Origin of the sequence: Kitasatospora sp. NPDC048239, assembly GCF_043202015.1 — a bacterium.
Lineage (GTDB): Bacteria > Actinomycetota > Actinomycetes > Streptomycetales > Streptomycetaceae > Kitasatospora.
This window is the reverse complement of the sequence record NZ_JBICZP010000027.1, coordinates 1-56,331: the sequence shown is the minus strand read 5'-3', so window position 1 is coordinate 56,331 and position 56,331 is coordinate 1. Positions and strand designations below refer to the sequence as shown.

Sequence of the window (56,331 nt, the reverse complement as noted above, 5' to 3'; positions counted from 1 at the left end):
GCGAGGGCGCGCGGCGCTCGATACAGGGGCGCCGTGGAACCAGGGTCAGTGATACATCCACGGGATAAGGTGCGCCATGACTGAGCGCGACTACGACAAGCTCTACAACATCGTCGTCCCTGTGATGAAGGTCCGGGCCATGCCGGACAACACCGTACGGAACGAGGGCTTCGCTGGAACCGCCTTCCTACTTAAGGACGGCGAGGGCCTAGTGATGACCGCCCGCCACGTTGCCGAGCAGCTGACCCCCGGGGAAGCAGCTGTCCTCTATCGAGGTGCAGATGGGGGTTGGCAGCCCAGGGCCTCGGCAAAGTGAGGCCTCGTCCCATTTGTAGTGTATTGAGCCTGCGTTCTCGCCTGCGACCGGCAGGTGGGTGCGGGCCGAGACGCTGGAGGAGGACTTGCCGCCCGGCCCCGGCGATGAACTCGTCTATCTTGCTGGAGCAGTCTGCCGGGACACCGCTTATGGCCCCGTGACCACGACAGTCAGGCCCGCCGCTGGTAGTACTCCATGGCCCGGGTCGCCCCCGTCCTGGTCGACTGCAGGGCGGCAAACACCCAACGCGCCAGGTCAGTTGGCCGCGAATGTGTCCTACTGTTCTGAAATGACTTGGATACCGCTGCTTGCCACGCTGGTCGGTGCCGTGATCGCGATGGGATCGGCGCTGTTGGTGGAGCGCAGGAAGACACAACGAGAGACGACAGTCGAGTGGGGCAGAACACGACGGCAGCTCTATGCGCGGTTCCTCGCAGACCATGCCCAGGCGGGCAGTGACCTGCGCAATATTGCCGCTACGCTTGGCTTGGATGCGAGCGAGAGGTACCGGCAGACACGAGCGGCCTACGCACACTGCTACACATCTCGTCACGAGCTGGAACTTCTCGCCCCCAGCGCCGTCGTCGCTCTAGCCGAGGAATGCAGTGGGGCAGTCCGAATGATGCGTGACGCCGTTAGCGCCGGAGCGCGAATCGACAGCGATCAGTTCGAGGAACTAACACGCAGGTACCTGGACCTGCGCCTACAGACGAGGGATGCCATGCGTTCAGACATCTGGTCTGACAACGCCTGACGACGGTACGGATCGAAGCTGCTGCAGCAGGGGCCTCCGCCACCAGCGTCGACCTGTTCCCCGACCGAGTGGCCCTTGAGCCCAGTGGTCGCAGGGCTTCGGCAAGGTCGGCAGTCCGGTTTGTGACGATGCGACAGTTGGTGGTAGTCCCGGCAGCAGGGCAGGCACGGCCGTCCAAGATCATGGAGTTCTCGACGCCCCGTCATCCGAGTGGAGGACCGTGCCTGCCGACGCATCATCGCCGATCCCGCCTGCCCTTGACCGGCTCCGCGAGCATCCCGAGGCGGTGCCTGAGGAAGTCCCGGGCCTGCTTGATCGGCTGGCCGAGGTGCCGGACCCGCGCGATCCGCGCGGAGTGCGACACCGGCTGGCCGTCGTGCTCGCGTTCACCGCATGTGCCGTGCTGGCGGGAGCGACCTCGCTGCTGGCCGTCGGCGAGTGGATCGCCGACGCCCCGGTGCACGTGCTGGAGCAGGTTGGCGTACGCCCCGATCCGCTGCCGTCCCGGGTCGTCCGCCCGGCTGCTCGTTCCGTCCGCCGGGCTGCCCGCCGGCGGCCCCGTCCGTCATGTGGAGCCTGTCCCTGCGGGGTGGGTCGCGGTATACGAGGGCTACTTCCTCGGCGACCAGACCACCCAGCAGGCCGTGCTCCACGACACCCCGGAGCTCGCTGCCTGCAGCATCCTCCAGGCGCACCTCCACGGCCTCTGACCGGACCGGCCCGCGCCGTCGTGTCCACGTGGCCGGGCCGGTCGTTGGCCGGTCATGACCCCACCAGAGTTGATGCAGCTGCCGTACGTCGACGCGGTGGTCCGGGCGGTCGGTGAGGCCGGCTACCCGACGGGCCCGGACTCAGCTCCGACGGCGAGCTGATGTGGCTGGAGGCGTTCGTCGACCTCGGCTCCGCCGGGTTCGATCAGGACGACGATGACGACCCGGAGGATCTCGTGAGGGCCGGGCTGGCGGGAAGCAGACCACCGGATGGCTGGTTGGCGACTACGACGGGCGTGGCGGCTACGAGCACGTCCAGCCGGTCTTCGCCCCTGGTGCAGTGCTGCCGACCCCGGAAGCCGTCGCCGCGGCCGTCCGGCAGCTGTTCACCGGCGGCCTGCGGTACCGGCAGACCGCCGACGACACCCCGCCGACCTCGCGGCCCGGCTCGCCGCCTACTGGCCAGCCGTCTGAGCACCAGGTGGCCGACGCCGCGCACCGCCGCCTGACCGGCCCCGCCATCGGCCCCCTCTACACCGCCCCTGGAACGCGCCGGGCCCAGTGGCGGGCGATCAGTCCGTGACCTCCTCCACCTCGCTGAGGTCCTCCACCCCCACCGGCCGCAGCCCGTCGAACCACACCCCCACCCCGAAGGGCTCGCAGGCCGGCGGTGCCCCCTCCGCGAACCGCAGCATCCAGCCGTCGGCGTAGACGTTCACCTCCGGTGCGTCCAACCCGGCCTGATTCTCCGTCATATCCCATGCTGCGCAGACGAACCGCCGGGCTTCCTCCACCGCCTGCTCCAGGTGCGTCAGCACCTCCCTGAGCAGGTCGAGATCCACCGCCCCGACGTCCTCGCCAGCCTCCACCATCACATTGACGTTCACCGCCCACCGCTCCGGCTCGGCCACTCCCCACACCGTCAGCCCACCCGGCCCGTCGCTCACCCGCACCAGCGGCCCCACACCCTGCACCGTCCCCGCCTCCTCGTCGCCCCGCCACCGTACAACCGGGCGACGGCCACGGCACGGTGGGGCCGCCGCCGGGAGCCGGACCCCGGGCTCTCGAAGCCGTCCCGGCCTGGTGCTGCTCGCCCCCCTGCGCTGCTCGGCCTCCTGTCCCGGTTCGGTCCGCTGCCGCCCTCGGCCTGGTGCTGGTCGCCGCTCGGTCCGGCTTCCCGGCTCGGCTCGTTCCGCAGGTCCGCCGCTGGCCGCCGGCCCGACATCCGCGGCACCGTCCTCCGTCGGCCAGCCGCTGTTCCACAGCGTTCGGCTCGGACACCCCCGCTGGCCCGGGTGTCGCGGCGTCGCCACGTCGGGGCGTCCGGGACCGTACACAGCCCGGCGGTGGCCGGGTTCTCCTCGGCGGCCAGGAGCAGGTCCGCCACCGCCCCGTCGACGGCGGCGGGCGGGAGTTGCTGCGGCGGGGTGGCGGGGGCCTGTGATGCCGGGGCTGTTGCGGGGCGGGGCCGGCTTTCGTCCCGGGCCCGTTTCCGCAGTCGGGCCGGTATTTGTACTGGTTGGCAGTCGGGCCGGTATTTGTACTGGTTGGGGGGGATGGCGTCCTGCCCGGTCCGGCGGGCTCGACCGGTGTCCGGATGCGTCGGTTCAACGGTCGACCGATGCTGGGTGTGTGATCGAGGCCAAGGGACACAATGGGCAGGTCAGCTTCGACGGGGAGTACGTGACGATCACCCGCAAGGGGTTTCTCGCACGCGCGTCGGTGGGCAAGGGCGAGAAGCGCATCCACGTCTCGCAGATCGTCGCCGTCCAGTGGAAGCCGCCCGGGGTGCTCGTCAACGGCTTCATCCAGTTCACTCTGGCCGGCGGGCTGGAACGGCGCTCCGGGTTCGGCGCCCAGACCGCGAGCGCTGTCAAGGACGAGAACAGCGTGGTCGTCATGAAGAACCAGGCACCGGCCTTCGAGGAGTTGCGCGTGGCCGTCGAGGACGCGGTCGCCAGTCTCCACCGCTTCGCGCCGCCTGCCGTACCCGCTGCCCCGGCGGCCACCGGCACCGCGGGTGGCTCGCTCGCCGACGAGCTGGCCAAGCTCCAGTGGCTGGCCGACTCCGGCACCCTGACCCCGGACGAGCTAGCCGCTGCAAAGGCTCGCCTCCTGGGCACTATCGGGCAGCCGCCAGCCACAGCTTGAACCGCTGTCGCCGGGGAAGCCGCGGCCGCGGAGGCGAAGCGCCCCCACGCCTGGTGGCGCCGGTCCTGACCCGCCCTCACCCCGGTGCAGGCCGCTGACCTGCACTGGGGAGTTTCGTCCCGGGCCGGTGAGTTTCACCCCGGAGCTGCCGGTGAGTTTGCCCGCCAGGGGCCGACTGCCCCGGGCTCGGAAACTTTCCATCGCAGGTCAGAGGCGGTGAGTTTCGCCCCGGCGTGGTCCGTTCGAGTGGCGGCCGGGTTCGGCGCGGCGGTCGGGCGGGCAGAGCCTTCGGCATGACGACTCCCACCCGGCCCCACCGTCGCCGTCGCCGCCGTCCGTCTGCACCGGCCGTGCCTGCTCCCGCTCCCGCTCCCGCTCCCGCTCCCGCTGCCGCGGTCCGCGCCGCCAGGCCGCCGATCCCGGCCCGCCGGCGCGCCGTGGGCGGGTGCTGCCGGACCTGGTCCAGCGAACACATCTGTCCGGGCGGCCAAGTGGTCCGGACTACCTGGCACGAGCCCGCCTGTACGACCGGGAGCCGGCCGTGAACGCCCCCGCCGAGCAGGCCCCTGCCGACCGGTTCGAGCCCGGCAGCACGGCGGTGCGCCGCGACGTCTACGCGGGCCGGGTCTGGACCGCGATGCCGCAGCGGGTCCTCGACGACACCGGCGAGATCCTCCAGCTCGCCTACTGGCCCGGCATCACCTCGCTCGCCCCGACCACCTGGATCGACTCCCTGCGCACCGGCGACACCGCGCTGCGCGAGAGCGGACTGCACCACCTCGCCGCCGGCACCTGGACCCTCGCCCCCTACTGCTGGACCGGCACCGCGCTGCGCAGCACCTTCCTGACCGGGGAACACTTCTCGGTGCACCGGTTTCAGGACGCCAGCACGGGTGAGCCGCTGCGCTGGTACGTCAACTTCGAGCTGCCCCACACCCGCGGCCCGGTCGGCATCGACACGTTCGACCTGTTCGTCGACCTGGTGGTGGAGCCGGACCTCTCGGCCTGGTCGTGGAAGGACGAGGACGAGTACGCGCAAGGCCGACGCCTGGGCCTGGTCGGCGACGACCTCCACACCCTGGTCGAGCAGGCCCGCCAGCGCGCGCTCGGACTCCTCCAGGACCGGGCCGGCCCTTTCGCCGACCCGTGGACCACCTGGCTGCCCGACCCGGCTTGGCCACTGCCGACCCTGCCCGGCGGTGCGGACGGCACGCCTGCGCACTGACCGCCTGCGGGCCGTCCTGGTGGTCTCCGCGCTGGGCCGTTCCGTACCTTGATGGCCTTCCAAGGTATCCGTTCGATAGCCGGGGAAGGCCGGGTAGCGGCGCTCCCACAGCGGCTTGCGGCCGCCCTGGACGGCCTCGATGGTGCCGGCCCGCATCCCGGCCGGGAGCGTGGCGGTGGCCCGGTACCGGGCGTAGGCGTTCAGCTTGGCGGTGAGGCGGGGCCCGCCCATGGTGGCGCGGTCGACCTCGACGAACGCCCGGTTGGACGCCCCGTCCCCCGTCGGGGGCGGTGCGCCCGTAGTGGAGCAGGCCGTCGGGGCGCACGGTGCCCTCCTTCCCCTCGGCGAAGCGGTGGGTGATCTCCGGGACCAGGTCGAACGGCCCGTAGGAGTCACCGCGGGTGCGGGCGTCGGCGAGGAACACCAGGTGCGTGCGGACGACGGCGAGCTGGTGGTACAGCGTGAACTTGAAGGCCTCCCTGTCCCCGGGCAGCCGGGCCGCGGGGATGTCCGCCAGCTCGGGGAACGCGGCCGCGATCCGCGCGCCGTGCTCGGTCAGGAACCAGCCCTTCGCCCGCCCCGACCGCGGCAGCACCAGCTCCTCGGCCAGGCCCTGCTCGCGGAGCCTGCGCAGCCGGCTGCGCATCTTCTCGATGCCGCTGTCCGGGGCGTGAATGCGGCGCAGCTGCTCGGCGGTGGCGATCCGGAACTGGAACAGCGAGGCCACCACGGCCCAGGTGATCTCCACCTCCCGCGTCTCGCTGTCCGGCTCCGCACCCGTCCTTGCCCTTGCCGTGGTCTTCTTCGTGGTGCTGTTGTCCGTCGCCATCGGGGGTGCCCTTTCGGCTGGCGCGGGGCCGGGTGCTCCGCGCGGTCGCCGAACTGAACCCCCCGCACCTTGGCGGATCCCTTGGCGATCAACCCGTCTGCGGCAACGATCACGTAGCGGCTGCTACCAAGGTGATAAGCCGTCAAGCCTCCAGCCTTGGAAAACACCTTGTTGCCCTGCCTCCAACTTCGGAGATGGCCCCGGGACGCCTTGACGAATGTCTTGATGTCGGGGGCCGGACCCCTTGATGGCGGGTCAGGACTGCCGGAATGCGGGCTGGACGCTCAGCACGTGCTCAGCCGGCCGGTGCTCCTCGTACGAGGCGATGGTCCCGGATCGCCGCGCCCTGTCGGCGCTCCCTCGCCTGTTCCAGAGAGTAGGGAGCAGGCCAGATCCGTGCCGGCCTCCAACGTGCCGGCCTCGGTGCGGTACGCCCGGGCCTTCGCTGCGATCGGTACTCCCGCCGCAGATCGCCGTCTCTGGGTCCATTCGACGGCGTTCCGCACTCATGCAATGCCAGAAGCCATCGCACCGTGACCAGCTCTGTCCCTCGACTGGTCGGCGGGGGCTCAGTGCCATGACGTGCAGATCGTCTTGCCGCCATTGGTCCGGACCGCGCATGCACGGACCGTCGCAGTGTCCGGCCAGTAGTACATGTTCCCGTAATTGGAGCCGTAGGTTTGGAAGAGCCCGAGCCACTGCTGCCAGGTCTTGCCGCCGTCGTACGAGCGGTCTATCCACCCCTGGTAGAGACCGCAGCCGGAGGCGACTTGGAGGCGTGCCCACGCGTACCAGTAGCCGCTGTTACGGCCCGAACGGAGTTGCAGCGTCGCGCACCCGGGGTCGTTCCTGTCGGCGTCGGTGTCTGTGCGGTCGAAGGAGAAGGTTCCGGGGTCGGTGTTGTCGCACTTGTAGCCGGACCCACAACTCAGAGCGGCGACGGCCGGTGCCGCCGTGTCCGTGGCCGGCTTCGCGTCGAGGGTCTTCGCGGACGCCGTGCCAGCCAGCGGTATGAGCACCATGCCGAGGGATGCCGCGACGAGTCCCAACTTCTTGATCACGATCGTTGTCCTTCCGTTGCCCAGATCGTGGGATGAAGGAAACATGACATTCACTCGCGCCAACCCGGGGGTCGAATGTGCAGGACTGTCTGACTAGCGCCAGACTGTGGCCGGATCGCCGAGCGGCGGCGAGCCACGCCCTCCAGCTCGGGGAAGGTCACGGCGATCCGTACGGCGTGCTCAGTCAGGAAGGCTCGACGCTGCTCGTCGGCCGGATGCACCGTCACCCGTCGGCCGAGCTCCGCGTTGAGGTACACCGCGATGCGGCTCCACTGCCCGTCCGGCTCTGGCAGGACGTCCCCGATGCCTTCCGCCGCACGCCCCAACATCTCCTGGAGCGCCTCGGCGCCCCAGTTGCTCTCGCCGGACCCCACCCCGAAACTCATCCCGCCAGTATGCCGCCGAGCGCATCGACGGTCCCAGTCGACCAGGTGCCGGTCCTCCCGGCTCCCGGCAAGGCGGCCCCGGAGTTCGGCCAGGTGCCCTTCGGCGACCCAGTCGGGACGGGTGTGTCAGCGAGCAGAGATGCCGATGAACGCAGCTGTCACGGCGAGGTGGTGAACAGCGCTGCGACTCGCTTGCGGAGGCGCACCCACCAGTTGGACGCTACGGCCTCGGTGGTGAGCGGGTCGGCCTCCTCGTGTGCCTGGTCGGCGGCAGCAGTTGCGGCCTTGCGGTCGCGCTTGGCGAGCATGCCCGCGTGAACGGCCAGCACCCGCTCGTACTCCCACACCATGCCCAACGGCCAGTCGGCCCTGCAGGCCGGGAGCAGCTCCACCAGCCGGGCCCAGCCGCGGAACTCGGCCACTGTCCGGGAATCGCTCCCCTCCTGGGTGTCCGCTGCGGCGTCGTAGCACTCGACGTAAAGGCCGGGGGCGAGCCCCACAGCAGCGGTGTAGCGCTGGCGGTGGTGGTCGATCTCCACGGTCCAGCCCTCACCGCGCCAGACCGAGAAGTGCCGGTTCTCCTCGCCGCTGTGGTTCGCCAGCCAGTGGGCGACGGTGAACCGGCTCCAGGCCTCGGCGGCGCCGATACTTGGGAAGGCCACCCACTGGCTGTTCTGGTCCCCGAGCAAGGTCTCGCGCAGGACCCCGAAGACGCTGTGCCGGCCGAACGGCCCGAGTTCGGTGGACACGACCTGGGTGCGCTCACCTCGGTAGGGCAGCTCGTGGACGACGGTGCCGTTGTTGATGGCGTCGGCGAAGGCGGGGTTGGCGTGGAAGCGGCCGTTGACCGTGCCCTGCAGGTACGGCTGGGTGTCGCGGTCGGCTTGGTCCTGGGTCGGCATTGCGATTCCTCTCTGTACGGCGCGGGGCGTGGTCGTCCCGGATGGTGATATCGGAGCCGGGCAGCGAGACCGGTCCGGCCGGGCGCCGTGGCGCGTTGGTGTGCTCCTACCGATGGTGGCCTTCTGATGCCTGCGAGCGGGGGTGATTGGCGCATCTGTCGGCGCTCGGCGGTTCGGCAGGCCGGGGGATGCGGTCAGCGTGCGGAGCGGTCGGTGATGATTGCGATCACCAGGGCGTCCAGGGTCAGCAGGATCTCGTGGGCGGACTCGTCCGAATGGCATGGCGCTCAGCCAGAACCAGCGCGACAAGGTCGAGCCGCGGATCCGCGCAGCCATCCACCGCCTGCTGAACGGGCAGATTCCGCAGGGCGCCGCGTGGGCGTCCAGTCGCTCGCCCGCGAGGCCGGCACTCCCGGCCTCGCTCTACCGAGCCTGGGACCACATCGAGGACGAGCTCGAGCAGCGTCGCGGCTTGGCGCCGGGACCAGGCGGACCAGACCGCGAAGGAGATGACCCAGACCGCGGTGCTGCGCGCAACGGAGGACCGGGCCTTGCCTGGGGGCGTGCCCTCCTCGCAAACGCGGCAGCTACCGTGGCCGAAGCCGACGACCGGGAACGGGAGCGTGCCCACGAGGATGGAGACCCCGGCCAGTACTACCGCGTGCGACAGCCTCTCAAGAAGTCAGCCCTGGCCGAGGTCGACGCCTTCGCCGCCTCGCATCCGCAGGTCATCCGAAGCCAGCCTGGCGCACGAGACGGCCCTGACCCTGCGGGCCCTGGGCGACCTGCAAGGGGCCGAGGAGGAGATGAGGCGCAGCGTGCGGACCCGGCAGCGGGCCTCGGCCCGTACGCACGCCGTGACCCTCGGGTACCTCGGGGCCGTCCAAGCCCAGCGCGGCCACATCGAGGAGGCGTGCGCGACCTGGCACACCGCGCTCGACGCGATGGCGGGCATCCGGTCCGGTCGGACCCGTGACGTCGTGCGGCAGATGCGCAGCGCGCTGTCCCCGGTCCGTGGCCGGGGCGGCAGCATGGCGGCCGAGCTGGACACCCGCGCCCGCGAGGCCCTTCAGGCCATAGGCTGACCGCCCCGCGACAAGCGCTCGACCAGCCGGGCGCCGGGCGGCAACGCGGTCCTGCGGACCGGGGAGGAGAAGCGCATGATCATGATCGAGCCTGTCGCCGTGGTGGTCGGAGGCCACCTCGAGCCGGCCGACGACTACCAGGGCGGCATCCGGTCCGTGATCCGCCTCAACCCCGACTACCCACTCGACGCCGTGCAGGGCCTTGAGGAGTTCAGCCACCTGACCGTCACCTGGCGCTTCCACCTTGCAACGCCCGACGACGTGGAGCTCCACGCCCGCAGCCCGCGCGGCAACCCCCGCTGGCCGGCAACCGGGACGTTCGCGCACAGGAACCACCGGCGCCCAAACCAGCTCGCTGTCTCCTACCCCCGGCTGCTGCAGGTCAAGGGCCTCGACCTGCACGTCACCGACCTCGACGCCGTCCACGGAACGCCGATCATCGACATCGCGCCCTACTTCCGGGAGATGGGCCCCCGTGGCGAGGTCACCGAACCCGCCTGGCCCGGCGAGATGCTGACCGACTACTGGACGGACGCCGACAGCAGGCCGCGGTAGCGCGAGCGACCGCGGGTTGAAGAGGCCGCCGGCGTTCGGCCCGCGTCCGATGTCGTAGCCCCCCGGAGATGCCTTCCCCTTTCGGGGCGATGGCCGGGCGCAGCGGCGGGGCCGAGGAGGGACGGGTGAGTTCCGGGATGCTGCTCGGGCTTGGAAAGACTCGCTGCGGCGGACAAGCCCGGCAACCAGGCGAAGTTGCGCTGGAGTGCCCGAACCGGGCCGGAAACCGGGCCGTTTCGGGCCGTGGCCCGCTTTCGCACGGTGGACCAGGGCCGATTCGGCCCGGGTCCGCAGCGATCCGCTCCCCTGAATCCTCCGAGACCCGCACACCTGGGGCTGTTGGCGGACGTGATTGAGGGGCGCCATACGGACCCGGGGATCGGGATAGCACGCCAGTGCCACCACGCCGTCGGCGTCCTGATTCAGCGCTGGTCACAGGCCGCGGTCGCAGACCGGACCTGAGCACCCCGTGGGCAGCGTACCCATCGAAGTCGATCTCGCGGTGCGTGCCCTGGGCCGGGGACGCCTCTTCCGACGGCCGGGCGGAGGACGAACGCGCTGGGAAGGACCGGTTCGAGCTCGACAGAGCGGTGGTTCAGCGATTGAAGACATGGGGCAGCCGTCCGTCAGCAGGAGACCCGCCCCTGGCGGCGGCATGGTCGGCGAGAGTGCGCAGCTGTGCGGGGGTGAGCCCGGCCAGGTCACGGAAGTCACGGGTCATGTGCGCCTGGTCGTAGTAGCCGCACAAAGCCGCCAGATCGGCCAGCGACCGGCGGGTGCCGGACGGCAGGGTGAGCGCCCGCTGGAACCGCAGGATCCGGCTGACTGATTGCGGCGGCAGTCCGATCTGCTCTCGGAACAGCACCTGCAACCGTCGGCTGCCGCGGCCCGTGGCAACAGCCAGATCTTTGGCGGATAACTGCCCGTGACAGGCACGCAGCCGACTCCACGCCTCGGCGACGACCGGCGAGGGCGGCGATGCGTCCGCCATGCGCCGCGTCAGGGCGCTGTCGATGACCGCCCAGCGCCCTTCCCAGTCCGGTTCGGCGATGAGCTGCTCGGTGGTCCTCGCTGACCAGCCGGTGCCCAGCACCTCGTCCGGGTGCATGTGGCGGTTGGCCAGGTGGTGCAGCGGCAGCCCCAGGCACATGTACGCGCCGAGCGGAGTGAACTCCACCTCGACCGACTCCGCAACGCCCTCGTATCCCCCTTTCACCGATGATGTCTGCAGACCGGCGAGCATCGCATGCCACGTAGTCCGCTCCGCCAGGACGCCCCGGGTGCATTCGAGCAGGCACAGGGGATCTCCCCAACCCAGGATCAACGTGACTGTGGCGGAGGGGAGAGTGAGCCTGACCGGTCTCGGCCCCGCAGTGCGATGACCTCGGTACATCACGATCTGAGCGCGTAACCGCTCGGGTGCGCGACGTTCCGCGTACCCGCCCGTGTTCCTCGACTCCATGGGGCGTTTCAACCTCCATCTGCGGCCCTACGCGAGAGTGCGCGTCGCTCCGGTGAAGAGAGTGCGCCTTCGTACAAGTCGGGGGAACAGGCTCTGCAGCAATCTGGACACACGCCACACGGCGACCCCGGAACGCCCCGTTAGAGGAGTCCGAATGCTCAGGAAGATCATCGCTAGCGCAACCGTGACGACCGTGGCGGCCGGGGCGGTCCTCATGGGGTCCGCCGGTGCGGCCTCCGCCGCCCCGCTTTGGTGCGGGAGCTGGCTGAAGGAGCCCTCCAGGGCGACCAACATTTCTCCGGTGCCCGGAACGCAGGCGTCCGTCACGAGCCCGAGCAACGGCTACATCCGCGTCAACCAGGGCACGTACGGCGGAAAGTGGTACGCATGGGCCAAGCTGTACAACGGCTGGCAGGGTGATCTCGTCGCGCTGATCTGGGTGAATCAGTCGAACAAGGCGACCTACCAGTGCGGCTCTCGAGACGGGTCAACCGATTATTCCCTGGACTACACCGCCGGTGTCGACGATACGCACGCATACAAGGTCCAGGCCAAGCACTGGCACAACGGCGCCGTCTCGTACGGCTCGACCGTCGTGTGGCGGTAGCACACGACGGCCGCCTGGCCCGCCGGAGAGTCAGTTGCCGTCGGCTTCGGCAAGGGGGACGCGAACCCCCCACCGGTAGCGGGTTCGCCGCCCGGAAGGTGCGCACGTGTTGCGAGGAGCCGGGTCGCGGGATGCAGTCCGTCGCCGTGTGTGCGCGACCCGGGCCCGGCCGAAACCCCGAACGGGAATCAGTCATGTCGTAGGAGGAAACCAGTGCTGAGGAAGATCATCGCTAGCGCAACCGTGACCATAGTGGCGGCCGGGGCGGTCCTCATGGGATCCGCGGGTGCGGCCTCCGCCGCCCCGCTTTGGTGCGGGAGCTGGCTGAAGGAGCCCTCCAGGGCGACAAACGTCTCCCCGGTGCCCGGAACGTACGCGAACGTCGGAGGACCCACCTACATCCGCGTCAACCAGGGCACCTACGGCGGGAAGTGGTACGCGTGGGCCAAGATGTACAACTACGATCTCGACTCCGTGGCTCTGATCTGGGTCAACCAGTCGGACAAGGCGGTCTACCAGTGCGGTAACCGGGACGGCGTACGGGAGTGGGCCCAGGACTACACCGCCGGCGTCGATGACGCACACGCCTACAAGGTGCAGGCGAAGTACCAGCACTCGAACGTGTTCTACGGTCCGACGGTCGTCTGGCGATGAGCGAAGCCGATGACCCCCTCGCGTGAGCAGCTGAGTTTCGTCGGCGCTGATGTCCGTGAACCGGCTCCTGGCGCTGACGACCGCGACCCTGCGATGCCGCACCGGAAGGAGACCATGAAGCAGCGGCGAGTCTCATCGGTACTACCGGCCACAGTGATCTCTCTCCTGCTTCTCGTGTCGGCCGCATGCACCACCGCGCCGAAGGCCGAGACGGCGGCTGACGCTCCCGTGATCACGCAAGGGGCGGGATCCGCAGGCCTTCTCGCGCTTCCCCTGGACGCCTATGAACTGCCGGACGAGGACTACCTCCAGGTGCAGCGGGCGACCATGCACTCGCTGCGTGATTGCATGGCCTCTTTCGGACTGACTCTCAGCGTTCCCGAGGTCTCCGCTTCCCGGTACCCCAGGCATGCGACCGCGCTCGGCTGGCTCGGTGCCCACGAGGTCGAGCGCTACGGATATCGAGGGCCGGCGAACTTCGCGGACGACATGGCAGCAGCCGCCCGACGCGGAAGTAGACCCATAGTCGTCCCCGAAGACCAGATCGCGGTATTCGAAGGGAGCGTTCCCCGGTTTCGGGGGGAGACGGTGCCCGAGGGAGGGTGCGATGGGAAAACCCGCCGCACCCTCAACGGCGGAGAGGTCTCGATACCGATCGACGGACTCGACTCCACCGTTCCTCCCGAACGATGGCTCCATGTCCTGGGAGCTCAGGCCGGGGACCGGGCGCGGTCCGACGCGCGGTTCTCCTCCACGGTACGGTCATGGAGCGAGTGCATGCGCGACCGGGGATTCCGGTATCAGAATCCCGACCAGGCGATGAGCGATCCTCGGTGGAGCACCGGCGAGGACGGCGCAGGCCAGTCGCCTTCCCGGGACGAGATCGAGACCGCGGTCGCGGACAGGGACTGTCGGGACAGGGCGAATTTCTCGGGAGTCGCGAAGTTCCTGATGGCTCAGTACGAGAACGAGATGATCAACTCGCAGGGTCATCGCATCCGCGAGGTTTCCGACCTTCTGAAGACCCGGGCCATGAATTCATCCAGGATCCTCAGTGCCCGCTGATGAACTTGGATGCGTGATGCCGGTGCTGTCGGGGGCGGCGGCGCGTGATCGGGTCGGTCCGGGCGAGGCAACGGTCGATCAGGCGGCGACTGCCACCGAGGTGAGCGTTCTCCTCGCCGAAGGCCGCTACGAGCAGGCGGACGCCGGAGCCCGGGAACTGCTGCAGAGCCATGTGGGGGTCTGCCGCGCCTCCGGATACCAGCTGCTGGCGGCAGCGGCGGTGGCCGCCGGTGAGGCCGGCGAGCTGCCCCCGCAGGAGGTCCGCCACCGCGTCGCCCTGGCACTCATCGGTCTCCACGGCGACGGATCCGACCCGGCACCGGGCGTCATGCACAAGGTCGCGCAGACCGCCGCCTACGCCGAACTGCTCGACGGACGACCTGAGCTGGCCGCCCGGCTGGCCCGTGCGCGGCGTCTGGAAGCACTGCCCACTGCCGAACGCGGCGCAGCAGGACACGGTGTCTACTCCCTGAGCTGGTCCCGGATCGTCGACATGGTCCAGGTAGGTGTACAGCGCGGCGGCCGGCCTCATCGGCACCCCCGTGGGCTGTTGCCATTCCGTCAGCGTCAGTTCCTTGGTGTCGACGAGGGCCCGCAGGCCTTCGCGTAAGGCGGCGGTGTACGCCGAACCGGGTTCGCTCAGGCCACCCTTGAGCTCGGCGACGTCTTCGATCCACTTGCGGGAGAAGGCGTTGCTGACGAACTGGAGGATGAAGGGTCCAGGGGCATGGCCGGCCTCTCAGGTGGCGTGAACGGGGACGGGAGGCATCAACAGGCCGTTCGGGGCCTGGGCGTAGCACTCCATCGCGGGTACGGAGTGTCTCCGGTGGTGCCGTAGCATCCGGATGGCGCACCGCACACCTGTTCACGGGGGAAGTACCGCACTTGTTCAAGAGAGCGATGCCTGTGCCGTCCGGGGTAGCCGCGCGGGCGGCCCGTTCGGCTGTACTGATGGTGTCGGGCGCCCTCGCGCTCGGCTCGTGCTGGCTCATGGACCCCTTGGTCGGCGGATCGGAAGCGCCGGCCAAGCCAGTACGTTTCGAGTCGCGGGAGGAGGCGCTGACCCGGGCGGACCAGGTCCGGGAGCATGTGGTCGAGCTGACAGGCCTCGAACGGGATCCGTGGAGCAAGCTCATTGCCTTCCACAAGTGCTCGGGACCGGGAACGGGTATCGCTGATGAGGGCGAGGCATACCTGCTCAACTCGGCGATCCGCCTGAAAGCCACGGACGACCAGCGTCCCGAGGCCCTTCGAGCACTGCGACAGAAGCTCGCGGACGAGGGCTTCAAGACTACCTCGAACGAGTCGGCCTCGGCCGATCAGTCCACCTGGGAGTTCCAGGCTCTCCATGCCTCTGACTCCTACACCGTCCTGGCAGGCAGGAATGAACCCGGCCAGGGCGTGGCCGTCATCGTCGCCCTGCCCTGCCAGGCACCGCCAACCGCCGTGGCCTCACCTGCTCCAACGCCTACCGCCTGAAGGCCGCGGTGAAGGCTCCCGACGGGCCGGCTGGTGAACGAATCAAAACAGTAGCGTCACTGCGCGGACACGGCCCAATGAAGGGAAGGGAAGCGGCAATGCAACGCAACCGCACGCTGGAGGACTGGGAAGTCGGCGCGCAGCTCCGCTGGTATGCGTTGCTGGAAATCCGCGCCATGTCCGGCAGACGGAAGCCGATCAAGGATTGGCCCGACGATGACTACGTCGCCTGCATCCGTTGGCTCGCCAACCTCTGCGACAACATCCCGTTCCTACCCAAACCCCGCAAGCCATGGTGGAGCCGAGCGCGGTCCGAGCGCAGCTTCGCCTACGCCTGGGCCGTCGCCGACGAACGCGGGCAACAGTGGATCCTCAGCACCGTGGACAAGTTCGGCTGGAACTGGACACCGCCGTCCACCAGCACCCCCGCATCGCCGCTACCGAACGAAGACCACCCGCTGGTCGACCAACCGTAGAAACGCCGACCGCCGCCCAAGAGTCCTCAAGGTCGTCGGTCACCGTTGATCGGTCGGGGCTACAGGAGGTCGGCCGAGGGGTGGCGGTGCAGGGCGTACCAGAGGATCGGTGGGGCGTCGGGCCTGGTGCTGGGTGCCGGGTGGGCGGCGCCGGCGGCGGCGAGGCTGTAGAGCAGGGCGGGGTCGGGCTGGGGGATTTCGCCGTGGTCCTCGTCGTCGGCGGCGACGGGGAGTTGGTGGATGACAGCGGCGATGCGGGGCGGTAGGCGTACGTCGAGGCCTTCGTGGCAGCGGGCGATGATGTCGTCGCGCACGTGGGCGGGCAGGAGGCTGACTCCCAGGACGGCGCTGGCGGTCGCGGGCCTGGGGTTCGCGGCGAGGGACTCGGCCTGATCCCGCCACCAGTCGGCGTCCTGGATCTCGCCCCGGCTGCGGTGCAGCAGGTTGAGGCAGCTGGCGGCGGTGTAGCTGCCTGCGCCCGCCGCAAACTCCCACCAGAACTGGGCGGCCTCCCGGCGTCCGGTCACCTGGAGCAGGGCGCCGAGGATCAAGGCGCCCTCGGGGTGGATGCGGCGGCTGTTGGCGAGCTGGCGCAGCGAGGGTGCCGCCGCGGGCTGGGCGAGCACGAGAGTGACGGCGAGGTCGAGTTCGTGGGCGGCCTGCAGGTGTTCGGCGCCCAGTGGCGGCGGCGCGGCGAACAGCCGCCGCCAGGCGCGGCGGGACGCGCGCTCCTGGTCGGGCGGGGGCGGCAGGTCCGCCGGGGACCGCCGGTCCCGGCCGGCCCGGTTCCCGCCCCGTTTGCCCGGTACCAGGCGGTCGCGTCCCATACTCACTCCTCGTTGTTGCGGTCGGTCCCGGCCATCAGGCGGTTGAGCTTGCGCAGCGCCTGATGGGCCGTCGACGTCACGTTCGTCTCCGAGATGCCCAGGTGCTCGGCGATCAGCGCGTCCTTCAGCCCAAGGAGGTAGTGCAGGACCACGACGTCGTACTGACGTTCGGCCAGGCGCAGCACCGCCTGGTAGAGGTGTTCGTGGTCGCCGAGGGTTTCGAGGCTGATGCGGGCCTGGTCGGCGAAGTAGCGGATGGCCTCGGCTCGGTCGGTCGGCGGGCTGCCGGGCGGGCGGCCGGTCTCGGCGATCACCTCGGCGACGGCGTCCGCCACGGCGCTCTTGATCAGCGTCCAGGCGTAGGAGGCGGGGTGCTCCTCGCGCAGGGCGACGGGCCACTGCCGCCAGAGCCGGTCCTTCATCCGCTGGACGGCCCGCAGGGCGAGCACGTCGTCGTGGAGCCGGGCGCGGGCCAGCCCGAACCAGGCGCTGCCGTGCGGGTCGCAGAACGCGGTGAACGCCAGGTGCAGCGCGGCCCGCGAGCGGGCCGCCGCCGTCTCGTGCTCGGTCACGTCCGATTCCTCCCCAGTGGCCGGTCCTGCCGGCCGCCCGGTCCGACCTGCGTGCCCGGCCAGGCCGGAGATCAGGCTGACGGAGTCGATCGTCGGGGGTGCGTCCATCAGCTGCGCCTCGGCGATGTCGGCGGCGGCCAGCAGCTGGCGCAGGTCGACGCCGGTGACGTGCCCGGTGCGCTGCAGGACGGCTGCGAGGACTTCCAGCTGGGTGTTGCCTGCCCCGGCGCCAAAACCGCGGGCGCAGCCGTCGATGACGGTGGCGCCCGCGCTGACGGCGGCGAGCGAGTTGGCCATCGCCAGGCCGAGGTTGTTGTGGCCGTGGAAGATGACCGGCACGTCGCCGACGGCGGCGCGAATCGCTGTGACGCGCTGGAGGACGTCGTCGGGCAGGTAGTGGCCGGCGGAGTCCATGATGCCGACCGCCTGCGCGCCGAAGTCGACCAACTGGGCACACTGGTCGGCGAGTTCAGCCGGGCCGAGCATGTGACTCAGCAGCAGAACGGCCTGCGCCTCGACGCCGGCGGCCCGACTCTCGCCGAGGTGGCGATCGGCGACGTCGGCCTGGGAGCAGTGCGCGGCAATGCGCACCACGTCCGCGCCGTGGCGCACCGCCGCCCGCAGGTCCATGCCGGTGCCCCAGCCCGGCGCGAGGAAGACTCCCAGCCGACTGGTGGTCAGGCACTCGCGGACGGCGGTGATCATCGCCTCGTCGGCGAGGCGGGCGCGGCCGAGCTGGAGAGAGGAGGCGCCCAGGCCGTTGCCGTGCCCGACCTCGACGACGGGCACGCCCGCGGCGTTGGCGGCGGTGGCGTAGGCGCACAGCTGGTCGGCGTCGAGCTGGTGGCGCACCGCGTGGTGGCCGTCGCGCAGAGTCGGGTCGTGCAGGGTCACACGACCGACGGTCAGCTGCCCCACGGCAGGGCTCCTTCCCGGGCGAGGGCGGCGACGGCCTGCTCGGCCGTCCACACGGCGGCCGCGTTGATGATGTCGAGGTTGCCCGCATAGGCGGGGATGTGGCTGCTGCGGGCGGTGACCTCCAGCGCGACGTCGATCCGGCCGCCCGCGACGGTGCAGGAGGTGACGGTGTAGCCGGGGGCGTAGGCCCGGACGCGGGCAGCGGCAGCGTGCACGGCGGCCCGGACGCGCTCGGGCCGGGCGTCGTCGGCCAGGACGGTGGCCAGGACACGGAACGGCGGCTCGGGGCGGGCCGGGCTGAGGTTCAGCAGCGCCTTGACCTCAGCCTCCGGTACGCCGGCCAGCTCCCGGACGGCGGCCTGCGTGGTGGCGATGTACTCGTCGGTGTTCAGGCGGGTGCCGCGCCCGGTACTGGCGGTGGCTCCGGTGGCCACGACCTCCACGTAGGACGGGGTGCACGTGGCGGCGATGGCGTGCAGGACGGGGATCGCGCTCTGCCCGCCGCAGCTGATCATGTTGAAGTGCCGGGACGACTGCACAGCCGCCTCCCCGTTGACGCAGGGCACCACCCGGGTACCGGTGCCGCTGGGGGTCAGGTCGACCAGCACCGTGCCGGTGGCCGCCAGGGCCTGCCAGTGGGCGGCGTGCGCGGCGGCGTTGGAGGCGTCGAAGACGACATCGAAGCGCTCCCCGGCGCCGACGAATGCGGCGCTCCCGCCGGCCATCGTGGTGAGGCCGAGCTGCGCCGCGCGGCGCAGCCCCACCGAGGTCCGGTCGCGGCCGACCATCAGCGCGCACTCCAGCCGGCCGCAGTTGCCGATGCGCTCGGCCAGGTCCATTCCGATCTTGCCGGTTCCGAGCACGGCGGCTCTGGGCCGCTGCTTCGGTCCGTTCATGGCGAGGTCCTTCCGTCCAGGGGCGGTCTGTGAAGGTCGGCCGCCGCCCGGGCGGGTGCCGCCGGGCAGCGCGCGAGGTGGGGCGGGGTGCTCAGCGGGTGCGGACAGCCACCGGGGGCAGGACGTCGCAGTCGGCCTCGACGAGCGTTCCGGGGCGCAGCGGGAGGGCGGCGTGCACGGAACCGGCCAGCACGATGTCACCGGCCTTCAGACCGGTGCCGAACGCGGCCAGACGCCGGGCCAGCCAGGCCACGGCCGCGAGCGGATCGCCGAACACCTCGCGGCCCTCCCCCGACGCGGCCAGGGCGCCGTCGATCCGCAGGGTCAGCCGCCGCCCGGGCAGATCGAGGCCGGGCTGGAACGCGACGGCGGGGCCGGTGACGATCCGCGCACGCCGTGTTGTCCGCAACGCTGTCCGCCAGCGTGAGCTGCCAGCCCCGGTAGCGGGTGTCCTCCAGGGCGACCATCGCCTCGGACACCGCGCTGCGCGTGGCGGCGACGTCGACCGCCTCGCCGGCCAGGTCCTCACCGAGGCGGAACGCGAACTCGCTCTCCACCCACGGGGAGATCAGGTCGGCCATTGCGAGGTCGCCCCCGTGGGGAACGGCCATGTAGTCGAGGCGGACGCCGGAGTCCGGTTCGTCGATGCCCATCTGCCGGCGCATCGCCTCGGAGGTGAGACCGACCTTGTGGCCGATCGGCCGGGCCCCGGCCGCGATCCGGTGCGCCAGGCCGGCGCTCTGGATCCGGTAGGCGTCCGCCAGGTCCAGGCCCGGGTGGCACAGGGCCAGCGTCTCAATCGGCTCGGCGGCGCGTTCGGCCTGCCACAGGGCAGCGGCTTCCCGTTCGGTCCAGGCCGGCGCGGCGCCGCCCCAGCCGGCGAGGACGGCGCGCCCGCCGGGGGCGGCGCCGGGACGGGCCACCTTCGCCAGCAGCGGCGCAAGGCCGGCGGACTCGCCGCCGCTCGGCCGGTCCGGGGTGCCGGGCGGCGAGGCGGAGGGGCCTTGGGAGCGTGCGGACATGGCGTCCCCCAGGTGTGAGGTCCTGGTGCAGCAGTTCTGCACCGGTGGCCATCACAGCCCGGCGGGCACCGAGAGCGGCAGGGCTCACGAGGGGGCCGACGGATCGACGACGGGGCCCACGCGCCCGGGGCGGGCCGGGCCCGGCCGCCCCGGGGAAGGCGCGCTCAGGTCAGGGTGCGCCCGTCGACGTAGCGGGAGACGACCAGCGGCAGGAAGTCCGCGCAGTGGCCGAGGCCGGTCACGTCCTGCACACTGCGGACGACCGCGAGCCGGTCCAGCTCGGGCTCCACGCCACGGGCGCGCTCCTCCTCGGCCAGGACCTCGTGGTGCTTGAGTCCCAGAGCGGCCGAGACCGGCGGGGCCAGGAAGTGGACACCGAGGTTGCCGTACTCGCCGCGGGTGACGCCCCACGCACGCATGTCCTCGGGATCGGCGACAACGCCGATCTCCTCCAGCAACTCCTGCGCGGCGTGCCGCCGCAGCGCCGCCACGTCGAGGCTCTGTCCTTCGGCCGGCGGCTCCGCCGACCCACCGGGCAGGGCCCACCGTCCCGGATGCACGGTGAAGCCCGAGCTCCGGCCGACGATCAGCCCACCGTCCTCCACCGGCTGCAGCACGGTGACGAAAATCGACGCAGGCAGCCAGGAACAGCCCTCGACCCGGCGCAGCGCCCGGTAGCGGTAGGTCGCCGGGGCCCACGACAGCACCAGAGCGGAGCCGTCGGCCTGCTCCTCGACCCCGACGCAGGCCACCGCCGGGCCGTCGAACAGCGCAGGCTGCTGGGCCACCGCCTCGTCCCAGAACTGGTCCATGGCCGCTCGCTCCTCGGGCGACAACGAGGGAATGGCAACCTGCTCTAGGCGCAGCGCCCGGGCGTCGAAGAACTCAACAGTGGCATCGGTCACCCGACCATCGTGGCAGACCATCCGACCCCGTCAGCGCATCCGGCGCGGCTCTGCTACCTTGCCCCGCCGGCCGCCCCGCTCCACCCCACCCGATGCCTTCCGTACTACCGGCCCCACCGACCACAATCCGTCCCCGGGAGCCTTCCGCCCACAGAAGCCGGCCAGGCTTGCCGCGTGAGCCCCCGCGCCGCCTGTCAGCCCCCCTCCTCGGCCCTCCCCCCGGTGCCCCGCTCTGCGCTGTGATGGCATCCGACCACCGGGCCCGTACGCCGCCCGGCTGCCTCGGGCCCTGAGGCGACTCCAAGGGGGGAAGTGGACATGTCGATCGCCCTGACCGCCAACGCCCGCGTGGTGGCCGTTGTCGCTCACCCGGATGACGACGTGCTGATGTTCTACGGCACGCTGCGCGCCTGGAGCGACGCGGGCGCGAGCGTCACCGTCATCGTCGCCACCCACGGAGCCAACGGCGTGTCCGTCGCCGACCGCGCCGCCGGGATCACGCTGACCACCACCCAGCGGCTGCGGGAACTCCCGGCCTGCTACCAGGACACCGGCATCACCGTGGAGTGCCTGGGCTTCGAGGACGGCACCCTGGAGGCCGACCACACGCTCGTCACCGCCATCGAGACAGCTCTCACCCGGCTGCGCTGCACCGTGCTTCTCATCCACGCGCTCCACCGCGGCAACGACCACCAGGACCACCAGGCCGTCGCCCGCGCCGCGCTGAACGCCGCTGCCCGGGTACCGACCTGCACCACGATCCTGCACGGCAAGCCGCACGCCCCCCCACGACTTCACCACCACCGTCCTCGTCGACATCACCCCCTACATCGACGACAAGGTCAAGGCCCTGCAGACCCACGCCTCCCAGGCCGGCCGGTACTACCTGACCGAGGACTACACCCGCTGGCGCGCCACCGGAGCGAACCGGTCCCTCCTGCCCGCCCGGGCTGGCGGCGAGCGCTCCTTCGAGGAACTCGCACCCTCGCTGCTCCTGCTGGACCCGTCGGCCCACCCGGTCTGCTGACACCCGCCCCCGTCCCGACGACCAGCGCACGATCACCCGAAACCCGCTCGACCCCACGAGAGGTGGATCATGCCCGGACTCACAGCCGTCATCGCCGCCGCCGGCGTCGGCAGCCGCTTCTTCCCTATCGGCAAGACGACCCCCAAGTGCATGCTCCCGGTCTGGAACCGGCCCCGGCTGTCCTACACCGTCGCCGACTGCATCGCCGCCGGCGCCGACCGGATCGCCGTAGTCACCGCCCCCGGCGAGTGCACCCGCCAGGTCCGCCACTTCCTCACCCCTGACCCGGAGATGGAACGCTACTTCGCCGCCCGCGGCTGGCAGCACAAGTACGAACCGATCGCCCGCCCGGTCCCCGCCGAGATCACCGTCATCGAGCAACCGCGCGACACCGGCCACTACGGCACTGCCCTGCCACCGATGTGCGCCGCCGAGTGGATCGCCGGCGACGACTTCCTCCTCGTATCCGGCGACGACCTCTTGCTACGCCTCGACCAGGGCTCGGACCTGGCGGACCTCGTCGCCGCCCGCCGCAGCGCCGGCACCACGGGCGCGGTCGCAGTCGCCGCCCGGCCGACCGGCCGCTGCGCTACGGGGTCGTCCAGCACCGCACCGGCACCCGGGAGCACCCGCTGCTGGACCAGGTGCGGGCCTGGAACCCCGACGACCGCGAGCGCGGCGCCACCGCGCACATCAACATCAGCCGGACCCTGCTCCCCGCCGCCTCACTGCCGTACTTCGCCGCCGTCCAGCCCGCCGTCGACGGCGAACTCCGGGCCACCGACGCCGTGACCGCCTTCGCCCGCGACCACGGCATGCTGGTCCACCCGATCCGGGGCGGCTTCTACGACTGTGGAAGTCCCGAGGGCCTGCACGCCGCCAACAGTGCCCTCGCGGCCGAACCCTGCCCGTAGCGCCAGCCCCGGCGGGATATCGGTGTCGCCGCTTTCGGGTGACGGTGTCCAGCGTCGGCAGGGCAGCGCGCTGGGCCTGGGCCACCTCCAGAATGTGTAGCGCGCTTGACACTTAAGGCGGGTAAGGGCATGCTGAATGTGAAGCGCGCTACACATCTGGTGGCGCTGGCAAAGAGGGGACGGTCATGGCAGGCACCATCACGCCGGAGAAGGTCCGCGAGCTGTGGGACGCCCCCACCCCTACGGCGGTCATCGACCGGGGCGAGGACCTCGCCCCGGTGACCAAGGACGACCTGGCCGCGCTCGCCGACCAGATCGACACCGACGACCACGGCCGACCCCTCGCGGACCAGTGGGACGTCCTGGCCGACCAGCTCAACAGCGACGAGGCGGAGTCGCCCGCGGGGCCGGCCGCCGACGTCCTCCAAGCCGTCGAGGACGCGCGCCGCTACCGGGACAAGGTGAAGGCCGACGCCGACGAGGAGTTCAACTCGCTGATCCGCTCCGCGATGCTCAACCGGAAGACCACCAAGGTGAAGGTCGCCGAGCTGGAGAAGGCCGCGGACCTGTCCCGCTCGCGGCTCTACCAGATCCGCGACGGGCGCCGCTGACCCGTGAACCCCCTCGACGCAGCCTCCCGCCTGGTCACCCGGCGGGAGGCGGAACCCCTCCTCGGCTACGCCCCCGGCGGTCTGAAGGCCGTGATGCAGCAGCAGCGCGGACGCTGGCCCGAGCCGGTCGCCTGCCGCAGGCGCGACCGCGCGCTGCTGTGGGACCTGGACGCCGTGCTCGCTGCCGCCCGGCCTTCCACCGCGGTGCGCTCGCGGCGGCCCGATGGCGCCGATCCGGACGGTCTGGTGACCTGCCTGGTCTGCGGGCGCCGCTTCCGTTCCCTCGCGCCGCACCTCGCCCGCGTCCACGAGATGTCAGCCGCCGACTACCGTGCAGAACACGCACTCCCCGCCACCACCGCACTGATGGCAACCGACGTCCGGCGCTCGCTCTCCGCGACCCGCACCGAAGCCATGGCCGCCAACCCGAACCTGATCGAGCCGATGCGGGCCTCCACACCCCCCGCGGAAGAACTCGCACGCCGCTCCGCCCGGGCCCGCGCAGGCACAGACGGCCTTCCCTCCATCCGCGCCGCGCGCCGGAACGGCGCCCTACGCACCGTCCAGACCGCCCAGCAGGCCCGCCGGGACAACCTCGAAGCGACCGCCCGAGCAGCCGGCTTCACATCGATGGCCGAGGCGATCGGCGCCACCCGCGACCTGCCGAGCCGTGCCGCCGCCACCCGGATCGGCGGTGGCGCCAGCACCGTGAAGCGCTGGCGCCACCGGCTCCAGCCATGAGGCCGCCAACGCGGTCCGAGAGACGCCAGGGCCTTGTCTGGTCAATCACGTGAGTGGATACGCTGACCCATCCCACGAGGAGGCAGTGCTATGACGATGAGCCTCGCGGAAGCCGTCGCGCTCGTGCAGCGGATCACGAACGCCGACTACGACCGCGACGACGAGGTGGACGGCTGGCTGGATCAGCTCGACAGGTCCCTGATGTGTCCGACCGGCTACGTCAGCAATCTGATCTTCTCGCCAAGGGGCCCGAGCTCTCAGCCGAGGAAGTTGTAGATCAAGCGCTGGCTTACCGACCGCTCGCTTTGTGACTCCACGGTCCAGCGCGTGGAAGACGATTCTCCGGGCTGACTGCTGATCAATGGCAGTGAGTGCTCACGCAACACGCGCAGACTGGACACGGAAGGCGATCACCCAGGTCACGGAGATCGCTGACATGCCAGGGTGGAACCTGTACACGACGCTGATGCGGTCGCCGGAGTCGGAGGCCGGGTCTGCTTCCTCCCTCGCCCGTGGCAGGTCGCCCCGGGCCGTTGCTGTTGGCGGCGGTTGCGTGACGGCGTGCCGGAGCGAATCGAGGGCATGGGAACAGCCGGCCCGGCTGGCTGCCGGTCGGCTTCTCGGGTGAGGCGACGACTCATTAGGTCGATTCTGACCACCTCACCTCTTCGGTCACGCAGCGTGAACCGCCGCAGAACACGTGCCGGAGCCCGAGATGACTCCGGCACGAGTTCCGTGAAAGCTCTCCGGTGACAACGCTGCCGACGGTGAAGAGTCAGAGCCACCAGCGAATGAAGGTGACAATACCGAGGGCCGTGAAGCCCAGGAGCACGAGACCGGCAAAGCCAAAACCGACGCAGACGGCCTCGTCCGACAACAAGCCTGTGGAGGCACCGGCTTCGGTGGGCACGAACTCGATCACCGGCCTGGTGACCTTCGCCGGTGGACCGGCAGACGGTCGGACCGAACGTCTGCCGCTGTCCCAGCTGACAGGGGTCACGATCTCCGGTGTGACCTACCACAGCCGGCCCGGGCCGCCCCCGGAGGTGAAGAGCACTCCACAGGGCCTGGCCCAGGTGATGCGGCCTGTCTGATCCGAACAGGCATCGATCCGGGGTGGAACGAGCGCAGGGAGTCCTAAGCCCGTACCAAGCGCAACGGCGCTGGCCCCCCGCCTCCGCTGCAAGGAGGTCCCGACCCGTCGCCGCGGGTACAGCCCTCGGCGACAGCCGGATGACCCCGCAGGCGCGGGCGCGGGGAGCAGTCCAAGGGGACCGTCTCCAGCGCCTCAGGCTGGGGCCATCCCCGCGGGCGCGGGGAGCAGTTCTTCAAGATCATCTACCACGTGCCCATCCAGGGATCATCCCCGCGGGCGCGGGGAGCAGTCTGTGTGACCTGGGGTGTTATCCGGCTACGGCGTGGGTTTCGTCCACTTTCACTGATTCGGACATGCGCGAAATAGCTTGCGTTTCTCGCTGATTGTGGTCAGCGGCTGCCGAAGAGGTATAGGAGCGCCGTCGCAGATCATCCTTGCCGCTGCCGACAACAGCCAGCCCTTCGAACCGGCGCTGACCGGCCGCAGCCGATCGCGGAGACTTTCAGTCCTGCGGAAGCGTCACGACGATCTGGCCGTCGTCGTTGACGCCGTGAATGGAGATGCGGCTCTGTTCGAACTTCTCCCAGTCGCACCGCAGCCGGAAGACCTTGTGCGGCGGGATCGCGGCGACGTCCTCAGTGGCGGTGAAGTCGCCCTGGTCGAGCAGTAGCAGGACCGCCTGGCGGGCGTCGTGGGGGTCGCCGTCGATGGCCTTGGCCAGGCGTTGCAGGCTGGTGGTGACCTCCTCGAGGCGGCGCCCTTCCGGGTCGAACAGGGCGATGATCTCGAAGGAGTCGTCGGAGTAGATCAGGCTCATCCGCAGCTCGCGCTGCACCTGCTCCTCCTCGGTACTCAGCGGCAGGACCTCGCTCGGGAACGGCAAAGGGCTGGCCGGGTGCAGGCGCGGCACTCCGGCGTCGTCCGGGATCTCGTGGAGCACCTTGGCCGCCACCAGCAGGGTGATCACGTCGTCGATGGTCTCCAGCGGCGGCAGGCCATACCGCGCGGCGTAGCGGGTGCCGTCGGCGATCTGCCCGGGCAGGGCTTCGGCGGCCTCGGCGGCCTCTTCTTCGTCGTACTCGTCGCCGGTGTCCCAGCAGGAGTGGGTGAGCAGGCCGCTCGGGTTGGCCTTCGTGGCGACGAACGGGCCGAGCTCCTCGCGGGTGAGGGGTGCGCCCTCCATGCCGGCGCCGATGAGCAGCATCATCGTCGCCAGGGGGCGGATCCGGGACCAGCCTCCTCGGGCGGTACGGCGCAGGTGCTCCCCGCGCATCTCGTCGTCGGTCCAGTCCAGCAGCGAGGCCGTCTCGGCCATGGGCTCCCCCAAGATCGTCGGTGTGCCGTCGGACCGTAGGCTACGCCGCTGCCGGTGGACTCCCGAACCCACGTCGAGTAGCCGCACCCCGCGCTGGCGAAGGCGTCCGCGTGGTCAGTCATCAGGGGTGATGTTGATCGCGTCGCACCAGTAACAGGTCCAGTCGTAGGGCAGCCGGTAGCTGTGGACGCTGAAGAAGCCCAGCGGCTCGCCCTAGACGGTGTTCGTCGCCTCGCAGTTCCAGCAGTCGAACTCGAAGTCCATCGTCTCCCTTCCCAGAGCGGCCTCCAGGATGGCGGGCGCGGGGACTGCAGGGGAGGTGATCGCGTGTTCTGGCTGGAAGGGGTGCGTACGTTGAAGGCCGGCCCCTCGCTATTCGAGCGTGAGGGCCAGCTAGATTCTCGGGCGGTGCTGCTGGCCAGGTCAGGGCCCGGCGATGATCCAGGTGACGAACACCGAGGCCATGGCCTCGTGGTAGCGGTAGACGACGCTGACGCGGTCTCCGGAGTCGGCGGCCGGATCGGTACGGGTGGTGTAGTCGTCGACCTCCGGGTCGGTGCCGCCGGGCACCGGGTTCACCTTCGAGGGCGGGTACCGGCACCGCTGCCTCAGCGGCCGGCTGCCGACGCCGGACCTCCCGCCGCTGGACGACGACCCCTGGGCCAGCGCCCCGCCGTACGGATGCGCGGACGACTACCCGAGCTGACCGTCTGTCCCCTCCCCGCGCAGCACCGCAGCCCGCCTGACGCATCAGGCGGGCCGCGGCCTTCCCCGGTGCCGGCCAACGCCTCTCACAGCAAACCGGCCAACCCGGGCCCCTCTCGATCCGAGACCAGAAGGACACCCCAGTATGGCAACCGCACTCCTGCCCCGTACCGCCCCCGCTCGCTCCCTCTCCCCCGAGCAGCGCCACCAGGCCGCCGCCGCGCTCCGCTCCATCGGCCGTCTCGCCCCCCGCCCGCGCCGCTCCCGCTACGCCTGCGGCAGCTGCTCGGTGGCGTGGGCTGGCCCCGAGGCTGGCTGCTGGTCCTGCGGGCGCCCCGCAACCCACACCCGCGACGACGCCTCCCTCCTGCACCGCCTTCTGCTCGCCCCCGTCTCCCCCACGACGAGGGCGGCGGTGAGGTGAGCACCGTGCCGCCCGAGGACCTCGGCCGGCGCCTGGCCGCCGAACTCGTCCCCCAGTCCCCGCCCCGCCCAGGCGCCGCCACCGCACCGCCGCGCTGACAGCGGCTCCGGCCGCCGACCCGGGCGACATCACCGCGCCGCTGGTCACCCTCTCCATCCTCGCCCCGCCCTCGCCCAGCCCGCGGGCGACGCCGCCCGCGCCACCATGCCATGCGCGGCGCAGCCGACCACGACGTCCTCGACCTGGCCCGCACCGAGGCGGCCCGCGCCAGCGAGCGCCTGGCCGCCGCCGTCACCGTGCACGTGGCCTGACCCCCTGTCTCGACACCCGACCCGGAAGGCGCCGTATGACCCAGCACCCCGTCCGGTCGGGTGGGGCGCGGTGGTGGGCAGGCCGCTGGGGCCGAGGCTGCGACGGGCGGCCGGCTCCTCGGTCGCCTGCATCACCTCTGTGGAGAATGGCTCCGGGAACGGGGCCGCTCGACGGGGAGCAGCCGGGTGACGCTGGACGGCCCGGACGCCGTTTCGGCGGCCGGTTGGAGGGAGATGAGCTCCCTTGCGTCGGCGGCCTGCCAGTGGAGGGCTTCTGTGCCCTCGTGATCCCCGGCCCTCGGCCGGACGTCGGCTCCCTCTGATCCATGGACTACCCGAGGACCCCTGACATCGTGCCTTCGGCGGCCTTGCTGTCGTACGAGGTGGTCACGGGGTAGGACGCAGTCAGCATCGTTGAGGACAGTGAGGGCCCTGCGGAACTTGCCCGTGTCGGTCTCGACCGTCTTCTCCGGCTCGCCGAGCATGCATAGTGCGGTCAGACTGGAAATACCGGACCTTCCAGTGGCCCGACCTGCTATCACGTCGGCTCCGGGCCGAACTTCGCCCGACGGCCACCCCCTGGCGCATGGAATTCGCGGCCCGGGGGGGGAAGGCCGCTATCGACCCGCGCTGGGCAGCCGCTCACCTGAACTTGCCCTGCCCGCCGGTGCCCGTTTGTAGAACCTTCATGGAGCGGTCATGGCGATACTCATTTCGACGAAGGACGTGGTGAAACCGCAGCACCTGTTCATCCCCTACCGAACAGCGGATGGAACGGGCGCGCTGCAGATCGTCCACACCGGCACGTTGGCCCTTGATGGGGGCGGCGGACCGCTTGGTGACAATGTCGTGGTCGCCTTCGTCCCCTACGGCGCTTCGGGCTCCGTGAGTCCGCCGACCACCGGAAAGGTCCAGGACTTCAGCAGTGTCCTGACGGCATCGACGGTGACGGCTACGCTCGCAGGATTCAGAGTGACGGGGGACGACAACGTAACGGCGTTCATCGATTCCTCGGAGTTGCACCTTCGGACACAACCAGGCATGACGGGTATCAGTGGCCCGCCTCTGTGTCTCATCATGGAAGTCCGCATCGGAGCCTTGCGCACCAAAATCTCCAGAATTGCCTACCAGGCGACCGTCAAGGTCGAACCCGATCCCGGGAACGAACACAGCGCCAGCCTCCTGCAGAACATTCCGAACCTCATTCCGGCCGGAAGCGCGGACGGATCCATGGTGGACGCCACCCACAGAGATCCCATCCTGTGAACGTTCTCGTCTAGGACGACCCGGGCCTACCAGGTCTCCCCATCACCGCGGTGTGCCGCCGCGACCTCGCCGTATCTGGAGCCGGTCGGACAGGTCTGCCGAACCTCAGAACGTCGCAGCGGGCGGCGCGTGTGCGGGTGGCGAGCAGTGGGGAGAGCGTCGCTGCGGAGCGGGGATGGCGGTCGGCGGGTGCCACCGGTCGGCGGCACGGCCACGCCAAGACGGGGTGGAGCGGTGCCCGTCCGGCTGGGCACGGGGATGTTGGCCGTGGGCCGTGCCGCCGGTGTGTCAGTCCGTCTCCACCCGGCTGCGGCCGCCCTCGCCTGGCTCGATCTCGCCGACTCAGCCGACGACCACGGACGAGTGAAGCCAGCTCATATCCCTTGCGCCACACCTGTTGCACTGCCTACCTTGCTTGGTCATAGCCACTGAGCTGCGAGGACCCGACTTGGAGTCCGCCTCAGGATCGGCGACCACCCGAGAACTCGCCCTCTGCCTCGCACGGAACCCACACAGGCCCGACCACCAGCGGGTCCCGGAGGACGTCCTGCGCTACCAGCACCGCATGGCCCGAGACGCGCCCGCCACCTGCTCGAAGGCGAAGGCTTCGACGAGATCCGCCACCACCGCACCGAGTAGTGACGCCGCGCACCTCGGAGGACAACTCAATGACCGACACCCTGCGCACCCGTCTGGCCCGCGCCACCCTGGACACCACCGACTCCGTCCTCACCGCCGCAGCCGCCGCCTGCCTCACCGCCTACCGCACCCTCGCCACCCGCCCGGCCGAGACCCGTATCACCCCGGCACGAGCGGCTGATCGCCAAGGGCGGCTGCCGGCTGGAGCTGGACCACTACCTGGAGGCCCTGGTCCGCAAGCCGGGCGCCTTCCCCGGCGCGACCGCGCTCGACCAGGCCCGCTCCGCCGGCAAGTTCACCCCGGTCCACGACGCCTGGTGGACCGCGGCGGTCCGGGCCCACGGCGACGCCGAGGGCACCCGGGCGCTGATCGAGGTGCTGCTGCTTGGACGGCACCTAGCGCACGACCACATCGTCGCCGGCCTGGCCACCGCCCTGCGAGCCGGGGCCCTGACCGCGGACGCGGTCGCGCTGGAGGCCCGCAAGGCCGCCCAGACCGACGACGAGCCCGCCGTCGCTGTCCCCACGCCGCGGCCGGTTGCCGGGCCGGGAGCGGGGACGGTGACGTTCCTGCACGAGTGGAAGCTCAACCACCTTCCGCCGGACACCAGGCCGCTGCCCTCGGTAACCCACTACGACCAGTTGCTCCGACACCGCCGCGTCGTCGGCGGCGGTGACCTGCGAGAGGGAGAAGCGCCATGACCGCCATGCTGCCCCGCCAGCGGAACCTGACCGAGCAGGCCGCCACCACGGCCATCGACACCGCCTGCAGGCTGCTGCGGCTGCCGTCGATCCGAGGCGAGTTCGCCGACATCGCCGACCGGGCGGTCAAGGAGCAGATGACCTACCGCGGTTTCCTCGCCGAGCTGCTGATGGCCGAGTGCGACGACCGCGCCCGCCGCCGCTCGGAGCGGCGGATCAAGGCCGCCGGGTTCCCCCGCGACAAGTCCCTGCGGACCTTCGACTTCGACGTCAACCCCAACATCGACCCCGCCGTGATCAACACCCTCGCCAGCTGCGAGTGGATCAAGAAGAGCCAGCCGCTCTACCTGATCGGCGACTCCGGCACCGGCAAGTCCCACATGCTCATCGCCCTGGGCACCGAGGCCGCCATGCAGGGCTACCGCGTCCGCTACACGCTCGCCACCAAGCTGGTGAACGAGCTGGTCGAGGCCGCCGACGAGAAGCAGCTGAACAAGACCATCGCCCGCTACGGCCGCGTCGACCTGCTCTGCCTGGACGAGTTCGGCTGTGCGCCACGAGGCGCTGAGGGATCTTGCGGGATGAAAGGCCCGCCGCTGGTTCTCGCAGGGACCGGTTGAAGCTGGAGGCAGGCTGACCCCCGGGTTGGGGGTGAGGCCGGAAGCAGCCTCGACAACGTAGGGGCGGACCGACACCACCAGACGGTTCGTGCCCGCAAGCGAAGACGGAATGGGTGTAAGGAAACTGAACCAGTGGTTGACGTCCCGTGAGTCGTCAGCGGCCTGCCGAACCTGGTGGATGGGCCGCTTTGCAGTGCTGGAGAGAGCCGTAGCCGATGGACTCTCCTCTCCTCTCGCCTGGAGCCCATGGGCGTTGGGAGGCCCGGACCAAGACTGCGATGTGCGGTCCGTGGCGATGCTGCCGGGGTATAGCTGGGCACCGAAGCCGTCACAGAGATCCTCAGTGAACGTGGGAAGCGATCTGGCATCGCCCTTCCCGTCCGGCCTCCAGCCGGGCGGCGGGCAGGCGCGACGCCCGCTGATGGCGCCAGATCGTGGCGGAGTCGCCGTAGTACTCGGAGGCCGGGAAAGCCGGTCACATGGGGAAGGGCGACAGCGTGATGGCAGCAGGACTGCTGTCGGGGAGGAACGTTGTTGAACAACGACGCGCCGTCGACACCTTGGCCGAGCATTTTCGCGGCCGAGCGACGGGTACTCGATCATCAGCTCAAGCTGCACCGATGGGCACGGAACGAACCGGCTCGCCGGTTCGATGACGTATTCAACTTGATCTGCGACCAGGCCACGCTGTTGATGGCCTGGGAGCGGGTGTCTGGCAACCGGGGTGCCAGGACAGCGGGCGTGGACGCGGTCACCCGCTACTACGTCGAGGAACGTCAGGGAGTGATCCCGTTTCTGGAGGACCTGCGGTCCTCGCTCAGGGACGGGTCGTTCACCGCACTTCCGGTCAAGCAGGCGGTGATCCCCAAGAAGAACGGCAAGGTCCGTTATCTGGGCATCCCGACCCTGCGCGACCGCGTTGCGCAGATGGCCCTCAAGCTGGTCCTGGAGCCGATCTTCGAGGCCGATTTCTACCCGTCCTCGTACGGGTATCGGCCTGGTCGTCGGGCTCAGGATGCCATCGCCGAGATTCACCACTTCACCCGCAAGCCGTCGACCTACGACTGGGTCATCGAGGGCGACATCAAGGCTTGCTTCGACAACGTCGACCATCACGTCCTGATGGGCCTGGTGGCCGAACGCATCAAGGACCGCAAGGTCTTGCGGCTGGTCAGCGCGTTCCTGCGGGCCGGGGTTGTCGAGTTGCACGGTGGACTCGCGGAGACCCTCACGGGCACTCCGCAAGGAGGAGTCGCCTCCCCGCTGTTGGCCAACATCTATCTCTCCGTCCTGGACCGGCACTTCTCCCGGATCTGGGACGCGGAGATGACCCCGCCCTGGCGTCGGCAGTATCGACGCCGGATGGGGCGGCCGAACTTCCGTCTGGTTCGTTACGCCGACGACTTCATCGTGCTCGTGCACGGCACGAAGTCGGAGGCCGAAGCGATCAAGGCGGAGATCGGTGAGCTGCTGGCCAGCAGGCTGAAGATGACCCTCTCCGACGAGAAGACCCACATCACCCACATCGACGACGGCTTCGTCTTCCTCGGCTTCCACATCCAGCGGAGACCCTGGGGCGACGGCCGGCGCGTCGTGCTCACCATCCCGTCCAAGCAGGCCTTGGCGTCGGTGATGCACAAGATCAAGAAACTGACGGGGCGGAGTACGACCTCGCTCTCGTTGGAGGAGGTGCTGCGGACGGTCAACCCGGTCCTTCGGGGCTGGGCTGCCTACTTCCGCTATGGCGTCTCGAAGAGGACGTTCGCCTACCTCGGCTGGTACGCGTGGTGGCGGATGCTTCGGTGGATTCGCTACAAGCACCCCCGGACGACCTGGAAACAGCTGCGGCGCCGCTTCTTCGGAGCGGACCGCATCGCGGAGGGCGGTCTCGTCCTCTACAACCCGGCGAAGATGCGTGTTGAGCGTTACCGCTTTCGCGGGGCGCAGATCAGCACGCCCTACAACATCGACGAGGTCAATCCGGACGGGGCTCGCTTCCGCCGGACCAGCCACGACGATGTGGCCTTCGTCGGCCAGGTCAGCGAATACCTCGCCTGATCCATCGGATCACGTGGAGAGCGGATGCTCGGCCAACGGGCACGTCCGGTTCGGCGGGCGGGGATGGGAAAACCGACACCCGAGAGGGTGCACGGCGTCCCGTCCCCGACCCAACACCTCAACCTGGACCGCCGCGGCGCCGAGATGCTGTTCCAGGTTCTGACCGAGAGGGAGGAGAAGAACAGTGTCGCGATCGCCTCGAACGAATCGTTCGGAGGCTGGACCAAGACCTTCACCGACCCCCGCCTCTGCGCGGCCATCGTCGACCGCCTCACCTTCAACGGCACCATCATCGAGACCGGCACCGAGTCCTACCGCCTCGCGCAGACTAAGGCCAGGCAGCAGGCGAGGAAATAGTCAGGCGGCCGTGCGATTGCGTCGGTAGTCTCCGCGGGTGTCGTTGACTCAGTACGTCTACTTTGCGATCTCCACCGTGGGCACCACCGCCGACGAGATCACCCAGCTGATTGGCGTGGAACCGGACGAGGTCACGGTGCGGGGAAGTTTGACCACTTCACCTCACATCATCCCGTCCTGTCACTGCTGGAAGATCTTCTGCTGCGAGCCGGGCCTGCGGGTCGATGAGCAGCTCGACCTGGTAATCGGCAGGCTCCGGCCTCACATGGAAGCGCTCACAAATCTGACGAGCCGTCTTGCAACCGAGGAGGGCTCCGCGGGCGTGATTCTGCAGGTCATGCGCTACTACAACCGGCGTGACGAGCAGCCGGGCGGCTCGCCGGACGACACGAACCTCTACGGCTGGCGCCTGCACCGCGCGGTGGTGGACTTCCTCACCGCAACCGGCGCAGAACTTGATTTCGACGAATACGACATGACGCCCGGCGACGACTGACACCGCCCGCTTCAAAGTGGGGCCACGACGGACCGGAAGCCGGGGCCAGTCCGGGCCGGAACAAAGAGCCTGCGGCACCAAGCCGGAGCCAGTTCAGACCGGAAGAGTGGGGCCATACCAAACCGCTAACGCCAGGTGCGGATCCCGTCGGTGATCGGGACCGACGACTTCGCCCCTGGGGTGTTCGGTGCTCTCGTGATCCCGCAGGGCTTCGGCATCCTCGGCGCGGACTTTCCCCCACGCGGGCTCGGCAGGGCTGCCGGAGATCACCTCGGGCGGGACGGGGATCGACGCCACCGGCGCGTCGATGTTTTGCGTCGCGCAGTGCAACGGATAGTGGATGCTGTGTAGTCACCCTGGCGATTGGACGCTCATGGACCGCTATCCCCCGATCGCCGATCACGGCCTGGTGGGAGACCTGCAGACCGCTGCGCTGGTGTCCTCGCAGGGCGTGGTGAACTGGTTCTGCTCGCCGAGGTTCGACTCGCCCAGCATTTTCGCCTCGCTCCTCGACCACGACCGCGGCGGGCACTTCCGGCTCGCGCCGGAGCACACGGACATGTCGTGCAAGCAGCTCTACTACCCGGACACCGGGGTGCTGGTGACCAGGTTCATGTCGCCGGACGGGGTGGGCGAGGTCATCGACTGGATGCCGGCGAACACCAGCCGCACCCCGACCGACCGCCACGCCCTGAGGCGGGTCGTCCGGGCCGTGCGCGGCACCGTGCGGTTCACTTTGGAGTGCAGGCCGCGGTTCGACTACGGCCGGGCCGGCCACGAGCTCGAACTGAGCTCCCGGGACGCGGTCTTCCGCGCCCCAGGGATCACCGGACACCTGCAGGCGAGCTTCCCGCTGGAGCGGGACGGGGACGACGTCAGCGGCGCAGTCACCCTCAACGTCGGGGAGTCGGCCGCCGCGGTGTTCACCACGTCCGCCGCCGACGGCGCCGCGCCGCCCCCGCTCACCGTGGAGGGTGTCACGGAGCAGCTGTGGGCGGAGGTGGACTTCTGGCAGAAGTGGCTGCACACTTCCCGTTACCGGGGCCGCTGGGCGGAGATGGTGAACCGCTCGGCCATTACGCTCAAGCTCCTCACCTACCATCCCACCGGGGCGCCGGTCGCCGCCGCCACCATGGGCCTGCCCGAGCAGGTCGGGGGCGAGCGCAACTGGGACTACCGGTATTCGTGGATCCGCGACGGCTCGCTCTCGGTGCGGGCGCTGCTCGACCTCGGCTTCGTTGAGGAGGCGACCTCGTTCACGAAGTGGCTGGGCGACCGGATGCGCGACCGGGCCGACCTGCCAGGCGAGCGGCTGCAGATCATGTACCGGGTCGACGGGGACCCGCATCTCACCGAGGAGATCCTGGAGCACTGGGAGGGCTACCGCGGCTCGCGTCCGGTGCGCGCGGGCAATGCCGCGGCCGACCAACTGCAGCTCGACATCTACGGCGAGGCGCTCTACGCGATGGCCGAGAGCCTGGACGTCGGCGTGGAGCTGGGCTACCACGGCTGGAAGGGGCTCGCCAAGACCCTGGACTGGCTGGCCGACAACTGGGACCGTCCGGACGAGGGCGTCTGGGAGACCCGCGGCGGGCGCAACGACTTCACGTTCAGCCGGGTGATGTGCTGGGTGGCGTTCGACCGCGGGATGCGGATGGCGACCGAGCTGAGCCGGCCAGCCGACATCCCGCGCTGGCGCCAGGCCCGCGACGCCATCCTCGAACAGGTGATGGACAAGGGCTGGAGCCACGCCGAGCAGGCCCTGGTCCAGCACTACGGCGGCGACGTCCTGGACGCCTCCCTGCTGCTGATCCCGCGCCTGGGCTTCCTCACCGCGAAGGGCCCCGGGTGGCTCAACACCCTGGACGCGGTGGAGCGCAAACTCGTCTCGGACAGCCTGGTCTACCGTTACGACCCGGCCGCCTCACCCGACGGCCTGCGCGGCTCCGAGGGCACCTTCAGCCTGTGCACCTACCTCTACGTCGACGCCCTGGCGCGGGCCGGCCGCGTCCGCCCGGCGCGCTACACCTTCGAGAAGATGCACACCTACGCCAACCACGTGGGGCTGTTCGCCGAGGAGATCGGCCCGAGCGGCGAGCAACTCGGCAACTTCCCGCAGGCGTTCACGCACCTGTCGCTCATCATGGCGGCCTCCACCCTGGACGAGGCAATTGACCGGCAGCGGCAGCGAGACTGAGCCCGGGCCCGCGCGCCCGCAGAGCCGGGCCGCGTTCGACCGCCTCTACGCCCGCCTGCGGTCCCCGGCCGTCGGGGGACCGGAACCGGGCGGCGGGCGGGGTGCGCTGGCGACGATCACGCCGGCCACGGTCGTGCAGCCACGGCCGAGGTCCGCGCGGGGCTGACGGTGTCCCTGGCCTCCCCCGTGCAGACCGAGCCCGCCCCCGACGACCCGCACCCCGCCCGACACCGGCTCACCAACCCGCCCGAGGCCGACGCCGACGGCACCGGACTCCACTTCGCTACCGACGCCTTCTCGATGAACGTGCACGGCGACGCGGACAGCCACCTCGACGCGCTGTGCCATGTCGTCTACGACGGCGCCCTGTACAGCGGAGTCCCGGCCACGACCGTGACCGCCGAGGGAGCCACCGCCCTGTCGGTCGAACTGGTCCGCGACGGAATCGTCGGGCGGGGTGTCCTCCTCGACGTCCCACGGCTGCGCGGGACGCACTGGCTGGCACCCGGTGACCATGCCACCGCCGCCGACCTGCGGGCCGCCGAGGCCGCGCAGGGCGTCCGGGTCGGCGCGGGCGATCTGCTCTTCGTCCGGCTCGGCCACCGCCGCCGGCGGATCGAGACCGGGCCGTGGGACGCCGCCCGGGCCCGGGCCGAGCCGGTCGAACAAGGCCCCGGTGACCTGTACACCTTCCGTTGGGGACTGCGGCCCTGGACCGGCGACCCCGAGACCGGCTGACACCGACGCGGGGAAGCGGAGCGGCCGAGCACCCGGGCGCGGGCCGGGCCGCCGTGACGGTCTATCGGCCGGTGCTGCCGGGTGCGGGGCCGTCGGGCGGTGCGTCCCTGCGGTGCCGTCCCCCGCCGATGCCCTGGGGGTCGGCGGTCCGCGCGGCGGCCCGGCGGGGCGTGTCGCCGTACTCCGTGTCGACCGCGAGGTCGAGCAGGGACAGTTCCACCTGGAGGGCGGGCCGGCACTCCTGCGGAAGCGCCGCGAGGAGGCCGCCGAGGAGCGCCCGCAGGCGCCTGCACACCTGGACGGAGCTCACTCCGTAGTCGCGGATCTCGGTGACGGCGAGCTGCAGGTAGTCCTCCCACGACCGGCCGGGCAGGACGAGCCGAGGCCGCCCGCGGTCGTTGGCCAGCACGTAGCTGCTGCGGAGTCCGACGCGGCCGACGGTGTACAGGAAGGTCTCGATGTGGTTCAGGACCTGGATGGCCGTGGTGGGGTCGTTGACGGCGGGGGAGAGCGCCCGGATGGCGATGTCCACGAGGATGCGCAGGGCGAAGGCCGGATCCTGCTCGATCGTCCGCTCGGCGCCGAGGGCGAGGAGCCCGGTCACCCGGTCGGAATCCGGCAGCGGCGCACTGCCGTGGATCTCCACGACGGTACTGCCGGGCGGTACGAAGTCGCCGATGGAGGCGGCCAGGACCAGGACGCAGTCGTGCCGGGTGGCGAGCGACACCATGCCGGGGACGTTGATCGCCTGGATGACGCCGCCGCGTTCCGAGCGGACCCGGCCCGTCGGGGCGCCCGCCGGCGGCGTCGCGCCGGGCAGGACGGATCGTCGCGCGTGCGCCGAGGCACGGTCCACGACGCCTTCGCCCAGGCGTCCCACGATGTCGGCGATGGCCACCGGGCGCAGGTTGTGGGTGAAGCGGTTGAGGTAGATCAGGAGAAGGAGGAGGCTGGCGGAGACGGCGACGCCGGCCAGGGTGACACCGAGGTTGGGGACGGAGTTCTCCTCGATGCTCCTCAGCAGGGTGTAGGCGAAGGCGAACGTGCCGATGAACGTCGCCAGTACGGCCTTCTGCAGCCGGTCGCGGTACCAGAGCCGCATGTAGCGGGGCGAGAGCGTGCCAGTGGCCTGCTGGATGACGAGGACGCCGATGGTGACGACGAACCCGAGCAGCGCGACCATGGAGCCGACCACGGAGCTGAGGACACTGCTGGCGGTCGTGGCGGAGTAGTCCCAGGTCTTCGGCAGCCAGGAGGCTCCTTCCGCGGCGGCTGCCGCCTCGGCCAGGGCGACGCCGAGCACGAGCCCGAGCAGCGGGATGATCCAGAGGCTGGCCTTGGCGTACTGCTGTAGCCGGAAGCGGGTGGCCCAGGACATCATGCCGGGCTCAGCAGGATGACGGTCTCGTTCGGGAGCGGCGTGATCGGTTGCGTTTCGGTGACCGGGGCGAGGCGGCCGTCGGCGCTGACGACGAAGAGGACGTCGTGGTCCGGGGGGATCGGCAGGGATCCCGGCTGCACGCGGAAGCGGGCGCCTTGCGCGTAGCGGGCCGCCAGGCGGTGCCGGACCAGTGCACGGCCGAAGAGGATGTCGCCTCCCGTATAGGGAGCGACCACGCCGTGACTGTCCTTCGGCGGGCCCACGCGGTAGACGGGGCCTTCGACGTTGTCCTTGACGACGACGGAGGCGAGCGCGTTGAAGTCGTCGTCGTCGGTGAGCAGGAACACGGCCGTGACGCCCTCGAGGCGGGCTCGGGGATTGGTCGCGGTCGCCAGCATCTCGCCGTGCGCGAGCTCGATGCCGGCCCTCGTGATCCGCTCGCGTTCCTCGTCGAGTCCCGCCCACATCAGCACGTCGAGTCCGATCGACTGCAGGGTCCTGCCCAGGCCGATCACCCACTCGTCGCCGCCGACGAGCAGCGGCCGGGTTCGGGCCGGCCGGATGACGCCGAGGCGACGGGCGACGGGTGCGGCGGTCAGCGCGTAGACCAGGACCGTCCCCACGATCACCAGGAAGGTGATCGGAACGATCTTGGATGCACCGGGCAGCCCCTTCTGCACCAGGCTGGCGGCGAACGCGGACGCGGTCGATGCCGCGACGATGCCGCGCGGCGCCATCCATCCGAGGAAGCCCCATTCGCCCGCGGTCAGGTCGGAGCGGCGGGCAGCGGTGAAGGCGATGAGCGGCCGGAGGACCAGGACGAGGAACGCGATCAGGATCAACGAGGGGACGAGCACGGGCACCACGGACTTGGGAGCCACGGCGGACGAGATCGAGATGAACAGCAACCCGATGATCAGCTGGACGAGCGTTTCGAGGAAAGGCCGGCGGGCCGGCATGTCCAGACCTGGCAGGTTGGTGACGGCGAGCCCGGTGACGATGGCGGCGATCAGCCCGGTGTCGTCGCGGGCGATGTCGCAGCCCGCGGAGACGACGACGACGGTCGCGAGCTGTGCCAGCGTGCCGAGCGTCTCACCGAGCCGGAGCACGCGAAGGGCCAGCCACAGGAGGGCGGTTCCGACCGCGCCGCCCGCGATGCCGACGGCCATGCTGATCAGGAACTGCCCGATCTGGTAGCCCCGTCCGATGTCGATCCGGCCGGTGGTCGCCACGGCGTGGAAGACGATGGCGCCGAGGATGCCTCCGATCGGGTCGGTCAGCGTTCCCTCCCAGATGAGGATGCGCCGCAGCCGGTCCGTCGGCCGGACGTACTCCAGCAGGGGGCCCACGACCGTGGGGCCGGACACCACCAGGATGGTGGCGATCATGGCGGCAACTCTGAGCGGGATGCCGAAGAGCGCCGGGCCGATGGCCGAGACGGCGAAGAAGGTGGCCAGGATCCCGACGGTCAGCAGCTTGAGCACGATTCCGCGGGTGCGGCCGGTGAGATTGCGCGGATTCAGGCCCAGGCCGGCGTCGTAGAGGATCACGGAGACCGACAGCGAGACTAACGCCGGAAAGTCCGCGCCCACGAGCTGGCCGGGGTGGATGACGTCGGTCAGGGCGCCCGCAGTGAAGCCCACCGGCAGCAGCACGATCAGCGCGGGGACCCGCAGCTTCTTCGCCAGCACCTGCGAGCCGGTCGCGAGGGCGACGGTCAGGGCGATGCCGAGGAGGATGTCCTCGTCTGTCACGTGAACCCTCCTCCTCGCCACGTCAGGGTCCAGGAGATCAAACCCCGCCCTCCGGACCCCACATCGCCCATCGCGACAGACACGGACAACGGCCACCCGATCAGCCCTACAGGCCCCGGAACCCGAGCTTGCGAACAGTGATCCAATCGGGTTGCTCAAGAGTCGAGTGACGGCGGGTGAGCAGGTCGAGGCGGCGTCGAGCCCGGGCGGGCTGGCGATGCTGGCGCAGCGCACCCACGGCCGGCACAGCACGAGGGGCGGGGCTGGTGGCCGGGCGCCGACGCGGCCGGGAACGTAACGGCGCTCCAGCCGCATCGGCACGGTTCGCCGCTGGATGCCGGGCATCCGGGTGCTCCCTTGATTCGCCGAGCGGCACCGCGGGTCCTGCCGTCAGACGAGGACGTGGACGGCTCTGGCACCGGCCATCACCACGCGTCGTGGGCCGTTCCTCCCGCAGGCTCGGACAGGTCGTCATGTCCGCGCGCGAGCCGATGGCACCGGGTGTGGTCGCGGTTCAGGGCGCGACCCGGATCCGACCGGCCCCTGGGCACCGTGGAAGCGGTCACAACACACGCAGCTTGACGGCTGACGTCACGGAGCTGTGATGTGAGGGCTCAGGACATCATTGACATGATGTTCTCGGGACACCCTTGACAGTTTCTGATGGCACTTCAGATGCTTCGGGTGTGACTCAGGAGGCAGAGGGCCAGCAGCAGGGCGACTGGTTGGTCGAGCAGAGGTACCGGGCGGTGCTGGAGGTGCTCGACGGTTCGCCGATCACGGAGGTCGCCCAGCGATACGGGGTCTCACGGCAGTCGGTCTACACGTGGAAGGCGAAGCATCACCAACGCGACTTTCCAGGCGGCGTGGTTCGACAACGCCCGCTTCCGGGCAGGTGCGCAGTTCAACAACACGCTCTTCGGTGACGCGGCCCACTTCTCCGGTGCCCGTTTCGAGGACAGTGCCACCGACTTCCGCGGAGCCGTCTTCGGCAAGGACACCGACTTCACCAGAGCGGCCTTCACTGCCGGTGTGTGGTTCGACCTCGCCCGTTTCGGACGGGGAGCACGTTTCACCCGCGCCTCGTTCGGCGGCAGCTCCCGCTTCCGCACGGCCCGGTTCGAGGACCGGGCAGACTTCCGCGAGGCCGACTTCTCGGCAGGCATCGACTTCACCAAAGCAGCGTTCGGGCCCGAGGCCCGTTTCACGGAGGCAGTGTTCGCCGGAGAGGCCCGCTTCAGCGGCACCGCCTTCGCCGACCACGCACGGTTCAACCGGGCAACGTTCCGAACAGCCTCGATGTTCGGCCCCGTCCTGTGCGCCGGCACTCTCGACCTCGGCGGCGCCGTGTTCGGCACCGCCGTGACCGTCTCGGCGACCGCATCGAAAGTCCGATGCAGAGGCACACGCTGGGACGCCAGGGCCTCCTTGCGTCTGCGCTACGCGAGCGTCGACCTGGCCGACGCGACGGCCTCGAACCTGCTCAGCGTCTCCTCCAACCCCTCCCCCTTCAACGAGACGCCCGACGAGACCGTGCTCGCTGGCCGGAACCCACAGGCCGGTGTCGACTCACTCGGCGGCGTCGACGCATCCACCCTGGCACTGGCCGACATCGACCTCACCACCTGCGTCCTCACCGGGGCCGTCAACCTCGACAAGCTCAGACTCGAAGGCACAACGCGGATGGCACGCCCTCCCCGCGGCCTGCGGCGCCACGGCCGGCGCCCCGTGCTCTGGAGCACACGCAACACCCTCGCCGAGGAGCATCACTGGCGCGCGTATCAGGGCGCCAGCGGCTGGAGCGCCGGCCCGCCGGGCGTTCCTGTCCCCCAGCCCGCGACCCTGACAGTGCTGTACCGCAGGCTGCGGAAGTCACTCGAGGACGGCAAGAACGAGCCGGACGCGGCGGACTTCTACTACGGCGAAATGGAGATGCGCCGTCACGACCGAACCCGGTCGGCGGCCGAACGGGCTCTGCTGCTGCTCTACTGGGCCGTGTCCAGCTACGGCCTGCGTGCCCTGCGCGCCCTCGTCTGCCTTGCGGCCGCCGTGCTGGCGACCACACTCCTGCTCGCCCTGTGGGGCCTGCCCCAGCAGCCTCCCCGGCAGGTCACCACGGGCACGATCACCGGCTCGGCTGTGACGGTGACGACCACCACGCCAGCAGCCGGACGACCGACCGGCCCCTGGCAGGACCGACTCAGTTCCCGTCGCCTGGAGAGGGCGCTGCGGGTGACGGTGAGTTCAGGGGTGTTCCGGTCTGCCGGCCAGAACCTCACGCCCGTCGGTACCTACATCGAACTCCTGGCGCGGGGGGCCGAGCCTGCTCTGCTCGCCCTCGCCGTGCTGGCCGTCCGCAACCGCGTCAAACGGTGAGAGGAGAAGGAACCTCCTCGAACACACTCCCCAGGGACAGACACAGGTCCGGACTTGAGGGTTTGTCCCCGGGCCAAGACGCCTGCACCACAGCTGTTTTCGGCAGATGACAGCGGCGATGTCTAGTCTGGACGTCGTGGGAGCAAAATCCTCGCGGCGCTCACGCCGCGCGAAAGTCAATCGCCGCAGCAAGCAGGCTCCTTCGAGCGCCCTGGGGCTGGATCCGGCCTCGCTGCCCGCTCGTCTGATCGAGGAGGCGATCACGAGACTGGCGGCGTACGCGGGACACGAGAACCTGGCCGATGCCGAGGCCGCCGCCGACGACGCGCTCGACCACTCCGTCGAGGAGCTGATGCAGCTGATCGCCCCGCACCACGGCTGGGACCTCGTCGAAATCCTGCGACTGCGCAACGCCTACCTGCCCCAGGCCGGGAAACCGGCCTCCGAGCACGACGGCATCGCGGCAGTGATCGAACTCGTGGCGCTCCTCGCGGCCTCCCGCGACGCAGCGCCAGTTCCGTCAACCCCAACCGGTGAACGGCTTCCGGCCGGGTTTGACATCGAACCGGTCCAGAAGGCGGCACTGGACTGCTTCCGCACTGCCTCGGTGTCACTTCTCTTCCGCAGTGCCGCGGTAGCGGACTCGATGTCGTTCATCAGCATGTCCTCGGTCCTGCGTGAGGTCACCGTACGCAATTCGATCTATCCCCACATGTTGCGCGACACACTGCAGCAGCTGTTCACCGACCCACGGGTGGAACAGGACTGCCGTGAGGTCCTCGGGTTCACCACCGGCGAAGCCATAACCGTCCTCGAAGCGTGCAACGACCTTCGCTCCGACGCATGGGAGCGCAGGTTCGCCGTTCTGCGGGACACCTTCTCCGCTGCCATGCAACTCCACGAGGAAAGCACCACCACAGACCCGGTCACAGCCGCACAGAACCGCGCACATTCCCACGAGGCGGCCCGACGGGCTTGGGAGCACACGTGGGCGCAGCCAGCCGCAGCGGCGGCATTCACCTGCGCCGAGATCGCCGGTCACTGCGGGCTGCGCCAGGACATCGTCCAGGCCGTCGTAAGTGCCTTCACCCTGGCCGTGCAGCCGCGGCCCGCCCGCGAGGTGGCACTGGAGTTCCTGGCCGGACGGTCGACCCTGCGGATGACTCCGCTCCTTCAGGACGGCCAAGGGCGCGTCCTGCTCGTCCATGACGCGCTGCCCCTGCCGGCGGTCCGCGAACTGGTCGAGCAGCGGCTCAAGGACGCGGGGCGGTGGGACACCTACAGCAAGCACCGCGGCGCGTATCTCGAACAGGCCGCGGCCAAGCTGCTACTGCGGCATCTGCCCGGGGCGACGGTGCGTGCCGGTTTCGAGTACCACGTTCCCGACCCTTCCGACCCTTCACCCCAGACCCACCCGGCCCAGTACACCCGCACCGTGGAAGCCGACGGACTGATCCTCATCGACGACGTCGCGATCGTGATGGAGGCCAAGGCCGGGGCCCTCACTCCCCTGGCCCGTGCCGGCGAGAGCCGCCGCCTGCGCAGCAACCTGGGTCGCATCGTCGCGCAGGCCGCCGAGCAGGCCCACCGCGTACGCGAACGTATCGAGACCGACCACGGCCTCAGGCTCCGCGACGGCACCTGGCTCGACCTCTCCCACATCAGGGAAGTGCACACCGTCGCCGTGAGCCTGGAAGACCTCTCCGGCATCTCGACGACCACCGCCGACCTCGCCGCGGCTGGCCTGCTACCCGGCACCGCACACCCGTGGACCGTGTCCCTCCACGATCTGCGGGTTATCACCGAACTCGTCGACCGGCCCGCCGAACTGCTGCTCTTCCTACGACGGCGCACCTCACCGGAAACCACGATGAAGTTCCGCGCGGTCGACGAGCTCGACCTGTTCCTGCACTTCTTCCGCAAGGGCCTCCACGTCGAACCGGACCCCCGGGCCGTGCAGAAGGAGCTGCCCCAGTTCGGGGAGGTCACCGTCGCCGCGCAGCGCCGTCGCGCCGACGAAAGGGTCCAGGTACTCGTCAGCGAGACGGACGCACTCGACGACTGGTACTTCCATCAGCTCGGGCACTCCCCCGTCGCCGCCGACAAACCCACGATGAACGCCGACCCCGCGCTCCTGGCCTTCGTGGACGCCGTCACGGCGACCAGAGCCCCCGGGTGGCTGAGCACCAGTACGACCCTGCTCGACGGATCGGCGAAGACCCAACGCCAGTTCGGCCGCGCCGCAGCCCGGCTGGCCAGGAAGAGCCGCAAGGACCGCGCTCCGCACACCCTTGCGCTGATCGGCGGCACCACACGGCAGGACAGCTACGTCCTGATCTGGATGAGCACCCCGCCGGCCACGATCGCGCGCACTCGTTGCAGCACCTTCGCACTTACCTCGAAGCCAAGAAGCACCAGCTGCAGGTGACTCGCGCCACCGGGTTCCTGGTCGACGCCCGCACCGAGGCCCTGACCGACCTCCTCTACGACAACCGGCCCCCCGGCACCGATCCCGGCCTCGACCGCCTCACGAGACAACTGGGTCTGCGTACACCCGAACAGACCCTCCGCAGCCTTCCCCCGCCCACGGCCCGGAAAGGGCTCTGACACTGATGAACCGGCAGACCGTGATCAAGAGGAGCGCCCGCCGGGGCGAAAGGAGTTGTGTATCAAGCTGGCGCGTTCGGTCACTGCGAGGTGAGGTCTCAGCCGCGCTTCAGCTGAAGCCCTGTGCCCCCGAGCCGGTCGGCTGGTTCGGGGGCACTCATGCGTGGCGGGCCGGCGGCGGGGATCCGCACGGTGGGGCTTGAGGTAGCCGTCGAACTTGGTGAGACGGTTGACGGCGCGCACGGAGGGGGCCTGGGTTTCAAGGATTTCCAGGCCGCGGTTGTCCGAGTCGAGGTCCTTGCCCGCGAGACGAGCGGGCCATCGCGGCGGTCACCATGGCGAAGACCCGGAACCGCCATACCTGCAGCGCGCGGCGCCGCCCTTACACGGCGAGGGCAGCTGTGTCGACCCAGCGGGCGAGCGCACTGAAGACTGCCAGCTGTTCCAGCGCCTCGTGCTCGGGCAGTTCCGGCAGGCCAGCTTCGTGGCTGTTGGGATTGCGGATCGCGGCGAAGGCACCCTCGGCGAACGCGGCCACACCGCGGTGGACGCTGCGGAAGGTATCGCTGCCGTCGTCCGCCATCAGCCGAAGCCTCGGCTGGCAGGTTTGGGGGCGTCCTTGGAGAAGATACTCTGGAACAGCGCACTCTCGCTCGCGTCCCGGCGTCCGACCTTGTTCTGCGCCTCTTGTCAGCGGTCAAACAATTCCCCACGATCTACATGATCAGCGTCACGTAATTCCCCACCCGGGCCGAGGCCGTGACGGGCCGCCCGACGGCTGAGTGTGCGGCTGGTCCAGTCGGTCAAGGGCGCCTTCGGCGGCGCTTCGCGCTGGCCTCTCGGCCACCCTGGACAGCCCTGACCTGCCTGAACGACGGTCTGGCTATCGGGCGGCCCGGGAACCTCTGGCGCCCTGGGTATCTCGACGCATGGTCATCGTCCCCAGGGTCTCCTCGGCTACGGCGTCAGCATCCCCCTGGCCCATTTCATGACGTTCGGGGTGGGGAATCGGCTGACCGTCGACACCTCTGCGTTCACGTGCCGGGCCGCGGCGGTGACCGCCTCCCGGTAGTGCCCGCTCTGCCACAGCGCCCGGGCCCCGCCCCACACCCACGGATGCATCGTGGCCGCGCTCAACTGCGGCGCGTCGTCCCCGAGCTTCTCGCGCACCTCCGCGTCCCGCCGCAGGACCACCTCCGCGCGCTGTACCGCCTCCCGGTGCTGGCACCACCGGTTGACCGACCTGTTGTCGCCGTCCGGGACCTCGGTCCGCCAGCTCGGCAGGACCCGCTCGACGACCGCCGCACTGGCGACGATGTCCGCTTCCGGTCCCCGGTTGGACAGTTGACTGCGGAAGATCACCACGCCGGGCGGGTCCGCTGGAAGCAGAGTCATCCCACCGCGCGATGCCTCCGGGCAGACCGCTGGACACGAAAGGGGCCAGAACCAGTGCCGGGTGCATCCTCTGTGGTCCCGGCGGCGGCCCGGTTCGCCCGAGGCGGTGGCCAGGCGGCACGCGCCCACAGGCACGGAGTGCCTCGACTATATCCCGAACTCGGCGGCGCCGGTTAGCTCTTCGGGGCAATCCTGTCCACCACCACTTCAAGCACCGCCTGGTGTGACTCGACATGCAGGCCGGCCACCTGGTCGTGTCTGCTGCAGGGCGCGGCCGATGGCCAGGCACGGGCTGCGTTTGCTGGGCCGCGCTATAACACCGCGACCGGTATCAGCCCGAACGGTGTCCCTGGCTCGCAACTGTCCTGAAATGGCGGGTGCGTGACTGACAGACGGGACGACGGAGTCAGGCGCTGTGCTACCAGGTGGTTCGGTCCGCTCCGTGCGGGCCGCGCAGTCGACGGCGATGTCCCGGGGAGAGCTCATGGCACGGCAGTTGGAAGTCCTTCATCTGGATGGGAACGAGGTGCGGCGGACGCTGCCCGCCGAACGGCTGGCCGGGGTTCCGTTGGAGGAGCTCGGCGAGGTGTGGCGGCCTTCGCGTCACCCAGCGCAGCGCAGCATCGCGACCTGGTGGTGGTCGTCGACGAGTGGGCGGCATGTGGGTTGTCGTTCTCTGGACCGACTGTCGACGGCGATGCTGCTGGACTTCCATCCGGGCGTGGCCGACTTCGGCGGGTGGTCGGCGCAGTTGGTGTGGCGGGAGCGCGGCCGGGAGCGGCGGTTGGTGCCGGACTTCTTCGTACGGACCACGGGCGGGGAGACGCTGGTGGTGATGTGTCCTCCGCAGACCGGGCCCGGTGAGCGGTTCAAGCGGCAGTTGGAGGTGCTGCGTGAGGCGTGCGCGGCAACGGGATGGCAGTTGGCGGCGCCAGCTCTGCCGTCGGGGGTGGCCCTGGCGAATCTGCGGTGGGTCTCGCGCAGGCGGCATCCGCGGTTCGGGGACCGGCAGGTGGAGGCCGCTCTGGCGGAGGCCAAGCCGGGTCCGCTCCTCGATGCGATCGCCCAGCAGGCCACCGGCCGCAAACGCAAGCCCAAGCGCACGGTCCAGGCGACGCTCTACTGGCGTGCAGCCGACGGCCGGGACCTGTACGAGATCGCACAGCCGTTCTTCCCCAAGGCCGCTGAATCCCAGAGCGGCTGAACCGACCGGGCACGGCTGCCGCCGGGTGCCGCGCTTGTCTTCGGCGGGCCGGCCGGGTGCGGTTATCCCAGGGGATGCGACGCGCCTGAGCAGCCGTCGCCGGGTGTGGGTCCGCTCCGATAGCGTCGTCGGCTCGAAGGGTATGCGGTCGACGTGTGTGGGGAGAGCGGTGTCGGAGCTGACGGGGCGTTACAACTACGAGCGGCTCATGGAGAAGCCGTTCCAGCAGCTGTGCAACGCCCTGCTGGCGCAAGGGCCTTCCCCAGCATCCAGTGCTTCCCGGTCGGCCACCGGGACGGCGGCCGCGACGCTGTCCTGCCCGTGGAGGGCAAGCGGGCGGTGATCTTCCAGGTGAAATGGACCAGCCATCCGTCGAAGGATCCGGTGACCTGGCTGACCCAGAGCATCAAGTAACTGAAGGCCAACATCGAGCGCTTGGTCTCCGAGGCTGCCATTGTCTGCTCCGAATGCGTGGCCCGTGAGGTCCGGGTCCTGCAAAACTGGGCGGTCGCAGGGGTGGGTGGCCTGCTCGCGGCAGGTGGCGATACAGGACTCAAGACCGGTGGGGTACATGGAACCGTGGTTCGAACGGATGGCGGCAATCCCTGGCCTGAGCTTCACGGGCAGCCCCGGTGTAGTCCGCGAGTCACTTCCAGGAGCGAAGGACCGTCCCGACGAGTCGTACGGCTCTGCGATGTGGCCAACTCCTGAGGGCAGTACCTCTGCCACACCTGCCAGTCGGCACCTACCGCGCGAAGCGCGGGGTCCGGAGCTGGCCGTGCGGGTCTGGGAGGCGTTGGAGATCCCGGGTTCGGCGATGGACTACCACTTCGTCCTGCAACACGCAGTCAGCCAGCTGTGGGCTGACCGCCGTTCTGACCCTGATGCGCTGGAGTTGCTCGAGGTGTTCGCTCTGCTCGACCTTAAGTTGATGGAGGCCGCCCCACAAGCTGTGTCGTTCGACTCCACTGACGGTGAGCCCTCGTTCGTGCGGGTGTCCTCTGTGCCGCAGTTGATCGAGTTGCTCGAGCGCGAGGGTGCCCTGGTGGAGGCTCTCGGCCTGGCGCGCCGCCTGGCCCGCTTCGAGCAGGGCGAGGACCTGGTGGAGCAGTTGTCGGAGAAGGTCGCTGCGCTTGCCTCCGAGGCGGACCTCGAGGACGGCCCGGCATGAGCGCTGGGTTGGAGCGGTTGATCCCCGCCACCTCGTTCCTGGAGGAGGCGTTCTTGCGGTGGGTGCTCACCCCGGCGGCAGGGCAGGGCATCGTCGCCCGGGTGCACAGCCAGTACCCGGTGACCGTCGAGGAGCGCACCTACCGGCTGGATTACCTGATCGCGGGTGACGCGCTGCGGGTGGCTGTCGAGCTGGACGGATTCGCGTTCCACAGCGACCGGGCCGCGTTCACCTACGACCGTCTGCGGCAGAACGACCTGGCCGCCACCGGGTTGACGGTGCTGCGGTTCTCCTATGACGCGGTGCGCACGGACACAGCGCGCTGCGTCGCGCAGTTGCAGGCGATGCTGCGTCAGGATCCGGCGCTGGCTTCGTTGCTGACCGCTTCACCTCATGTCGAGGTCCCGGACATGGTGGGTGATCCGATGCGGGCGGCTGATCCTCCCCGCCGGGCATCTGTGTTCGGGGCCGGGGGCGGATCGTACTTCGACGACGTGCGGGCGCGGGTGGACCGCGGGCCGCTGCGGGCTTGCCAGGACGAGGCGTTGGGGGCGCTGGCGAACTACTACGCGTCGGGAGGCCGGCACGCGGCCGCGGTGATGGCGGTCGGGGCCGGCAAGACGGCGCTGGGGGTCGCGGCCGCGTTGTCGTTCGCCAAGCGGCGCGTACTGGTGGTGACGCCGGGCTCGGTCATTCGCGGCACGTTCGCCAAGGCCCTCGACCCTGGTGCGCCGGGCAACGTCCTGTACGGCCTGGCGGGCGGCCCGCTGCTGCCCGGTGCGCGCCCGCCGGCAATCCTCGTCCTGGACGCGGCGGACGGGCAGATCAGCCGGGTCAGCCGCGAGCGACTGCTGGCCGCCGACATCCTGGTCACCAACTTCCATTCCCTCGGCACGGGCGAGGACGGCGGGGATCTGCTGGCCAAACTGCAGCCGGGAGATGTGGACTTCATCGTCGTCGACGAGGCGCACATCGCGGCCAGCGCCTCCTACCAACGGCTGTTCGCACATTTCCAGGACGCACGTACGCTGCTGATGTCCGCATGCTTCAGGCGCCTGGACGGCAGGCCGATCGATGCCGATGTCGTCTACCGCTACCGTCTGGTGGACTCCGTCGCGGACGGCTCGGCGAAGAATCTGCGGGTCCACCGCTTCGCGCCGGACGTGGCGGCGACCGTCTACGAGGCCACATGGCCGGATGGGCGGCGCGAGCAGATCGTGGGCCGTGACGCGCTGTTGGCCGTGTTGGGCGACGAGCGGCGGATGGCGCGTATCACCGCACAGTCCGAAGCTCCGATCCATCACGTGATGGCGGCCACCCGCGCCTGCCTGGACGCGCAGGCCAAGCTCCTGGCCCCCGTGAAGCCGCGGGTGCTGTTCTCCGCCATGGGCCAGGCCCACGCCGAGCAGATCACGCGGATCGCCGAGGAGCACGGGATCGCCTGCGCCACCTTGCACCACAGCATGCCCACAGCGGCCATCGCCTCCACCCTGCGCAGGTTCGAGTCCGACTCCGGGGACCTGCAGGGCATCGTGCAGCTGCGGATGCTCGGCCAGGGCTACGACTTCCCGCCCGTCACCGTCGTCGTGCCGATCCGCCCCTACGGCAGCTTCGGCGAGTTCTACCAGTTCATCGGCCGCGGTGTCCGTGTGCTGCGCCACCCGGGCGTACCCGCCGGGCAGCAGTACCTGGACGTGGTCTGCCACGCCGAACTCGGCCTGGAGGACCACCTGGAGGCGCTGTGCGCGGACAACGACATGGACCCGGCTCTGCTGCTGGACACCCCGCCAATCGAGGCCGCTTCCTTCCAGGGTGACGGGCAGGAAGAGGACGACCCTGCGGAAGGTGCCGGAGGTGACGACGGTGCGGGCAGGATGGACGCGTTCGTCCTGTACGAGCGAGGACGGGTGGAGCAGCGCGTCGTGCATGAGCTGGATCGGGTGGAGGCTAGGCGGGCCGAGCGGGAGATGGAGTTCATGGCGCAGCGCTACGCCGTCTACGCGCAAGGCACGGCGTCGCCGCTGCCGTTCGAGAAGTTCGTCGAGCTCATACGGAAGGTGACCGGTGGCAGCTGACCCGTCGCGGTGGTGGCTTTCGGCCGCGGATGCCCACCCTGAGGAAGCACTTCGCGTGGAGGCGGCGGCCGGCCGGCAGCAGCGCTTCACCGACGTCGACGCGCTTACGGCCCGGTTGCTGGCCGCCGCGCTCGAGGGCCAGCCGGTGGCTGCCGTCACTGTCGGCAAGGGGGCTCATGTCCCAGACACCGCCAAGGCCGCGACTCTCACCTGCACGGAGAGCGCCCTGTGCGCGGAGGTGTTCGGGGTTCAGGAGCAGCAGCGGCGCGGCGCATGGTACCTGCCGCAGCAGCTCTCGCTGAAGGCAGGGGTGGTCAACCTACCACATCTGCTGCGCCACCGGCCGGCCCACGCACTGACGGTGGCCGCTGGCGACACGGTCCGCCTCACCGTCGCCGAGGGCGGGGATGTGGTGCTGCTGTGGGCGCTGCTGGTGCCTTTGTTCGAGACGCTGATGGAGCCGGTTCGGGTGCGGGCGGCGGGGCCGGCCGGTACTCGTGAGGAACAGCGGCAGGTGTGGGCGGCGATCGAGGACCGCTACCGACTGCTGGGCATCGCTTCCGGTGCACTGGAGGTCTTCCGGTTCGGCGGCGGCTGGCACGCACTCGACCGCAGCGGGCAGCAGCAGGCCCGTCTGGACCTGCTGGAAGCGCTCGCCGCAGCCGATCTCGAACAGCTGGTGGCTCGTCACCGGATGAAGCGACTGCAGCAGTTGACGGCAGGGTTCGCGGCGAAGGCGAAGAAGGGCACGCCGCTGGCGCGGCGGGTCCTCACCCGCGCACTGCAGCCGGTGGTCTCCGCTCATTTCGCGGGCGACTGGCTGGCTGTACTCGACTACCTCCAGGCCCCGCCGCACCCGGACGAGGAGGTCATCACCGCCCTGCCCGAGGCGCGCCTGTATGTGGGCATGTCCTCCCAGGCAGCCGAGGCGGCGGCTGAGACGGGCATCGGCGAGGACGAGGTCCAGGCGATGCTCGCGGCGTTCCTCGGCACGAGCACCGCCGTCTCTCCCATCGAGGAGCGGGTGTCCGTGCTGCGAGACTGGTGGGCGGGTTTCGACCAGGCACACGCCCGCCAGGCGAAGGGGATGCCCTCGCTGTGGGGCCTGCTCGATGAGGAAGTGATGGACCTGTCCTCGCCCGGAGAGGACCGGACCCCTCAGCTGTACCTGCAGGCTCTGCCGCCCGGGGTCCTGGGCCAGGTCGGACGGCTGTGGGAGACGGTGATGCTGAAGCAGCACCCGGGGAGCATCGTCAGCAATCCTCGGCCGCACCATACGATGACCCAGGCTCTCGGTGCGGCGGCCTGGTTCTGGCACGGCATCGGACTGACCGCGTGGTTCGTGTGCGAGGGCCCCTACTCCCGCACCACCTTGTCCGACGCCGCCAGCTACTACGACCGTGAGCTGACCGAGCTGCGCACGGCCGGCTGCCCCGTCGACGCTTCCCTCTTCGAGGAACTGCACGCCGCCGAACAGCAGTTGGGAGATCCGGAGTCGATCTCGGAGGGTAGGAGTGTTCCGGCCGAGTCCGGGGGCTGGCTCGCGAGCGTCACGTTCAACATGAGCCGCGGTTCGCGCCGAGAAGGCTTCGAGCATGTGGGGGATATCGTCACCCGCCACCGCCGTGCCTGGGGCGACCGCTACCTAGACACCTACTTGCAGCAACGGTGGCGCCGCGAACTGGAGGAGGTCGCCCACCAGTACCACCGCCACGTCGCCCTCAAGGGGCGCCCGCCCACGCTCATCCAGTTCTCCCGGTTCGCGACGACCGCCGCCAACCACTGGACCGGCGGTGACCTCGGGGCGCTCTACACCGCGATCGGCGAGCCCGCGCCGTCCGAGCAGAAGCGGCCCGCCCGCCTGCTCACGGGCGACGGCCACGACTTCGCCCGCCGGGTGTACCAAGCGCTCGGCGGCAAGCCCGTCCCCAAGAGCGCCTGGCCGGCAGCCCAGGACCCGGAGGAGATCCGCTGGCAGTGGGAGTTGCAGCGGCTGGCCATCGAGAGCCTGCGCTACGTTCAACTCCAGGAGGCACTCGGACAGCCGCCCACTGCCCAGCAGTTCGGCACCCAGCGGCTACGGTGGCCTTGGCCCGACGGGGAAGCCGAAGGCTGGCCGCTCCTGCAGCGCGCCCTCGCCGGCCTCACCCGCACCGGCACGCCCCCGGCCCACTCCCCCGCTGTCCCCGCCGCCGACCTCGCCGCACCGTCCCCTGACGGGAAGGGCCTCGTGCCGCTGCTGCTGGCCAAGGGCGGCAACGCGCCCCTACCTACCGAGACAACAACGGTACGCGTCACGACTGTTGGCGCTCCGGTCGATGTTTCCGCACTTCTCCTCACCGGCGACGGCAAGGTCCGGGCCGACCACGACCTCGTCTTCTACAACCACCCCCACCAGGACGGCGTCCGTTCCAGCGGCGACACCATCACCACCGACCTCGGCCGCATCCCCGACGATGTCCGCACGGTCGCTGTGGTGGTGAGCGTCGACCTCGAAGCGCAACCCACCGCGGTCTTCGACCAGCGCACCACCTGGAAGGCGGACATCACCCAACTCTCGGGACATGCCTTGTGCTTCGAGCCGCCCGCCCACGACGCGGGCGAGACGGTCGTGGTCGCCGTTGAGCTCTACCGCCACGGACCGGGCTGGAAAGCACGCGCCGTCGCCCAGGGCTACGACAGCGGCCTGGCGGGCCTGGCCACCGACTACGGCATCAACATCGAACCCTGACCCTGACGGGGCCTCAGGCGAGGGGACAAGGGGTGTGCCGACTCGTGCGGATACTGCACCATGAGCACCGCGGCGACCTGGGGAGCGCCTGCCGAGCAGGTGGCGTGGGCGGCTCATAGCGTGCTAGACAGTGTCCTGGCGATCATGAGCGGAGCCAGATGACGAGTGCGGCTGCGGTGACGGTGCCGAGGTAGACGTAGCCGCGCTTGTCGAACCTGGTCGCAACCGCGCGGAAGGCCTTGAGCTTGTTGATCGCCCGTTCGACGGTGTTGCGCTTCTTGTAGCGGTCCTTGTCGAAACCGGGCGGCCGGCCCCCGGCGCTGCCACGTCGGACCCGGTTGGCGGCTTGGTCGGCTTTCTCCGGGATACGTGCCGGATTCCGCGTCTGCGCAGGTAGCGGCGGGTTCGGCGGTTGCTGTAGCCCTTGTCGGCGCTGACGCTGTCCGGCTTGGTACGCGGCCTGCCGCAGGTCGGCCTCGGCACGCGGATCTTGTTCATGACCGGCTCGAACCGGGCGCAGTCGGCGCACTGCCCGGGCGTGATGACCAGCGACAGCACCCGGCAGCGGCCGTCCGGACTCAGGTGGATCTTGGTGGTGAACCCGCCGCGCGAGCGGCCGAGCGCCCCACCTCCGCCAGCCGGTCGATCAGTTCCGCCCGAACCCGAACGGCTTTGACCGCCCGGGCAGAGCCCCCTTTGAGAGCGGGCGGCGGAGCATGCCGGGCACCGGCGGCGTGGTGGTGTGCGCGCACGGACGTCGAGTCGACCGAGACGTCCCAGTCGATCTCGCCCACCGCGTCCGCCTCGGCCTGGATCCGACGCAGGAGCATCTCCCACGTTCCGTCCGCCGACCAGCGCCGATGCCGCTCGTGCACCGTCTTCCACGGACCGTAACGCTCCGGCAGATCGCGCCACTGCACGCCCGTGCGCATCCGGTACAGCACCCCGTTCACGACCTGGCAATGGTCACGCCACCTACCACAACGCCCGTTGCTCACCGGCAGAAGCGGCTCCAGGCGCTCCCACTGGGCATCCGTCAGATCACTCCTACTCCCCATGGTCATATCAACGACTCAACTGACCGCCAGGACACTGCCTAGCTCCGGTGTATGGATGCGGGCGGTTGGGCGCTCCGCCCCGCCCGTCCTCGCCGTGGACCGGCCTGCCGGGCCTGCACTGGCACCGGGTGAGGCAGGACGTCTGCCGTCGCGCATGACCCTCTTCCCTTCTCGCGGCGGACTGCGGAGTCGGTCGATGTTCGGGGCAACAAGGCTCCTGTTCAGAGAAGTTCGAACTGACACCCTGTGGATTCGGCCCACTGTGATGTCCCCTGGCGAAGTGCCATCATCTCGGCATGGCTGACAACAGCGTGCTTCCTTGCGGTGACTACGACAACTGCCCGCACGGCAACGATGTGGACTGCGAGACCTCGTTCGAGGTGACGCGGCCCGGCGACCGGCGGCGCTGGTATGTGCAAGAGCACAACCTGTTGCTCGACGACAACGGTGGCTTCGAGATGACCGTCGAGTTCCTGCGCGGGGACCCGTCGTGGCTAGCGGACAGGAGGATCGTCGACCGGATGCCCAGGAGCGTGCTGGAGGAGGTCGCCGTGGGTGTCGGGCGCAAGGCAGGCCGTGTCCGCCGATAGGGCTCGTGGCCAGCGGCCCAACCATGACCGACCTGCGACAGTGCTTGTCGTGACGCATCCTGCCCACCGCCCCGCGCGTGACGCCGACTGACGCCTATGGCGGCAGCACTGGCCAGATCGTTGCCGTGCTCGGCCGTCGGCCGACCTTCACCGCGGTGGGCCTGAGAGCTGATCTTCCGTCACCGACTCGGGCAAGGCCGGGTCGCCCGGCCTGCCCGAGTCAGTGAACCTGCACAGACGGCCAGGAGAGGACGGTGCGATTGAAAGCCACCGAGCAGCCGTCCTACCTGTTCCTGACAGCTCTCGCCCGGATTCATCAGGGCCTCAGCGAGATCCTCGAAGACATCCAGGCCCTGCGTCGGGCCGGCCGCCGAAAGGACTTGGACAGGTTCGCTGCCGTGGCAAGGCCCGCGTTCGACAGGCTCCTCGAACACCTTGAAGACATAAGAGCCGACCTGTCGGACTGACAGTCCGTCACTCACACGCCCCAGCCTTCGGACCGGTCGCGCTCGGCGGCAGGCATGGACCCGGTAGCCATGGCGACCGCCTCGTCCCGATGGGTGAGGATGAGGTGGCCAGTCGTTGCCGAGCTGTGGCGGGCCCGACGCCTTCCGCTCAGCTCTGGGTAGCGCAGCGGCGGCGAATAATGGGGCTGCTCAGGTCAACTGCCCGGCTGCCACTGCGACAGCCCAGACGAGGTCCTGGCGCAGACGCTCCTCATCCCGATCGATCAGGGCAACCGTCTCGGTCCAACCACGTTGAGGCATATCCGACTTCGCCACGCCGTACGCCAGGTCCAATCGGGCCCACCGGCCGAGGACTAGGGCCTTTCTTTTGGATCAGCGGGCGGACCAGATGAAGATGCCCGCGATGTGGAGTCCGGCCTGGAAGACGGTGGCGGTCTTCTCGTAGCGG

54 protein-coding genes and 8 pseudogenes are annotated in these 56,331 nt (G+C 70.0%); 42 read left to right on the top strand and 20 right to left on the bottom strand.

Annotation, left to right across the window (positions count from 1 at the left end):
- Positions 1–76: 76 nt before the first annotated feature.
- The 5 genes and pseudogenes from ACGFZP_RS37980 to ACGFZP_RS37960 all read left to right on the top strand — a co-directional run bounded on the left by ACGFZP_RS37980 (position 77) and on the right by ACGFZP_RS37960 (position 2,363).
- Complete coding sequence (locus tag ACGFZP_RS37980) at positions 77–316, top strand: hypothetical protein (RefSeq protein ID WP_392941585.1); 240 nt, start codon at positions 77–79, stop codon at positions 314–316.
- A gap of 289 nt (positions 317–605) precedes the next feature.
- Positions 606–1,070, top strand: coding sequence for a hypothetical protein (locus ACGFZP_RS37975; RefSeq protein WP_392941583.1), 465 nt, complete (start codon positions 606–608; stop codon positions 1,068–1,070).
- Positions 1,071–1,290: 220 nt separating this feature from the next.
- Positions 1,291–1,518 (top strand): annotated as a pseudogene (locus ACGFZP_RS37970) (transposase family protein); the annotation flags it as partial.
- Between the two features lie 121 nt (positions 1,519–1,639).
- Entirely contained in the window at positions 1,640–1,780 is a 141-nt protein-coding gene (locus ACGFZP_RS37965) for a hypothetical protein (RefSeq protein WP_392941598.1), read from the top strand.
- A gap of 340 nt (positions 1,781–2,120) precedes the next feature.
- Complete coding sequence (locus ACGFZP_RS37960) at positions 2,121–2,363, top strand: hypothetical protein (protein ID WP_392941581.1); 243 nt, start codon at positions 2,121–2,123, stop codon at positions 2,361–2,363.
- Here ACGFZP_RS37960 and ACGFZP_RS37955 read toward each other — a convergent pair.
- Positions 2,353–2,754 (bottom strand): hypothetical protein, encoded by a 402-nt coding sequence (locus ACGFZP_RS37955; protein WP_392941579.1) that lies wholly within the window; start codon positions 2,752–2,754, stop codon positions 2,353–2,355. The genes ACGFZP_RS37960 and ACGFZP_RS37955 overlap by 11 nt on opposite strands.
- Positions 2,755–3,412: 658 nt before the next feature.
- On the opposite strand from ACGFZP_RS37955, the gene ACGFZP_RS37950 reads away from it, so the two are divergent.
- Entirely contained in the window at positions 3,413–3,931 is a 519-nt protein-coding gene (locus tag ACGFZP_RS37950; RefSeq protein ID WP_392941576.1) for a DUF4429 domain-containing protein, read from the top strand.
- A 541-nt stretch (positions 3,932–4,472) separates the two neighbouring features.
- Positions 4,473–5,156 carry a DUF402 domain-containing protein gene (locus tag ACGFZP_RS37945; protein ID WP_392941573.1) on the top strand — a complete coding sequence of 228 codons (684 nt, stop codon included), beginning with the start codon at positions 4,473–4,475 and terminating at the stop codon, positions 5,154–5,156.
- A 358-nt stretch (positions 5,157–5,514) separates the two neighbouring features.
- On the opposite strand, the pseudogene ACGFZP_RS37940 reads toward ACGFZP_RS37945, so the two are convergent.
- From ACGFZP_RS37940 to ACGFZP_RS37925, 4 genes and pseudogenes are all read right to left on the bottom strand, one after another.
- Positions 5,515–5,985: pseudogene (locus ACGFZP_RS37940) on the bottom strand (replication-relaxation family protein); the annotation flags it as partial.
- A gap of 569 nt (positions 5,986–6,554) precedes the next feature.
- Positions 6,555–7,046 (bottom strand): hypothetical protein, encoded by a 492-nt coding sequence (locus ACGFZP_RS37935; RefSeq protein ID WP_392941570.1) that lies wholly within the window; start codon positions 7,044–7,046, stop codon positions 6,555–6,557.
- Positions 7,047–7,096: 50 nt separating this feature from the next.
- On the bottom strand, positions 7,097–7,432 hold the full coding sequence (locus ACGFZP_RS37930) for a hypothetical protein (protein ID WP_392941567.1): 336 nt from the start codon (positions 7,430–7,432) through the stop codon (positions 7,097–7,099).
- Positions 7,433–7,590: 158 nt separating this feature from the next.
- Positions 7,591–8,334: a hypothetical protein gene (locus tag ACGFZP_RS37925; RefSeq protein ID WP_392941564.1), complete on the bottom strand. Its 744-nt coding sequence runs from the start codon at positions 8,332–8,334 to the stop codon at positions 7,591–7,593.
- 806 nt (positions 8,335–9,140) lie between these two features.
- On the opposite strand from ACGFZP_RS37925, the gene ACGFZP_RS37920 reads away from it, so the two are divergent.
- Both ACGFZP_RS37920 and ACGFZP_RS37915 read left to right on the top strand, forming a co-directional pair.
- Positions 9,141–9,419: a hypothetical protein gene (locus tag ACGFZP_RS37920; protein ID WP_392941562.1), complete on the top strand. Its 279-nt coding sequence runs from the start codon at positions 9,141–9,143 to the stop codon at positions 9,417–9,419.
- 75 nt (positions 9,420–9,494) lie between these two features.
- Entirely contained in the window at positions 9,495–9,974 is a 480-nt protein-coding gene (locus ACGFZP_RS37915) for an SAM-dependent methyltransferase (RefSeq protein WP_392941559.1), read from the top strand.
- Positions 9,975–10,569: 595 nt separating this feature from the next.
- Here the strand turns inward: ACGFZP_RS37915 and ACGFZP_RS37910 are convergent.
- A complete protein-coding gene (locus tag ACGFZP_RS37910; protein WP_392941557.1) occupies positions 10,570–11,217 on the bottom strand; it encodes a helix-turn-helix domain-containing protein in 648 nt (215 codons plus the stop codon).
- A gap of 373 nt (positions 11,218–11,590) precedes the next feature.
- On the opposite strand from ACGFZP_RS37910, the gene ACGFZP_RS37905 reads away from it, so the two are divergent.
- The 6 genes from ACGFZP_RS37905 to ACGFZP_RS37880 all read left to right on the top strand — a co-directional run bounded on the left by ACGFZP_RS37905 (position 11,591) and on the right by ACGFZP_RS37880 (position 15,717).
- Positions 11,591–12,043 (top strand): hypothetical protein, encoded by a 453-nt coding sequence (locus tag ACGFZP_RS37905; protein WP_392941554.1) that lies wholly within the window; start codon positions 11,591–11,593, stop codon positions 12,041–12,043.
- A 360-nt stretch (positions 12,044–12,403) separates the two neighbouring features.
- Positions 12,404–12,697: a hypothetical protein gene (locus ACGFZP_RS37900; protein ID WP_392941551.1), complete on the top strand. Its 294-nt coding sequence runs from the start codon at positions 12,404–12,406 to the stop codon at positions 12,695–12,697.
- 114 nt (positions 12,698–12,811) lie between these two features.
- Positions 12,812–13,762, top strand: a complete 951-nt coding sequence (locus ACGFZP_RS37895; RefSeq protein WP_392941549.1) for a hypothetical protein — start codon at positions 12,812–12,814, stop codon at positions 13,760–13,762.
- The gene (locus ACGFZP_RS37890; protein WP_392941547.1) at positions 13,752–14,372 is read left to right on the top strand and encodes a hypothetical protein; all 621 of its coding nucleotides are present in this window, start codon (positions 13,752–13,754) and stop codon (positions 14,370–14,372) included. Before ACGFZP_RS37895 ends, ACGFZP_RS37890 begins: the two co-directional genes overlap by 11 nt.
- Before the next feature lie 341 nt (positions 14,373–14,713).
- Positions 14,714–15,241 carry a hypothetical protein gene (locus tag ACGFZP_RS37885; protein WP_392941544.1) on the top strand — a complete coding sequence of 176 codons (528 nt, stop codon included), beginning with the start codon at positions 14,714–14,716 and terminating at the stop codon, positions 15,239–15,241.
- Between the two features lie 98 nt (positions 15,242–15,339).
- Positions 15,340–15,717 carry a hypothetical protein gene (locus ACGFZP_RS37880; protein ID WP_392941541.1) on the top strand — a complete coding sequence of 126 codons (378 nt, stop codon included), beginning with the start codon at positions 15,340–15,342 and terminating at the stop codon, positions 15,715–15,717.
- Between the two features lie 59 nt (positions 15,718–15,776).
- Here ACGFZP_RS37880 and ACGFZP_RS37875 read toward each other — a convergent pair whose 3' ends face one another.
- The 6 genes and pseudogenes from ACGFZP_RS37875 to ACGFZP_RS37850 form a co-directional block, all read right to left on the bottom strand.
- Positions 15,777–16,544 carry a hypothetical protein gene (locus ACGFZP_RS37875; RefSeq protein ID WP_392941538.1) on the bottom strand — a complete coding sequence of 256 codons (768 nt, stop codon included), beginning with the start codon at positions 16,542–16,544 and terminating at the stop codon, positions 15,777–15,779.
- Positions 16,545–16,546: 2 nt separating this feature from the next.
- Complete coding sequence (locus ACGFZP_RS37870) at positions 16,547–16,966, bottom strand: sigma-70 family RNA polymerase sigma factor (RefSeq protein WP_392941596.1); 420 nt, start codon at positions 16,964–16,966, stop codon at positions 16,547–16,549.
- Positions 16,967–17,170: 204 nt separating this feature from the next.
- Positions 17,171–18,034: pseudogene (locus tag ACGFZP_RS37865) on the bottom strand (4-hydroxy-2-oxovalerate aldolase); the annotation flags it as partial.
- Positions 18,022–18,930 (bottom strand): acetaldehyde dehydrogenase (acetylating), encoded by a 909-nt coding sequence (locus tag ACGFZP_RS37860; protein WP_392941535.1) that lies wholly within the window; start codon positions 18,928–18,930, stop codon positions 18,022–18,024. The gene ACGFZP_RS37860 and the pseudogene ACGFZP_RS37865, both read right to left, overlap by 13 nt.
- A gap of 91 nt (positions 18,931–19,021) precedes the next feature.
- Entirely contained in the window at positions 19,022–19,339 is a 318-nt protein-coding gene (locus ACGFZP_RS37855) for a fumarylacetoacetate hydrolase family protein (RefSeq protein WP_392941532.1), read from the bottom strand.
- A 777-nt stretch (positions 19,340–20,116) separates the two neighbouring features.
- Positions 20,117–20,857, bottom strand: a complete 741-nt coding sequence (locus ACGFZP_RS37850; protein WP_392941530.1) for an NUDIX domain-containing protein — start codon at positions 20,855–20,857, stop codon at positions 20,117–20,119.
- Positions 20,858–21,175: 318 nt separating this feature from the next.
- Here ACGFZP_RS37850 and ACGFZP_RS37845 point away from each other — a divergent pair.
- The 6 genes and pseudogenes from ACGFZP_RS37845 to ACGFZP_RS37820 all read left to right on the top strand — a co-directional run.
- Positions 21,176–21,529 (top strand): annotated as a pseudogene (locus ACGFZP_RS37845) (PIG-L deacetylase family protein); the annotation flags it as partial.
- A gap of 424 nt (positions 21,530–21,953) precedes the next feature.
- Entirely contained in the window at positions 21,954–22,676 is a 723-nt protein-coding gene (locus ACGFZP_RS37840; RefSeq protein WP_392941527.1) for a sugar phosphate nucleotidyltransferase, read from the top strand.
- Positions 22,673–22,798, top strand: coding sequence for a hypothetical protein (locus ACGFZP_RS37835; protein ID WP_392941525.1), 126 nt, complete (start codon positions 22,673–22,675; stop codon positions 22,796–22,798). The genes ACGFZP_RS37840 and ACGFZP_RS37835 overlap by 4 nt, the downstream gene beginning before the upstream one ends.
- Before the next feature lie 185 nt (positions 22,799–22,983).
- Positions 22,984–23,409 (top strand): hypothetical protein, encoded by a 426-nt coding sequence (locus ACGFZP_RS37830; RefSeq protein WP_392941522.1) that lies wholly within the window; start codon positions 22,984–22,986, stop codon positions 23,407–23,409.
- Between the two features lie 3 nt (positions 23,410–23,412).
- Entirely contained in the window at positions 23,413–24,150 is a 738-nt protein-coding gene (locus tag ACGFZP_RS37825; RefSeq protein WP_392941520.1) for a MucR family transcriptional regulator, read from the top strand.
- Between the two features lie 90 nt (positions 24,151–24,240).
- Entirely contained in the window at positions 24,241–24,426 is a 186-nt protein-coding gene (locus ACGFZP_RS37820) for an e9imm peptide (RefSeq protein ID WP_392941517.1), read from the top strand.
- A 499-nt stretch (positions 24,427–24,925) separates the two neighbouring features.
- Here ACGFZP_RS37820 and ACGFZP_RS37815 read toward each other — a convergent pair whose 3' ends face one another.
- The 3 genes from ACGFZP_RS37815 to ACGFZP_RS37805 all read right to left on the bottom strand — a co-directional run bounded on the left by ACGFZP_RS37815 (position 24,926) and on the right by ACGFZP_RS37805 (position 27,131).
- Complete coding sequence (locus ACGFZP_RS37815; RefSeq protein ID WP_392941515.1) at positions 24,926–25,072, bottom strand: hypothetical protein; 147 nt, start codon at positions 25,070–25,072, stop codon at positions 24,926–24,928.
- Between the two features lie 676 nt (positions 25,073–25,748).
- The gene (locus ACGFZP_RS37810; RefSeq protein WP_392941512.1) at positions 25,749–26,561 is read right to left on the bottom strand and encodes a DUF6042 family protein; all 813 of its coding nucleotides are present in this window, start codon (positions 26,559–26,561) and stop codon (positions 25,749–25,751) included.
- Positions 26,562–26,984: 423 nt separating this feature from the next.
- On the bottom strand, positions 26,985–27,131 hold the full coding sequence (locus ACGFZP_RS37805) for a hypothetical protein (protein ID WP_392941509.1): 147 nt from the start codon (positions 27,129–27,131) through the stop codon (positions 26,985–26,987).
- On the opposite strand from ACGFZP_RS37805, the gene ACGFZP_RS37800 reads away from it, so the two are divergent.
- The 10 genes and pseudogenes from ACGFZP_RS37800 (at position 27,118) to ACGFZP_RS37755 (ending at position 37,074) form a co-directional block, all read left to right on the top strand.
- On the top strand, positions 27,118–27,267 hold the full coding sequence (locus ACGFZP_RS37800) for a hypothetical protein (RefSeq protein WP_392941507.1): 150 nt from the start codon (positions 27,118–27,120) through the stop codon (positions 27,265–27,267). The two genes, ACGFZP_RS37805 and ACGFZP_RS37800, sit on opposite strands and share 14 nt — an antisense overlap.
- Before the next feature lie 144 nt (positions 27,268–27,411).
- Positions 27,412–27,690, top strand: a complete 279-nt coding sequence (locus tag ACGFZP_RS37795) for a hypothetical protein (protein WP_392941504.1) — start codon at positions 27,412–27,414, stop codon at positions 27,688–27,690.
- 1,010 nt (positions 27,691–28,700) lie between these two features.
- Positions 28,701–29,267, top strand: coding sequence for a hypothetical protein (locus tag ACGFZP_RS37790; RefSeq protein WP_392941503.1), 567 nt, complete (start codon positions 28,701–28,703; stop codon positions 29,265–29,267).
- 1,014 nt (positions 29,268–30,281) lie between these two features.
- Positions 30,282–30,608: a hypothetical protein gene (locus ACGFZP_RS37785; RefSeq protein ID WP_392941502.1), complete on the top strand. Its 327-nt coding sequence runs from the start codon at positions 30,282–30,284 to the stop codon at positions 30,606–30,608.
- A 5-nt stretch (positions 30,609–30,613) separates the two neighbouring features.
- Positions 30,614–31,156 (top strand): annotated as a pseudogene (locus ACGFZP_RS37780) (ATP-binding protein); the annotation flags it as partial.
- Positions 31,157–31,762: 606 nt separating this feature from the next.
- The gene (gene ltrA / locus ACGFZP_RS37775) at positions 31,763–33,286 is read left to right on the top strand and encodes a group II intron reverse transcriptase/maturase (protein ID WP_392941500.1); all 1,524 of its coding nucleotides are present in this window, start codon (positions 31,763–31,765) and stop codon (positions 33,284–33,286) included.
- A 114-nt stretch (positions 33,287–33,400) separates the two neighbouring features.
- A pseudogene (locus ACGFZP_RS37770) lies at positions 33,401–33,643 on the top strand (ATP-binding protein); the annotation flags it as partial.
- Between the two features lie 37 nt (positions 33,644–33,680).
- A complete protein-coding gene (locus tag ACGFZP_RS37765; RefSeq protein WP_392941498.1) occupies positions 33,681–34,139 on the top strand; it encodes a DUF4279 domain-containing protein in 459 nt (152 codons plus the stop codon).
- A 373-nt stretch (positions 34,140–34,512) separates the two neighbouring features.
- Positions 34,513–36,336 carry a glycoside hydrolase family 15 protein gene (locus ACGFZP_RS37760; RefSeq protein WP_392941496.1) on the top strand — a complete coding sequence of 608 codons (1,824 nt, stop codon included), beginning with the start codon at positions 34,513–34,515 and terminating at the stop codon, positions 36,334–36,336.
- 168 nt (positions 36,337–36,504) lie between these two features.
- Positions 36,505–37,074, top strand: coding sequence for a cyclase family protein (locus tag ACGFZP_RS37755; protein ID WP_392941494.1), 570 nt, complete (start codon positions 36,505–36,507; stop codon positions 37,072–37,074).
- Positions 37,075–37,135: 61 nt separating this feature from the next.
- Here ACGFZP_RS37755 and ACGFZP_RS37750 read toward each other — a convergent pair whose 3' ends face one another.
- Together ACGFZP_RS37750 and ACGFZP_RS37745 are read right to left on the bottom strand one after the other, a co-directional pair.
- Positions 37,136–38,455 carry a DUF2254 domain-containing protein gene (locus tag ACGFZP_RS37750; RefSeq protein WP_392941492.1) on the bottom strand — a complete coding sequence of 440 codons (1,320 nt, stop codon included), beginning with the start codon at positions 38,453–38,455 and terminating at the stop codon, positions 37,136–37,138.
- The gene (locus ACGFZP_RS37745) at positions 38,452–40,209 is read right to left on the bottom strand and encodes a cation:proton antiporter (protein ID WP_392941593.1); all 1,758 of its coding nucleotides are present in this window, start codon (positions 40,207–40,209) and stop codon (positions 38,452–38,454) included. The genes ACGFZP_RS37750 and ACGFZP_RS37745 overlap by 4 nt, the downstream gene beginning before the upstream one ends.
- A gap of 725 nt (positions 40,210–40,934) precedes the next feature.
- On the opposite strand from ACGFZP_RS37745, the pseudogene ACGFZP_RS37740 reads away from it, so the two are divergent.
- The 4 genes and pseudogenes from ACGFZP_RS37740 to ACGFZP_RS37725 form a co-directional block, all read left to right on the top strand.
- A pseudogene (locus ACGFZP_RS37740) lies at positions 40,935–41,034 on the top strand (helix-turn-helix domain-containing protein); the annotation flags it as partial.
- Between the two features lie 207 nt (positions 41,035–41,241).
- Positions 41,242–42,585 (top strand): pentapeptide repeat-containing protein, encoded by a 1,344-nt coding sequence (locus ACGFZP_RS37735; RefSeq protein WP_392941490.1) that lies wholly within the window; start codon positions 41,242–41,244, stop codon positions 42,583–42,585.
- 118 nt (positions 42,586–42,703) lie between these two features.
- Entirely contained in the window at positions 42,704–45,013 is a 2,310-nt protein-coding gene (locus tag ACGFZP_RS37730; RefSeq protein ID WP_392941489.1) for a hypothetical protein, read from the top strand.
- The gene (locus ACGFZP_RS37725; protein WP_392941487.1) at positions 45,010–45,192 is read left to right on the top strand and encodes a hypothetical protein; all 183 of its coding nucleotides are present in this window, start codon (positions 45,010–45,012) and stop codon (positions 45,190–45,192) included. The genes ACGFZP_RS37730 and ACGFZP_RS37725 overlap by 4 nt, the downstream gene beginning before the upstream one ends.
- Before the next feature lie 382 nt (positions 45,193–45,574).
- On the opposite strand, the gene ACGFZP_RS37720 is transcribed toward ACGFZP_RS37725, so the two are convergent.
- Both ACGFZP_RS37720 and ACGFZP_RS37715 read right to left on the bottom strand, forming a co-directional pair.
- Positions 45,575–45,778: a TIGR02391 family protein gene (locus ACGFZP_RS37720; RefSeq protein ID WP_392941590.1), complete on the bottom strand. Its 204-nt coding sequence runs from the start codon at positions 45,776–45,778 to the stop codon at positions 45,575–45,577.
- Positions 45,779–46,149: 371 nt separating this feature from the next.
- The gene (locus ACGFZP_RS37715; RefSeq protein WP_392941485.1) at positions 46,150–46,587 is read right to left on the bottom strand and encodes a TIGR02391 family protein; all 438 of its coding nucleotides are present in this window, start codon (positions 46,585–46,587) and stop codon (positions 46,150–46,152) included.
- 484 nt (positions 46,588–47,071) lie between these two features.
- Here ACGFZP_RS37715 and ACGFZP_RS37710 point away from each other — a divergent pair, with 484 nt between their 5' ends.
- The 5 genes from ACGFZP_RS37710 to ACGFZP_RS37690 all read left to right on the top strand — a co-directional run bounded on the left by ACGFZP_RS37710 (position 47,072) and on the right by ACGFZP_RS37690 (position 53,768).
- On the top strand, positions 47,072–47,791 hold the full coding sequence (locus ACGFZP_RS37710; protein ID WP_392941483.1) for a TnsA-like heteromeric transposase endonuclease subunit: 720 nt from the start codon (positions 47,072–47,074) through the stop codon (positions 47,789–47,791).
- A 231-nt stretch (positions 47,792–48,022) separates the two neighbouring features.
- Positions 48,023–48,205: a hypothetical protein gene (locus tag ACGFZP_RS37705; RefSeq protein ID WP_392941481.1), complete on the top strand. Its 183-nt coding sequence runs from the start codon at positions 48,023–48,025 to the stop codon at positions 48,203–48,205.
- 364 nt (positions 48,206–48,569) lie between these two features.
- The gene (locus ACGFZP_RS37700; RefSeq protein WP_392941479.1) at positions 48,570–48,962 is read left to right on the top strand and encodes a hypothetical protein; all 393 of its coding nucleotides are present in this window, start codon (positions 48,570–48,572) and stop codon (positions 48,960–48,962) included.
- Positions 48,959–51,037 (top strand): DEAD/DEAH box helicase family protein, encoded by a 2,079-nt coding sequence (locus tag ACGFZP_RS37695; RefSeq protein ID WP_392941477.1) that lies wholly within the window; start codon positions 48,959–48,961, stop codon positions 51,035–51,037. Before ACGFZP_RS37700 ends, ACGFZP_RS37695 begins: the two co-directional genes overlap by 4 nt.
- Complete coding sequence (locus tag ACGFZP_RS37690) at positions 51,027–53,768, top strand: TerD family protein (RefSeq protein ID WP_392941475.1); 2,742 nt, start codon at positions 51,027–51,029, stop codon at positions 53,766–53,768. The genes ACGFZP_RS37695 and ACGFZP_RS37690 overlap by 11 nt, the downstream gene beginning before the upstream one ends.
- Positions 53,769–53,910: 142 nt before the next feature.
- Here ACGFZP_RS37690 and ACGFZP_RS37685 read toward each other — a convergent pair.
- A pseudogene (locus ACGFZP_RS37685) lies at positions 53,911–54,826 on the bottom strand (IS5 family transposase).
- 296 nt (positions 54,827–55,122) lie between these two features.
- On the opposite strand from ACGFZP_RS37685, the gene ACGFZP_RS37680 reads away from it, so the two are divergent.
- Together ACGFZP_RS37680 and ACGFZP_RS37675 are read left to right on the top strand one after the other, a co-directional pair.
- Complete coding sequence (locus ACGFZP_RS37680; protein WP_392941473.1) at positions 55,123–55,416, top strand: hypothetical protein; 294 nt, start codon at positions 55,123–55,125, stop codon at positions 55,414–55,416.
- 260 nt (positions 55,417–55,676) lie between these two features.
- Positions 55,677–55,883, top strand: coding sequence for a hypothetical protein (locus ACGFZP_RS37675; protein ID WP_392941472.1), 207 nt, complete (start codon positions 55,677–55,679; stop codon positions 55,881–55,883).
- Positions 55,884–56,331: the final 448 nt, after the last annotated feature.

Bases quoted from the DNA above. Each gene is read 5' to 3' on its own strand.
- ACGFZP_RS37980 (WP_392941585.1), top strand. From the start codon at position 77: ATGACTGAGCGCGACTACGACAAGCTCTACAACATCGTCGTCCCTGTG.
- ACGFZP_RS37975 (WP_392941583.1), top strand. From the start codon at position 606: ATGACTTGGATACCGCTGCTTGCCACGCTGGTCGGTGCCGTGATCGCG.
- ACGFZP_RS37930 (WP_392941567.1), bottom strand. From the start codon at position 7,432: ATGAGTTTCGGGGTGGGGTCCGGCGAGAGCAACTGGGGCGCCGAGGCG.
- ACGFZP_RS37925 (WP_392941564.1), bottom strand. From the start codon at position 8,334: ATGCCGACCCAGGACCAAGCCGACCGCGACACCCAGCCGTACCTGCAG.
- ACGFZP_RS37920 (WP_392941562.1), top strand. From the start codon at position 9,141: ATGAGGCGCAGCGTGCGGACCCGGCAGCGGGCCTCGGCCCGTACGCAC.
- ACGFZP_RS37915 (WP_392941559.1), top strand. From the start codon at position 9,495: ATGATCATGATCGAGCCTGTCGCCGTGGTGGTCGGAGGCCACCTCGAG.
- ACGFZP_RS37910 (WP_392941557.1), bottom strand. From the start codon at position 11,217: ATGCTCGCCGGTCTGCAGACATCATCGGTGAAAGGGGGATACGAGGGC.
- ACGFZP_RS37905 (WP_392941554.1), top strand. From the start codon at position 11,591: ATGCTCAGGAAGATCATCGCTAGCGCAACCGTGACGACCGTGGCGGCC.
- ACGFZP_RS37895 (WP_392941549.1), top strand. From the start codon at position 12,812: ATGAAGCAGCGGCGAGTCTCATCGGTACTACCGGCCACAGTGATCTCT.
- ACGFZP_RS37885 (WP_392941544.1), top strand. From the start codon at position 14,714: ATGGTGTCGGGCGCCCTCGCGCTCGGCTCGTGCTGGCTCATGGACCCC.
- ACGFZP_RS37880 (WP_392941541.1), top strand. From the start codon at position 15,340: ATGCAACGCAACCGCACGCTGGAGGACTGGGAAGTCGGCGCGCAGCTC.
- ACGFZP_RS37875 (WP_392941538.1), bottom strand. From the start codon at position 16,544: ATGGGACGCGACCGCCTGGTACCGGGCAAACGGGGCGGGAACCGGGCC.
- ACGFZP_RS37870 (WP_392941596.1), bottom strand. From the start codon at position 16,966: ATGAAGGACCGGCTCTGGCGGCAGTGGCCCGTCGCCCTGCGCGAGGAG.
- ACGFZP_RS37860 (WP_392941535.1), bottom strand. From the start codon at position 18,930: ATGAACGGACCGAAGCAGCGGCCCAGAGCCGCCGTGCTCGGAACCGGC.
- ACGFZP_RS37840 (WP_392941527.1), top strand. From the start codon at position 21,954: ATGCCCGGACTCACAGCCGTCATCGCCGCCGCCGGCGTCGGCAGCCGC.
- ACGFZP_RS37830 (WP_392941522.1), top strand. From the start codon at position 22,984: ATGGCAGGCACCATCACGCCGGAGAAGGTCCGCGAGCTGTGGGACGCC.
- ACGFZP_RS37820 (WP_392941517.1), top strand. From the start codon at position 24,241: ATGACGATGAGCCTCGCGGAAGCCGTCGCGCTCGTGCAGCGGATCACG.
- ACGFZP_RS37810 (WP_392941512.1), bottom strand. From the start codon at position 26,561: ATGGCCGAGACGGCCTCGCTGCTGGACTGGACCGACGACGAGATGCGC.
- ACGFZP_RS37795 (WP_392941504.1), top strand. From the start codon at position 27,412: ATGGCAACCGCACTCCTGCCCCGTACCGCCCCCGCTCGCTCCCTCTCC.
- ACGFZP_RS37790 (WP_392941503.1), top strand. From the start codon at position 28,701: ATGGCGATACTCATTTCGACGAAGGACGTGGTGAAACCGCAGCACCTG.
- ACGFZP_RS37760 (WP_392941496.1), top strand. From the start codon at position 34,513: ATGGACCGCTATCCCCCGATCGCCGATCACGGCCTGGTGGGAGACCTG.
- ACGFZP_RS37750 (WP_392941492.1), bottom strand. From the start codon at position 38,455: ATGATGTCCTGGGCCACCCGCTTCCGGCTACAGCAGTACGCCAAGGCC.
- ACGFZP_RS37730 (WP_392941489.1), top strand. From the start codon at position 42,704: ATGTCTAGTCTGGACGTCGTGGGAGCAAAATCCTCGCGGCGCTCACGC.
- ACGFZP_RS37715 (WP_392941485.1), bottom strand. From the start codon at position 46,587: ATGACTCTGCTTCCAGCGGACCCGCCCGGCGTGGTGATCTTCCGCAGT.
- ACGFZP_RS37710 (WP_392941483.1), top strand. From the start codon at position 47,072: ATGGCACGGCAGTTGGAAGTCCTTCATCTGGATGGGAACGAGGTGCGG.
- ACGFZP_RS37695 (WP_392941477.1), top strand. From the start codon at position 48,959: ATGAGCGCTGGGTTGGAGCGGTTGATCCCCGCCACCTCGTTCCTGGAG.
- ACGFZP_RS37680 (WP_392941473.1), top strand. From the start codon at position 55,123: ATGGCTGACAACAGCGTGCTTCCTTGCGGTGACTACGACAACTGCCCG.